At 44.8% G+C, this 57,671-nt stretch carries 63 protein-coding genes (2 of these 63 only partly in view); 10 read left to right on the forward strand and 53 right to left on the reverse strand.

Features of this window, described 5'->3' with window-relative positions; all coding sequences use genetic code 11:
- On the forward strand, positions 1-120 hold the final stretch of the coding sequence (locus M1K46_RS10675; RefSeq protein WP_256225993.1) for an HPr family phosphocarrier protein. 165 nt of this gene lie to the left of the window's left edge; 120 of the gene's 285 nt are visible here — the last part of the coding sequence; its start codon lies beyond the left edge, outside the window; the stop codon is at positions 118-120.
- Between the two features lie 53 nt (positions 121-173).
- Here the strand turns inward: M1K46_RS10675 and M1K46_RS10680 are convergent, their stop codons facing one another.
- Positions 174-824, reverse strand: a complete 651-nt coding sequence (locus M1K46_RS10680) for a TVP38/TMEM64 family protein (protein WP_053357970.1) — start codon at positions 822-824, stop codon at positions 174-176.
- 148 nt (positions 825-972) lie between these two features.
- Between M1K46_RS10680 and M1K46_RS10685 the strand changes: the two genes are divergently transcribed.
- Entirely contained in the window at positions 973-1,218 is a 246-nt protein-coding gene (locus M1K46_RS10685; RefSeq protein WP_053357969.1) for an HPr family phosphocarrier protein, read from the forward strand.
- Between the two features lie 237 nt (positions 1,219-1,455).
- On the opposite strand, the gene M1K46_RS10690 is transcribed toward M1K46_RS10685, so the two are convergent.
- Together M1K46_RS10690 and M1K46_RS10695 are read right to left on the reverse strand one after the other, a co-directional pair.
- On the reverse strand, positions 1,456-1,788 hold the full coding sequence (locus M1K46_RS10690) for a YolD-like family protein (RefSeq protein WP_053357968.1): 333 nt from the start codon (positions 1,786-1,788) through the stop codon (positions 1,456-1,458).
- Positions 1,789-1,809: 21 nt separating this feature from the next.
- A complete protein-coding gene (locus tag M1K46_RS10695) occupies positions 1,810-3,069 on the reverse strand; it encodes a DNA polymerase thumb domain-containing protein (RefSeq protein ID WP_256225994.1) in 1,260 nt (419 codons plus the stop codon).
- A 177-nt stretch (positions 3,070-3,246) separates the two neighbouring features.
- On the opposite strand from M1K46_RS10695, the gene M1K46_RS10700 reads away from it, so the two are divergent.
- On the forward strand, positions 3,247-3,444 hold the full coding sequence (locus M1K46_RS10700) for a YqzH family protein (protein WP_062235177.1): 198 nt from the start codon (positions 3,247-3,249) through the stop codon (positions 3,442-3,444).
- A gap of 42 nt (positions 3,445-3,486) precedes the next feature.
- On the opposite strand, the gene M1K46_RS10705 is transcribed toward M1K46_RS10700, so the two are convergent.
- The 4 genes from M1K46_RS10705 to M1K46_RS10720 form a co-directional block, all read right to left on the reverse strand.
- Entirely contained in the window at positions 3,487-4,233 is a 747-nt protein-coding gene (locus tag M1K46_RS10705; RefSeq protein ID WP_256225995.1) for an HAD-IIB family hydrolase, read from the reverse strand.
- Positions 4,196-5,440, reverse strand: a complete 1,245-nt coding sequence (locus M1K46_RS10710) for a glycosyltransferase (protein ID WP_256225996.1) — start codon at positions 5,438-5,440, stop codon at positions 4,196-4,198. The genes M1K46_RS10705 and M1K46_RS10710 overlap by 38 nt, the downstream gene beginning before the upstream one ends.
- A 194-nt stretch (positions 5,441-5,634) precedes the next feature.
- Complete coding sequence (locus M1K46_RS10715) at positions 5,635-6,423, reverse strand: SDR family NAD(P)-dependent oxidoreductase (protein WP_256225997.1); 789 nt, start codon at positions 6,421-6,423, stop codon at positions 5,635-5,637.
- Positions 6,424-6,426: 3 nt separating this feature from the next.
- Positions 6,427-7,392, reverse strand: a complete 966-nt coding sequence (locus tag M1K46_RS10720; RefSeq protein ID WP_256225998.1) for an MBL fold metallo-hydrolase — start codon at positions 7,390-7,392, stop codon at positions 6,427-6,429.
- Positions 7,393-7,809: 417 nt separating this feature from the next.
- Here M1K46_RS10720 and proC point away from each other — a divergent pair, with 417 nt between their 5' ends.
- The 3 genes from proC to M1K46_RS10735 all read left to right on the forward strand — a co-directional run bounded on the left by proC (position 7,810) and on the right by M1K46_RS10735 (position 9,756).
- Complete coding sequence (gene proC, locus M1K46_RS10725) at positions 7,810-8,658, forward strand: pyrroline-5-carboxylate reductase (RefSeq protein ID WP_256226146.1); 849 nt, start codon at positions 7,810-7,812, stop codon at positions 8,656-8,658.
- Positions 8,659-8,717: 59 nt separating this feature from the next.
- On the forward strand, positions 8,718-8,873 hold the full coding sequence (locus tag M1K46_RS10730; protein WP_248253064.1) for a hypothetical protein: 156 nt from the start codon (positions 8,718-8,720) through the stop codon (positions 8,871-8,873).
- 103 nt (positions 8,874-8,976) lie between these two features.
- Entirely contained in the window at positions 8,977-9,756 is a 780-nt protein-coding gene (locus M1K46_RS10735) for a glycerophosphodiester phosphodiesterase (protein ID WP_248253065.1), read from the forward strand.
- Positions 9,757-9,769: 13 nt separating this feature from the next.
- Here the strand turns inward: M1K46_RS10735 and rnz are convergent, their stop codons facing one another.
- The 8 genes from rnz to M1K46_RS10775 all read right to left on the reverse strand — a co-directional run bounded on the left by rnz (position 9,770) and on the right by M1K46_RS10775 (position 18,764).
- Positions 9,770-10,705 (reverse strand): ribonuclease Z, encoded by a 936-nt coding sequence (gene rnz / locus M1K46_RS10740; protein WP_256225999.1) that lies wholly within the window; start codon positions 10,703-10,705, stop codon positions 9,770-9,772.
- 1 nt (position 10,706) lies between these two features.
- Positions 10,707-11,357 (reverse strand): phosphatase PAP2 family protein, encoded by a 651-nt coding sequence (locus M1K46_RS10745; protein ID WP_256226000.1) that lies wholly within the window; start codon positions 11,355-11,357, stop codon positions 10,707-10,709.
- A 50-nt stretch (positions 11,358-11,407) separates the two neighbouring features.
- Positions 11,408-12,601, reverse strand: a complete 1,194-nt coding sequence (locus tag M1K46_RS10750) for a DNA polymerase IV (protein ID WP_248253068.1) — start codon at positions 12,599-12,601, stop codon at positions 11,408-11,410.
- A 115-nt stretch (positions 12,602-12,716) separates the two neighbouring features.
- Positions 12,717-13,223, reverse strand: a complete 507-nt coding sequence (locus M1K46_RS10755) for a winged helix DNA-binding protein (RefSeq protein WP_256226001.1) — start codon at positions 13,221-13,223, stop codon at positions 12,717-12,719.
- Positions 13,224-13,563: 340 nt separating this feature from the next.
- Entirely contained in the window at positions 13,564-14,685 is a 1,122-nt protein-coding gene (locus M1K46_RS10760; protein ID WP_256226002.1) for a tripeptidase T, read from the reverse strand.
- 14 nt (positions 14,686-14,699) lie between these two features.
- Positions 14,700-16,250, reverse strand: coding sequence for an acyl-CoA carboxylase subunit beta (locus M1K46_RS10765; RefSeq protein ID WP_256226003.1), 1,551 nt, complete (start codon positions 16,248-16,250; stop codon positions 14,700-14,702).
- Positions 16,250-17,098, reverse strand: coding sequence for a methylmalonyl-CoA epimerase (gene mce, locus M1K46_RS10770; RefSeq protein ID WP_256226004.1), 849 nt, complete (start codon positions 17,096-17,098; stop codon positions 16,250-16,252). The genes M1K46_RS10765 and mce overlap by 1 nt, the downstream gene beginning before the upstream one ends.
- A gap of 22 nt (positions 17,099-17,120) precedes the next feature.
- Positions 17,121-18,764: an acyl-CoA mutase large subunit family protein gene (locus M1K46_RS10775; protein WP_256226005.1), complete on the reverse strand. Its 1,644-nt coding sequence runs from the start codon at positions 18,762-18,764 to the stop codon at positions 17,121-17,123.
- Between the two features lie 166 nt (positions 18,765-18,930).
- Between M1K46_RS10775 and prli42 the strand changes: the two genes are divergently transcribed.
- Entirely contained in the window at positions 18,931-19,023 is a 93-nt protein-coding gene (prli42, locus tag M1K46_RS10780) for a stressosome-associated protein Prli42 (protein WP_156316366.1), read from the forward strand.
- Positions 19,024-19,067: 44 nt separating this feature from the next.
- On the opposite strand, the gene M1K46_RS10785 is transcribed toward prli42, so the two are convergent.
- The 12 genes from M1K46_RS10785 to M1K46_RS10845 form a co-directional block, all read right to left on the reverse strand.
- Positions 19,068-20,027: an aromatic acid exporter family protein gene (locus M1K46_RS10785; RefSeq protein ID WP_256226006.1), complete on the reverse strand. Its 960-nt coding sequence runs from the start codon at positions 20,025-20,027 to the stop codon at positions 19,068-19,070.
- Positions 20,028-20,141: 114 nt separating this feature from the next.
- A complete protein-coding gene (locus tag M1K46_RS10790) occupies positions 20,142-20,864 on the reverse strand; it encodes an amino acid ABC transporter ATP-binding protein (protein ID WP_256226007.1) in 723 nt (240 codons plus the stop codon).
- Complete coding sequence (locus M1K46_RS25630; protein WP_305584809.1) at positions 20,857-22,326, reverse strand: ABC transporter substrate-binding protein/permease; 1,470 nt, start codon at positions 22,324-22,326, stop codon at positions 20,857-20,859. Before M1K46_RS25630 ends, M1K46_RS10790 begins: the two co-directional genes overlap by 8 nt.
- 181 nt (positions 22,327-22,507) lie before the next feature.
- Entirely contained in the window at positions 22,508-22,939 is a 432-nt protein-coding gene (locus tag M1K46_RS10805) for a BrxA/BrxB family bacilliredoxin (protein ID WP_053357950.1), read from the reverse strand.
- 153 nt (positions 22,940-23,092) lie between these two features.
- Positions 23,093-24,418, reverse strand: coding sequence for a dihydrolipoamide acetyltransferase family protein (locus M1K46_RS10810; protein WP_062235133.1), 1,326 nt, complete (start codon positions 24,416-24,418; stop codon positions 23,093-23,095).
- Positions 24,419-24,446: 28 nt separating this feature from the next.
- Positions 24,447-25,430, reverse strand: coding sequence for an alpha-ketoacid dehydrogenase subunit beta (locus tag M1K46_RS10815; RefSeq protein WP_062235130.1), 984 nt, complete (start codon positions 25,428-25,430; stop codon positions 24,447-24,449).
- Positions 25,431-25,442: 12 nt separating this feature from the next.
- Positions 25,443-26,435 (reverse strand): thiamine pyrophosphate-dependent dehydrogenase E1 component subunit alpha, encoded by a 993-nt coding sequence (locus M1K46_RS10820; protein ID WP_053357947.1) that lies wholly within the window; start codon positions 26,433-26,435, stop codon positions 25,443-25,445.
- An 18-nt stretch (positions 26,436-26,453) separates the two neighbouring features.
- Positions 26,454-27,875 carry a dihydrolipoyl dehydrogenase gene (gene lpdA, locus M1K46_RS10825; RefSeq protein ID WP_256226008.1) on the reverse strand — a complete coding sequence of 474 codons (1,422 nt, stop codon included), beginning with the start codon at positions 27,873-27,875 and terminating at the stop codon, positions 26,454-26,456.
- Positions 27,876-27,895: 20 nt separating this feature from the next.
- Positions 27,896-29,005: a butyrate kinase gene (gene buk, locus M1K46_RS10830; protein ID WP_256226009.1), complete on the reverse strand. Its 1,110-nt coding sequence runs from the start codon at positions 29,003-29,005 to the stop codon at positions 27,896-27,898.
- Positions 29,006-29,031: 26 nt separating this feature from the next.
- Positions 29,032-30,132, reverse strand: coding sequence for a branched-chain amino acid dehydrogenase (bcd, locus tag M1K46_RS10835; RefSeq protein ID WP_256226010.1), 1,101 nt, complete (start codon positions 30,130-30,132; stop codon positions 29,032-29,034).
- A gap of 1 nt (position 30,133) precedes the next feature.
- A complete protein-coding gene (gene yqiS, locus M1K46_RS10840) occupies positions 30,134-31,054 on the reverse strand; it encodes a phosphate butyryltransferase (RefSeq protein ID WP_256226011.1) in 921 nt (306 codons plus the stop codon).
- Positions 31,055-31,186: 132 nt separating this feature from the next.
- A complete protein-coding gene (locus M1K46_RS10845) occupies positions 31,187-33,247 on the reverse strand; it encodes a sigma-54 interaction domain-containing protein (RefSeq protein ID WP_062235113.1) in 2,061 nt (686 codons plus the stop codon).
- A 136-nt stretch (positions 33,248-33,383) separates the two neighbouring features.
- Here M1K46_RS10845 and M1K46_RS10850 point away from each other — a divergent pair, with 136 nt between their 5' ends.
- Positions 33,384-33,617, forward strand: a complete 234-nt coding sequence (locus M1K46_RS10850) for a DUF2627 domain-containing protein (RefSeq protein WP_256226012.1) — start codon at positions 33,384-33,386, stop codon at positions 33,615-33,617.
- Between the two features lie 149 nt (positions 33,618-33,766).
- On the opposite strand, the gene spo0A is transcribed toward M1K46_RS10850, so the two are convergent.
- The 26 genes from spo0A to M1K46_RS10980 all read right to left on the reverse strand — a co-directional run bounded on the left by spo0A (position 33,767) and on the right by M1K46_RS10980 (position 56,259).
- Positions 33,767-34,570: a sporulation transcription factor Spo0A gene (spo0A, locus tag M1K46_RS10855; RefSeq protein ID WP_256226013.1), complete on the reverse strand. Its 804-nt coding sequence runs from the start codon at positions 34,568-34,570 to the stop codon at positions 33,767-33,769.
- 271 nt (positions 34,571-34,841) lie between these two features.
- On the reverse strand, positions 34,842-36,143 hold the full coding sequence (gene spoIVB / locus M1K46_RS10860) for a SpoIVB peptidase (protein WP_256226014.1): 1,302 nt from the start codon (positions 36,141-36,143) through the stop codon (positions 34,842-34,844).
- Between the two features lie 152 nt (positions 36,144-36,295).
- On the reverse strand, positions 36,296-38,008 hold the full coding sequence (gene recN, locus M1K46_RS10865; protein WP_062235105.1) for a DNA repair protein RecN: 1,713 nt from the start codon (positions 38,006-38,008) through the stop codon (positions 36,296-36,298).
- Between the two features lie 50 nt (positions 38,009-38,058).
- The gene (gene ahrC, locus M1K46_RS10870; protein ID WP_053357937.1) at positions 38,059-38,508 is read right to left on the reverse strand and encodes a transcriptional regulator AhrC/ArgR; all 450 of its coding nucleotides are present in this window, start codon (positions 38,506-38,508) and stop codon (positions 38,059-38,061) included.
- A 166-nt stretch (positions 38,509-38,674) separates the two neighbouring features.
- Positions 38,675-39,502 (reverse strand): TlyA family RNA methyltransferase, encoded by an 828-nt coding sequence (locus M1K46_RS10875; RefSeq protein ID WP_062235102.1) that lies wholly within the window; start codon positions 39,500-39,502, stop codon positions 38,675-38,677.
- Complete coding sequence (gene dxs / locus M1K46_RS10880; protein WP_062235099.1) at positions 39,499-41,400, reverse strand: 1-deoxy-D-xylulose-5-phosphate synthase; 1,902 nt, start codon at positions 41,398-41,400, stop codon at positions 39,499-39,501. The genes M1K46_RS10875 and dxs overlap by 4 nt, the downstream gene beginning before the upstream one ends.
- Positions 41,401-41,421: 21 nt before the next feature.
- A complete protein-coding gene (locus tag M1K46_RS10885; protein WP_256226015.1) occupies positions 41,422-42,021 on the reverse strand; it encodes a hypothetical protein in 600 nt (199 codons plus the stop codon).
- A gap of 725 nt (positions 42,022-42,746) precedes the next feature.
- Positions 42,747-43,625: a polyprenyl synthetase family protein gene (locus M1K46_RS10890; RefSeq protein WP_091004715.1), complete on the reverse strand. Its 879-nt coding sequence runs from the start codon at positions 43,623-43,625 to the stop codon at positions 42,747-42,749.
- Position 43,626: 1 nt separating this feature from the next.
- Positions 43,627-43,863, reverse strand: a complete 237-nt coding sequence (locus M1K46_RS10895) for an exodeoxyribonuclease VII small subunit (RefSeq protein WP_053357932.1) — start codon at positions 43,861-43,863, stop codon at positions 43,627-43,629.
- Positions 43,856-45,205, reverse strand: coding sequence for an exodeoxyribonuclease VII large subunit (xseA, locus tag M1K46_RS10900; RefSeq protein WP_053357931.1), 1,350 nt, complete (start codon positions 45,203-45,205; stop codon positions 43,856-43,858). Before xseA ends, M1K46_RS10895 begins: the two co-directional genes overlap by 8 nt.
- A 48-nt stretch (positions 45,206-45,253) precedes the next feature.
- Positions 45,254-45,649 carry a transcription antitermination factor NusB gene (gene nusB, locus M1K46_RS10905; RefSeq protein WP_062235088.1) on the reverse strand — a complete coding sequence of 132 codons (396 nt, stop codon included), beginning with the start codon at positions 45,647-45,649 and terminating at the stop codon, positions 45,254-45,256.
- 107 nt (positions 45,650-45,756) lie between these two features.
- The gene (locus M1K46_RS10910) at positions 45,757-46,161 is read right to left on the reverse strand and encodes an Asp23/Gls24 family envelope stress response protein (protein ID WP_053358532.1); all 405 of its coding nucleotides are present in this window, start codon (positions 46,159-46,161) and stop codon (positions 45,757-45,759) included.
- A 20-nt stretch (positions 46,162-46,181) separates the two neighbouring features.
- Positions 46,182-47,543 (reverse strand): acetyl-CoA carboxylase biotin carboxylase subunit, encoded by a 1,362-nt coding sequence (gene accC / locus M1K46_RS10915; RefSeq protein WP_256226017.1) that lies wholly within the window; start codon positions 47,541-47,543, stop codon positions 46,182-46,184.
- Positions 47,544-47,557: 14 nt separating this feature from the next.
- Positions 47,558-48,049, reverse strand: coding sequence for an acetyl-CoA carboxylase biotin carboxyl carrier protein (gene accB / locus M1K46_RS10920; RefSeq protein ID WP_256226018.1), 492 nt, complete (start codon positions 48,047-48,049; stop codon positions 47,558-47,560).
- Positions 48,050-48,317: 268 nt separating this feature from the next.
- Positions 48,318-48,866 (reverse strand): SpoIIIAH-like family protein, encoded by a 549-nt coding sequence (locus tag M1K46_RS10925; RefSeq protein ID WP_062235081.1) that lies wholly within the window; start codon positions 48,864-48,866, stop codon positions 48,318-48,320.
- Positions 48,867-48,869: 3 nt separating this feature from the next.
- On the reverse strand, positions 48,870-49,523 hold the full coding sequence (gene spoIIIAG, locus M1K46_RS10930; protein ID WP_256226019.1) for a stage III sporulation protein AG: 654 nt from the start codon (positions 49,521-49,523) through the stop codon (positions 48,870-48,872).
- Positions 49,513-50,151 (reverse strand): stage III sporulation protein AF, encoded by a 639-nt coding sequence (gene spoIIIAF / locus M1K46_RS10935; protein WP_256226020.1) that lies wholly within the window; start codon positions 50,149-50,151, stop codon positions 49,513-49,515. Before spoIIIAF ends, spoIIIAG begins: the two co-directional genes overlap by 11 nt.
- A gap of 12 nt (positions 50,152-50,163) precedes the next feature.
- A complete protein-coding gene (gene spoIIIAE / locus M1K46_RS10940; protein WP_053357924.1) occupies positions 50,164-51,366 on the reverse strand; it encodes a stage III sporulation protein AE in 1,203 nt (400 codons plus the stop codon).
- Between the two features lie 6 nt (positions 51,367-51,372).
- Complete coding sequence (spoIIIAD, locus tag M1K46_RS10945) at positions 51,373-51,762, reverse strand: stage III sporulation protein AD (protein ID WP_082683440.1); 390 nt, start codon at positions 51,760-51,762, stop codon at positions 51,373-51,375.
- An 18-nt stretch (positions 51,763-51,780) separates the two neighbouring features.
- On the reverse strand, positions 51,781-51,984 hold the full coding sequence (spoIIIAC, locus tag M1K46_RS10950; protein ID WP_053357922.1) for a stage III sporulation protein AC: 204 nt from the start codon (positions 51,982-51,984) through the stop codon (positions 51,781-51,783).
- A 17-nt stretch (positions 51,985-52,001) separates the two neighbouring features.
- Positions 52,002-52,514, reverse strand: a complete 513-nt coding sequence (gene spoIIIAB, locus M1K46_RS10955; protein ID WP_053357921.1) for a stage III sporulation protein SpoIIIAB — start codon at positions 52,512-52,514, stop codon at positions 52,002-52,004.
- Positions 52,511-53,455, reverse strand: a complete 945-nt coding sequence (gene spoIIIAA / locus M1K46_RS10960; RefSeq protein ID WP_053357920.1) for a stage III sporulation protein AA — start codon at positions 53,453-53,455, stop codon at positions 52,511-52,513. Before spoIIIAA ends, spoIIIAB begins: the two co-directional genes overlap by 4 nt.
- A gap of 123 nt (positions 53,456-53,578) precedes the next feature.
- A complete protein-coding gene (efp, locus tag M1K46_RS10965; RefSeq protein WP_053357919.1) occupies positions 53,579-54,136 on the reverse strand; it encodes an elongation factor P in 558 nt (185 codons plus the stop codon).
- 20 nt (positions 54,137-54,156) lie between these two features.
- Positions 54,157-55,230 (reverse strand): M24 family metallopeptidase, encoded by a 1,074-nt coding sequence (locus tag M1K46_RS10970; RefSeq protein WP_256226022.1) that lies wholly within the window; start codon positions 55,228-55,230, stop codon positions 54,157-54,159.
- A 26-nt stretch (positions 55,231-55,256) separates the two neighbouring features.
- Positions 55,257-55,691, reverse strand: a complete 435-nt coding sequence (aroQ, locus tag M1K46_RS10975; protein WP_062235061.1) for a type II 3-dehydroquinate dehydratase — start codon at positions 55,689-55,691, stop codon at positions 55,257-55,259.
- A 67-nt stretch (positions 55,692-55,758) separates the two neighbouring features.
- Positions 55,759-56,259, reverse strand: a complete 501-nt coding sequence (locus M1K46_RS10980) for a YqhR family membrane protein (RefSeq protein WP_062235058.1) — start codon at positions 56,257-56,259, stop codon at positions 55,759-55,761.
- A 190-nt stretch (positions 56,260-56,449) separates the two neighbouring features.
- Between M1K46_RS10980 and M1K46_RS10985 the strand changes: the two genes are divergently transcribed.
- Complete coding sequence (locus M1K46_RS10985; RefSeq protein WP_256226023.1) at positions 56,450-57,400, forward strand: DUF1385 domain-containing protein; 951 nt, start codon at positions 56,450-56,452, stop codon at positions 57,398-57,400.
- Between the two features lie 12 nt (positions 57,401-57,412).
- Positions 57,413-57,671, forward strand: the 5' portion of a protein-coding gene (locus M1K46_RS10990) for an SA1362 family protein (RefSeq protein WP_234293245.1). 101 nt of this gene lie beyond the right edge of the window; the window shows 259 of its 360 coding nt (coding positions 1-259); its start codon is at positions 57,413-57,415; its stop codon lies off the right edge, out of view.

The following is a 57,671-nucleotide window of genomic DNA, read 5'->3' on the forward strand; positions in this document are numbered from 1 at the left end:
ACGTTTTTCATGATGCTCCGAAAAGGTGAATCTTTTCTGCTGATCACCGAGGGGGCCGATGCTGATTCGGCCATCCAGCAGCTTCTTCAGCAGCTTCTCCCTTCCAAAGCGACTACATAAGCATAAAAAAGAAGCGCTAATGCCATTCAGCGCTTCTTTTTCCATGAGAGAGGCTAGAGGCCCAGTTTTTTTTGCCATCTCTTCCTTGTTACAACCGGAAGAATAATCAAAGTAATGATGATGATGGATGAAATTAAAATTTCCTTCATTCCTGTATTCGCCACTGAAGCTCCTATGTACGTGTATGCCAATGTGCCCGGTATGATTCCGATGGCCGTGGCTGCCGCGTAATCTTTAAACTTGACGTTTGCCGCGGCCGTCAAGTAGCTCACAAGATCATAATTCAATATCGGCAGGAGGCGGAGGATCAGCACATAAATAAATCCACGCTGCTTGATGCCCTCCTGGATCTTCTGATAATTTCCCTTCCATTCCTTTTTTACGCTTTTTTTGCCGATCCATTTCACTGCTAAAAACGTCATGAGTCCGCCTGACAAGGATCCCAGGTATGTATACAGACACCCCCAATATAACCCGAAGGCCAAGCCGCTTGTCACTGCAAACACGGATGACGGAAACAGCACAAACGGCCGGAAGGCATATAAAGCGATATAAACGATTGGAGCCCAAACTCCCCACGACAGAATCCAGCCTCTAAACCGCTCCGGCGTTAAATTTAAATACCGATGGTTGATATATAAAAGGCAGCCTGCCAAACTTAATATAATTAAATAGTTCATTATTCTTTTTTTATTGCGAATCACTCTTTACTGCTCCTCTCCACACATCTTATTTCTATATTTTCCTTTATTTTCCGATAGAAGTCACTTTAATTTAAAATAAATTTTATGACATTTCTCAATTCACCCTTCATAAGCTGTATAAAAAGGATATGCAGGGAGAGAGATTAACTTGAGAATTATTGCGAAAAAACCCATCTATGCCGGAAACGCAAGCCAATTCGTCCAGTTCACGGGAAGTTATGAAGAAGCCGTGTATGTTAAAAAAGGAGATAAGACAGCCGACGGAAAAAGCCTGCTCGGCCTTATCGCATTATCCATACAGCCAGGGCAAGAAATCGAAATTTCAAGCGAAGCGAATCTTGACTCCCTGCAGAGAAAATTATTGGCCTCTGATCTGTTTGCTGAGGCCGAATAAGGGGCTGTCCAAGAAGTCTGGTAGCTGTTGATCTCCGCTCCAGGCTGCTCGCTTTCCGCGGGGCGTGGGTGAGCCTCTTGGCGCAAGCGCCTGCGGGAGTCTCACCTGTCACGCTAGTCCCGCAGGAGTCTCGCACCTTGCACTCCAATCAACTTTTCATTGAAGATTTTTCACGTCAAAGGAGCTGCCTGAAGGTCAATTTTCGACTTTCAGGACAGCCCCTTTTTTTATTTGTCTTTAAACATCCATCTCTATCCCTATGATGGCATCGAGAGAAACATCCTGTTTCTTTCCTTCATCATTCATTATTCTGAGCAGACGGCGATGAGGGTCATAGTAATGGATGAGGCCCAGTATTGCTTTTTCACCAAGGGGTTTACGGCAAAGGACGGCTACTTTCCTTGCCTCTTCCATCGCAAAAAAGATCTGCTGGTTCATTTCCTCCAACTGCTGTTCATCAAGCTCAGTGTTCTCAAGCCACGCCTCTTCCCGCTCCCAGTCCCTTAACTGCTTTACGTGCTCAGGCAGCATCATTGCCGTCCATTTGATGCTTCCGCGGTCTTTGATCATTAGAGACCCTCCATTCTGGTTTTACGCTTTATGCCCGCCTAAAAGGGTGCTGCGGTGCAGAGCCGTTCCTCCGCTCGTATAGGAAACGGCCCGGAGAAGAGCATTGGAGCCGTATTTCCTGCGGATATCGTCCATCACGTATCCAAGCTTTCGCTTTTTAGGATGCTCAAGTGTAAAGATGCTGAGCTGCGTTTCGTTATCTTCACATACATTGGATAGAGCAATGGTGATTTTACGGACCGTCTTTCCTTCATAAAAGGTATGAAAGAGTTCCAGGCACACCTGGTAGATCTCCATCGTAATGTTAGTCGGTTCAGCTACGGTCTTTGAACGGTAAAAACCCCCGCCCCATTCTTCTTTGCTGTAGCCGATTCCCAGACTGACCGTTCTTCCTGCTTTTTTCGCTGTTCTGGCCCGCCTTGCCACTTCTTCGCACATTTCTAAAATAACATGCTGAACCTCTTTCGGATCGGTATAATCACGAAGGAGGATCTGGCTTTTTCCATAGCTGATCTGGCCTTGCATGATGGGAGCCCCCACCTCCGAGAGATCCACTCCCCACGCATGATAATAAAGCTGATTTCCCATCACGCCGAATTTTTTTTCCAAGAGCTCCAGCGGATAATGGGCAAGATCGCCTACGGTTGTAATGCCCATCAGATTAAGCGTCCGTTCCACACGGGAACCGATGCCCCACATCTTGCTCAAGGGAGAAAGTTTCCATAGCTTCTCCGGAATGTCCTCATACGTCCATTCTTCCACGCCTTTCTTCTTCGCATCCAAATCCAGACAGAGCTTAGACATCAGCATGTTCGGCCCGATTCCGATGGCGCAGGGCAGACCGAACTCTTCTTTTATGGCAATCCGGATGGCCTCGGCCAGCTGCACCGGCCCTCCCCACAGGCGTTCTGTCCCGTCTGCCTGAATAAAACTTTCATCCACACTGTAAGTATGAATGGCCTCTTTTGGAACAAACCGATTGAGCAGGCGCGTGATCTCCATGGAACGCTGTAGAAAAAAAGCCATTTGGGCATCCACGATGTGAATACGGCTGTCTTTTGGAATCTCAAACAGCCGGCTTCCGGTTCTTATTCCAAAATCTCTTTTCAGACAAGGAGAAGCAGCCAGGACCACACTTCCCTGCCTCTCTGTATTCCCTACTACAGCAAGGTAACAGGTCAGCGGGTCCAGCCCTAAGCGCACAGCCGCACAGCTGGCATAAAAACTTTTCATGTCCATGCACAGAATTGAACGATTTTGAATCATAGAATAATCGATCAACTTCCTTCACCCCTCCAAAAGCAAACGTTCGTTCTCATTTATTATGTATACCCATTTTAACCGAATATATGTTCTCTTCTCAATGGAAATTTTTTCAGGGGGCTTTCCGGCTTAAAAAATCCATTGACCGGCAGGCATTCGTAGGCTACATTGTTGGGAGAGGAAAGGAAGTGCAGAATGGAAAATCAGCTGCTGCGCAAATGGCTGGAAAAGGCTTTGCTGGATTATTTTTACGAGAAAGAGGCCATCCCTTATACTGAAAAGGATTATGCTCTCCTGCAGGAACGAATAAAAAAAGAACTGCAAACCGAAGAGGCAGAAGATCCTTATTTGACGGTTCAAGATGTCGTATACAGCTTTATTACAAAAGAATAAGCAAACCCCCGATAAGCGAGGCTTATAAGGGGTTTGCTTGCTTTATATGCTATTCTTAACTGGAGTTTTTTCAAAGAAATGCTCCCACGCTTCATGAATTCCGCCTGCACAATGCTTTTGCGCACGGAAAATCATAGGGTGGTCTGGCAGCTGTTTTAATTCCTTTTGGCAGTTTCCGACAACGACAGCCGGATATCCAAGTGTAATCATATCACGGTCATTGCCGGAATCGCCGGCAACTAATACATTTGCTTTCTCCCAGCCTTTTTCCCGAAGCAGAAAGGATAGCGCCTCTCCCTTCCCTGCATTTGGCGGAAGAATGTCTACATCTCTTCCGGAACTGAAAATCAGCTTGTGCGGCACCGAACTGCCGCTCAGCTTTTGTTTCACTTCCTCAACCGCCTCATCGCTTTCTGCAAAATAGGAAAGCCGATGCACGGATGGAATCGATTGAGGCGTTAAGCCGCTGCAGGATTGAACGATGCGAGAAATTTCAGCGGGATTCCACTTTTCTTCCAATGTTTTTTTCCAGCGCTCATGAAGCTCTGGATCATTCAAGTCATACATTTCCGTACCAACATCCGAAATGAGAATGGAAGGCATCGGAAGCTCTTCCTCTTTGATCAGCTCCATGGTAGAAGCATAGTGTCTTCCTGTAACATAAACGAGCTGCACATTGTAGGGACGTTCTTTATAATAATCAAACAGCAAAGAAGTCAGTTCCTTCTCTCCCACCAAGGTTCCGTCTAGATCAGTAGCTAAAAGATGTGTAACGTTTTCTCGTTTCACCTGACAGAACCTCCTCGTACACCTGCTCTACCCTTGCTGCCACATTCGGCCAGCGGTAATCGCGTTCGGCAAGAGAGGATGCCTGTTTGCCGAGCCTTTGTGCAATGATGTCATTGTTTAAAATAATTTCCAGGGTGAGCGCCAAATCCTGAGCGTCTTTTGGGTTGACGAGCAGCCCTGTTTCTCCTTCAACCACCACATTTTGAAGCCCGCCGACACGGGAGGCAATCACTGGACATCCGCATGCCTGTGCCTCTGCAGCCACCATTCCGAACGATTCATAATAGGAAGGCACGACAGCAACGTTGGCAGCGTTAAAGTATTCCGCCAGCTGCTCCTGGCTTTTCGGCCCTACAAACTGAACATAACACTCAATTCCTTTCACCCATGAACGCTGTTTTTCCGGAATGGGAAGCTGGTCATCACCGATTTCTTCTTTCTGTCCTCCAGCAAGAATCAGTCTAGTGTTTGACGGGACGTCACCCCATTGAATCAAGTATCTGAATGCTTTGAGGAGGGTTTCAACACCCTTGGTTTCTTCCAGCCGGCCGGCATAAAACACGAGAGGGCCGTGAACGTCCAATTTTTGTTTTATCGCGGGTTTTTGGTTTAAAGGATAAAAAGTTGGAGATACACCGATCGGAATGACATCAACAGGTGCAGGCTGTTTAGTAAAGTCATGGATCAGGCTTTTCTCGCTGTTGGTCGTGGCGATCACGCGGTTAGCGGAACGGAGAATGGTTCGTTCATACTGGAACCTGCGCTCATCCCTTTCTCCTGTGGCCCGTTCTTTAGCTGCTCCAAGGGAATGTGAAGTATGGACAAACGGTATATTGTACTTTCTGCGAAGCTGGCGGCCTAATATCCCTGACAGCCAGTAATGAGTATGAATTATATCATATTGATCAACAGGAACAAGTTCCTCGATTTCTTTAAAAAAGCCGGGCAGTATTTGAAACATTTCATTTTTGGATACAAAGCCTTTGATACCGGCTTGGATGCGGATAACTCTAGAGCGTTTTCCAAATGCCTCCGTCTGAGGAGCATCTTTATCACACCAGTGGGTTATGACATCAACATCCCATCCCCTATTTTCCATGGCAAGCGCCAAATGGTACACATAATTATTCTGTCCTCCAGCTTGCTTTCCGCCCAGTTTTGCCAGCGGGTCTCCATGGTCTGATATAAATAAAACTTTTTTATTCATAACTGCTACCCCTCTTTCTATTGTTGCGGTCTATAACGTGTAAGTTACTTATACCCGTTCTCTCCTCAGACAAACCAAAATAGCTTCTTTAGTCCTATTAAATTAAGACTTTATTCCTTTTTGTGAAGGTTTAGGAAAACAAGAAAGATGCGCTAATATACGCATCTTTCTTGTTTACATAATATAATTATTGTCTATTTTTGTTTGAATGCATTTCCGCCAAGCTTTTCTACAAGCCTGGGAAAAAGCTGATAAAGCGTACTGCCTGCATTCATCCAAAGAGGCAGATTGATCTCACGGACAGGACGGCCGATCGCCGAAATGATTTTTTTAGAAACATACTCCGGGGACAGCATCCACTTCTTGATGTTTTTCTCATAGGAACCCGATTTGTCTGCGATGGAAAAAAAGTTCGTTTCAATCGGCCCCGGGTTGATGGCTGTTACCCATATTCCACTGTTTGCGAGCTCCATCCGCAATCCGTTTGAGAAGCCAAGAACAGCGTGTTTAGAAGCGGCATATCCGCTCGACTTCGGTGTGGATATCTTTCCTGCCTGTGACGCAATATTGATTATATGGCCAGAACGCCGTTCCAGCATTTGCGGCAGCACTGCCTGTGTACAAGCCATCAGGCCGACCACGTTGGTCTGAAGCATGCTGGAAAGATCGTTTAGGTCCGCATCAATGAAGTAGTCGAATATTCCAAATCCAGCGTTGTTGATCAGAACATCGACAGAAACCGTACGAGTGATCTCTGCGAAAACCGCTTTCACCTCTTCTGCGTTGCTAACGTCCAGCGAATAGATCAGCGCTTCCACATCAAAATGTTCTTTTAGATCTTTTTTTACGTTCACTAGTTTGTCCAGGCTTCTGGCGATCAGCACCGGCTTAGCACCAAGGCTTGCCGCATCAAACGCGATCCGGGCTCCAAGCCCTCCGGAAGCCCCTGTGATAACCACCGTTTTTCCTTTTAAATTCTTCATATCTTACGCTCCTTCTGCCCGCTTGTAGTAAATAATACCCTGTATGTCCTCCGCTTGAATCCTTCCCTCCTCTTCAAGCAGATCAAGATGCCCCACGGTTTCCGAGAGAGTAAGCCCAGGTTCCTTTTGATAGATCCTCGGGAATAAAAGCTTGCTTAATTCATAAGCCGTCTTATGCCCGGCGAGCATCTCCCATAGGACATCCGCCCGGTTGTTCTGCTGTGCAAGCCTTTCTTCGATCAACTCAGAACTGTTGGAGATCGGAAGGCCATGCCCCGGCAGGATGACGGTTATGGGGAGTTCGGCTGCCGTCTTAAGTGAATCCCGGTATTGCAGCAGCGGTTTAGGCCGGTCTCTTTTCGTGAGAGGGGGAGGCTCGATGAGTGCGTTGGATGAAATACGCTGCAGCAAAAAGTCCCCTCCAATCATAATACCGCTCTCTTGATGAAACAGAGAAAGATGATCTGGAGAATGGCCCGGTGTTTTCATGATTGTCCACCCTGAAAGCCCTGACACTTCTTCTCCTTCATACAACGCCGGGGAAGCATGGACCACAGCAGAAAACTCAAGATACTTCTTTAATTTCCTATGTTCAAACCGGACGGCTTCTTCCGGCATCCCCATTTTTTTGTAAAACCCCTCATAAAATTGATTTCTATGTACAAAAAATTCTTGCTGCTGGCTGAGATAGGGTATTTCTTCTAAACTTGCGAGCACAGCAGGCACCGGGCTCGTAAAGTATGAATAAAGACCGACATGGTCCGGGTGATAATGGGTAAAGATCACCTGTTCAATATCGTTTTCTTCCAGCCCGTTCTCCGCCAGTTTCTCTCGAAAGATGCCCCATGCCTCAGGCGTTTTTGGTCCGCAGTCAACAAGGGTAAGCTTTTCTCCCCGTATGAGATAGACATTGACATCCCCTACCGGAAACGGTGTCGGAAGCGCGATGGTTATTATATACTGGTTCAACATTTTCACCTGACCTCTTCTCATGCATATATATATATATCAATCAGTATAGCAAAAGATCAGCACTATAAAAAAAATAAATATTCAAAATTATCTTTTTTATAAACTTGACATACTGTACTGACTCATTGCATAATGTTTTGTAATAACTGAACGCTGAACACGGCGCTGAAAGGGACCAGTAATTCATTAAACGGCTGAAAGAGAATGGAATCCACCGGCTGAAAGATTCCAGCAGTGCGAAATGAATGAACCTATCCCCCGAGCCATCAGGGATTGAACCTGATCGTATGCCTTCGATACAGGCGATAAGCTGGGCTTTTTACCAAGCCAATTAAGGTGGTACCGCGGACCGCACTCCTCCGTCCTTTTCCAAGGATCGAGGAGTGCGTTTTTACGTTAACCTAAGTTGGAGGGATTGCCGTGTATAAAAAAATCGCGTTTATCGGAGCAGGTGCCATGGCAGAAGCAATGATTTCAGGATTGATCGCCAACAAGCTGGCCTCACCTGAACAGATCATTGCCGCAAACAGAATGAACACAAAAAGACTTCTTGAACTGCAAAGGAAGTATGAGATAAAAATTTCCGCCTCAGCCGCAGATGCAGTGTGTGAGGCAGAAATCCTCATCCTTGCTATGAAGCCGAAAGATGCTGAAGACGCCCTGCACTCGATCAGGGACGCTATCCATAAACAGCACCTTATCATTTCAGTACTTGCCGGGATATCAACAGATCACATCTCCACTCTGCTTCATACGGATGCCCCTGTCATACGGGCGATGCCGAACACATCTGCTGCGATTGGTTATTCTGCAACCGGCCTCGCCGCTGGAAAGTATGCTGAAGAGCAACATGTAAAACAGGCCGAAGAGCTTTTTAATTGCATCGGAACGACCACCTGCTTGAAAGAAGAAAGCCTGCATGCAGTAACCGGGTTGGCTGGAAGCGGCCCCGCTTATGTTTATTATTTAGTAGAAGCGATGCAGCAGGCAGCCTCCTCGCTCAATCTCAGTGAAACTGAGGCAAGGGATTTGATCGCGCAGACCCTGTTGGGTGCTGCCCATATGCTGAAAATGAGCGACGAACATCCCTTGCTGCTTCGGCAAAAGGTAACCAGTCCGGGTGGAACCACCGAAGCCGGAATTCAAATGCTGGACCATTTTAAAGTAAAAGAAGCGATTGAATCATGCGTCAAGCGTGCCGCACAGCGCTCAGAAGAGCTCGGGAGAATGTACACCCCGCCCTCTTCCGAAGGAATAGTTTGACAATTCTGTTATTTTATTTTATAATAAAACGACTATAGAGCAGCAACGGGAGGTATAAGATGCTTGATCAAGAAGAATTCAAGCGGTACAATCTGTTGTTTAAAGAGTTTGAGCAGTTTCTTACACGGCCACTGACAAAAAAGGAAAAAGATTTTATAAAATGGATCGTAAAAAATGATATGAGCATCGAACGCACATCGGCGCGAGCCACCTAAACAAGCCCCTGAAAGGAAATGGGCTTGTTTTTTTCTTGGATTTAGAACGTTTGACCTGCTTATGTTAAGGTAAAATATAAAGAGGAAAGGAGTTTTTCCCGCTATGACAAAAATCTTTGGACACCGGGGCGCAAGCAAGGTATGCCCCGAAAACACAATGGCCTCCTACACTCGGGCTTATGAAATGGGCGCAGACGGACTTGAAATTGATGTCCATTTAACAAGCGATGGTGTTCCTGTCATCATTCACGATGATACGGTCAAACGGACAACCAACGGAAAAGGATATGTAAAAAATTTCACGCTCGCTGAAATTAAACAGCTGGACGCGGGAAGCTGGTTTTCTCCAACCTTTCAAAATGAACGGATCCTCACACTAGAAGAGTTTCTGCAATGGATCTGTACCAAGCCGCTGCTTCTCAATATAGAATTGAAGAATAACAAAGTGATGTATGAAGATTTAGAGAAAAAAGTATACGATCTCGTAAATGCTTATGGAATGAAAGAAAAAACGATCTATTCATCTTTTAACCATTACAGCCTTGTGCAATTAAGGAGCATGGACTCTTACATTGACATTGCTCCCCTCTACTCTTCGGCCATCTACGAGCCATGGAACTATGCAAGAAGCATGGGTTCGCTGAGTGTGCATCCTCAATTTAAGAGCCTTCATCCCGTGATCCTGCAAAGCCTTCATGAGCATGGAATACGGGTCAGGCCTTATACCGTCAATCAAGAAAAATGGATGCATTATTTAATGAATTGGCGGGTGGATGCCATCATCACTGATGTACCCGATGTGGCGTTGGCTGTTAGAAATGGAGAAATTACTGAACAAAAAAGCTTAATCCTTGAAATGTATAATAAGTTAAAAAAAAAATGAGCGGGCTGCCCGCTCATTTTTTGCTGAGTTTTTCAATTGGAAAGACGCTGAAGTCATCGGCAATCTGCGTATTCGGAAAGACTTCCCGTGCTTCTTTTAAAAGAAGAGTCTTCTCCTCTTTATGATATCTGGAACTGATATGGTTCAAGATCAAGGCAGCTGCATTTGCCCGTCTGGCGGTAACAGCAGCCGATCTGGCTGAAGAATGGCCGAATTCCGCTGCCTTTTCAGCCAGTTCGTGAAGAACAGTAGCCTCATGAATAAGTACCTCAGCATCTCTTCCCAGCTCCACCGCATTCTCGCAGTATTTAGTATCGCCAAGGATAGCGACAATCCGGCCAGGAACAGGAGGGGAAACAAATTCACTGCTCTTGAGCACCGTTCCGTCCTCCAGAGTAATATCCCTGCCTTCTTTCAATTGCTGATATAAAGGACCGGGTGGAAGGCCCATCTTTTTTAACAAGCCGGCTTCCAGCTTTCCAGGCTGTGCCTGCTCTTCTACGCGAAAACCGAAACAAGGGATCACATGCTCAAGTTGCTTGGCGTATACCCGGCGGCCTTCCTCTTCACAGATCAGCCCTTCATCTATTTCTATCACTTGAATCGGATAGGTAAGATGCGTCTGGCTTATGTTCAAAGAGGTGTCGATGAAGGCCTTTATTCCCTTTGGTCCGTATATGGATACCGGACTCTCTTCACCATTTTGGAAGGAGCGGCTTCCCAGCAGGCCCGGCAGACCGAATAGATGGTCACCGTGCAGATGAGTAATGAAAATTTTATTGATCTTACGCGGTTTGAGAGAAGTGTGCAGGATTTGATGCTGTGTAGCTTCTCCGCAGTCAAAGAGCCAGATTTCTCCTCCCGTCTGCAGGAATTTAAGGGCAACCGAAGAAACATTCCGTTCCTTTGAAGGCATTCCGGCTCCCGTTCCCAGAAAATGAAGTTCCATATCAGCTATTCCTTTCATGCTTTAAAATAGAAATCATGAGGCGATAAGTGACAACGAAAAAAAGGAGCAAGCTTCCTCCCGCAAGAAATCCTGCCAGCACATCACTCGGATAATGCACACCAAGATAGACTCTGCTTAATCCGACAAGTACGATATAAACACATCCTCCAGCGGTTATAAGATGCCGCACCCAACTATGCTTAGCCTGTCTCACAAGCAGGTAGAATAACAGTCCAAAAAAACCGATGGAGATCATGGCGTGTCCGCTCGGAAAACTATATCCTCCGATATCAACTAGGCGATGGAGGGATGGCCTCTTTCTTTCATAGATTCCTTTAAGAAAAGCGTTACCGTAACGGATGACAAACAAACAAATCCCCAGGATTACCGGTTCAAGCCAGCTCCTCCTCCATAAAATAGAAAAAGCAGAGAACACGGCAAGCACTATAAATTCATTGGTCCTTGCTGCACTGTTTGTGATCACTATAAAAGCTCGGGTCAGCTCGTGGGGCTGATATGCCGTTACTGCATCAATCACCGTCTGATCCAGTCTCTTTACGCCAGCCTCCCGATAGACGGCTGCAAGCAGAAAAAAGAAAATAAAAAGCAACAAAAATCCAAGCACGTATGGCAGATGGATACTTTTCTTCAATTATAATCACCCGGCCTTTGGCTCGATAAAAAGCTGTCTACAACCTATAGCTATGATGGATCATCTGTTAGTTTGCCTCGAATAATGGAATGATCACCAAACTTTTTTTGAATATCGCTGATCAATCGATTTACATCATCCCGTTTTTTTTCCTGTTCAAAAGTAAACAAGTCCATCTGTTTATAGGCTTTTTCTTTAGGGATAACATCCGCGGCCGTAATGCCGAGCAGCCGTACAGGTTCACCGTTCCAGTGTTTTGTAAACAAGGACCAGGCATGTTCCAGGATTTCACTCTTATCATGAAAGGGATTCTCCAGTGTCTTGCTTCTCGTAACCGTCTTCCTGTCTCCATACCGGATCACAATCTGAAGATTTTGACCGACGACTTTCTTCCCTTTCATCCGGCGTTCAACAGAATCAGCCAGAACTGAAAAGACGCGTTTAAGCTCCGTTTCATCACTCACGTCTTCAGCCAGAGTGGTCGAGTTGCCAACGGATTGAAATTCTGAGGCGCGCTCCGGGTCTACTGGGCGGTCATCGATCCCGTTCGCACGCTCCCACATCCTCACTCCGTTTTTTCCGAAGCGGTGTTTTAAACTGTACGCGTCTTCCTTTGCCAGGTCACCGATCGTATGAATATTATATTTTTTTAGTTTTTCTTCTGTGGCCTTTCCGATCCCATGCATTTCACCTACGGTCATCGGCCAGAGGATCTGCCGGATCTCCCGCTTTCGCAAGACGGTAATCCCCATAGGTTTCTTCATATCTGAAGCCATCTTCGCAAGAAATTTATTCGGGGCAATCCCTATGCTGGAAGGAAGACCCAGTTCATGATACAGCCTGTTTTGAATTTCCTCGGCAGCTTCGATGGGGCTCATGGATATCCTCGTAATATCAAGATATCCTTCATCGATTGAAACAGGCTCTACAAGCTCAGTATATTCCCGAAGCAGCTGAAACATCTTCTGAGACATCGTCCTGTATTTTTGAAAATCCGGCCGTAAGACGATAAGAGATGGACAAAGTTTTTTTGCCTGCCACAGAGGCATCGTAGTTTTTACTCCAAACTTACGTGCTTCATAGCTGCAGGTTACGATGATGCCGCGGCGCTCTTCGGGATTGCCGGCGATCGCAAGAGGCTTTCCCTTTAAAGTGGGATCCATCATACTTTCTACAGAAGCATAAAAGCTGTTCATGTCGACATGCAGGATAAATCTTCGTTTTATATTGGCAGACCTATCCATGTTGTTCCATCTCCTTCAATCCTTTTCCTTTCCCATTATATGAAATGGGAGAACATAAGAAAAGCGAAAGCCGTTCATATCACAGGGTTCACACCATAAAAAAGACAAGGTTTATTCACCTTGTCTCCACTTTATCCCGCAGCTGCCTGCCTGTGTTTTCAATCCATTCCACGTATTCTGTTCCGTGAAAATGCTCATTCATATCCCTATGTAAGTTTATAAGCTGCACCAGAAATTCCTGGTTCCCATGATCCTTGCTCCAGGCCTGCAGATAACTGTACACTGAGTATTTGCCTTCAGAAGACATCTGCTGTTTTTTTGCTCCTTCTTCCGTAAGCGTTACGTACGAAATTCGCCGATCATGATCTTTTTTCAATAATTGTATTAAGCCTTTATCTTTCAGGCGTTTTATAACCTGCATGACTGTCGAAACATCCCATAATCCGAGGTGTGCTATGCGGGAAATCGTCGCCTCTCGTTCAAAGGATACAATCCATAGAATGTGCTGTTCAGCTTGGGTCAATCCCAATGACTTCGCTGATTTTTGCCATTCATCTTCAAGAACCTTGTACACTCCCCGCAAATAATTCATCATCATATGCATGTTCGCAAGTTCACTCATCCAATCCCTCCGGCTTCCCATCCTATTTATACATTTTTTTCCATGATTAAACTACAACCAAATATACTAATTTGAGCAATATATGTCAACCTTGACCTGAGGGGGACATAACAAAAGGCTGTTTTCGTAATCTTTGTTGCTCTTAGAAGTGGTTGATTTCCGTTTCAGGCTACTCGCTTTCCGCGGGGCGTGCGTTGAGCCCTGCTGGAGTCTCGCACCTTCCACTCCACTCAACTTGTCATCGAAGATTTTTTTGCATGTAATGTTTCCACAGTCAAATTTTTTTAAAAAAGGAGCTGCCAGAAGGTCAGTTTATGACTTTCTGGACAGCCCCTTAGCTTTACTCTCCTGCTACTTCCTGAATAACTGCAACCACGATCTCGGCTGTTTTCACCAGTTCCGTGATCGGCATTTTTTCATTTTTAGTGTGGATTTCCTCGTAGCCTACAGCAAGGTTAACAGTTGGAATACCATGGCCGGCAATCACATTCGCATCACTTCCGCCGCCGCTTTGCAGCAAGCGGTGAGAACGTCCGATCCTTTCAGCAGCTTTCTTAGCCACTTCAACGACATGGTCTCCATCACTAAACTTAAATCCAGGGTACATGACTTTCACATTCACTTCAGCACGTCCACCGAACTTAGAAGCCGTTGCTTCAAATGCCTCTTTCATCTTAGCAACCTGAGCTTCCATTTTCTCTGTTACGAGAGAACGGGCTTCTGCCAAAATGGCCACATGATCACAAACGATATTGGTCTGTGTGCCTCCTTCAAACCTTCCGATGTTAGCCGTGGTTTCTTCATCAATTCTTCCGAGCGGCATTTTAGAAATGGCTTTTGCAGCGATTGTAATGGCTGATACACCCTTTTCAGGAGCAACACCGGCATGCGCTGTCTTTCCATAGATATCAACCATCAGCTTGGCTTGTGTCGGCGCTGCAACAATAATGTCACCGACTTTGCCGTCACTGTCGAGCGCGAAACCGAATTTTGCGGTTAATCGGGAAGGATCAAGTTCTTTCGCTCCTACAAGCCCTGACTCTTCCCCAACTGTGATGATGAACTGGATGTCTCCGTGTTTAATATTTTGTTCCTTTAAAAGTTTAACGGCTTCGAGCATCGCTGCGAGGCCTGCCTTGTCGTCCGCCCCAAGGATGGTCGTTCCATCGGTTACAACATACCCATCTTTAATCGAAGGTTTTACCCCATTGCCAGGTACGACCGTATCCATATGGGAGGTGAAATAAATCGGATCCACCCCGCCCTTGTTGCCTTTCAGCTTACAAATCAGGTTGCCGGCGCCGTGTTCAGTTTTAGATTCAGCATCATCTTCAAATACTTCGACACCAAGATCAGTGAATTTTTTAGTAAGGACTTTGGAGATTTCCTTTTCAAATTTTGTTTCAGAATCGATCTGTACCAATTCCAAAAACTCTTCTAGCAATCGTTGCTCATTAACCATTGTGTCTTCCTCCATTATAACGGGATATTGCCGTGTTTCTTCCAGGGCCTTTCCTCGTGCTTCGTCCGCAGCATTTCCAGTGCTTGAATACATTTGATTCTCGTATCCCGTGGATCGATGACATCATCGACCATGCCTCGGGAGGCGGCAATGTATGGATTGGCAAATTTCGTACGGTACTCATCAATCTTAGCCTGCCTTGTCGCTTCAGGATCATCGCTTTGTTCGATCTCTCTGGCAAAGATAATGTTCGCTGCTCCCTGCGGTCCCATCACTGCGATTTCCGCGTTCGGCCAGGCAAAAACAAGATCAGCGCCGATCGACTTGCTGTTTAAGGCGACATAGGCACCGCCGTATGCTTTACGGGTGATAATCGTTATTTTCGGGACAGTAGCCTCAGAGTAGGCGTACAGGATTTTAGCTCCGTGTCTTATAATGCCGCCGTGTTCCTGTTTAATTCCTGGAAAAAATCCGGTGACGTCCTCAAAGGTGATAATCGGAATGTTAAAAGCGTCACAAAAACGAATAAAGCGCGATGCCTTATCCGAAGAATCAATATCAAGGCCGCCAGCCATAACTTTTGGCTGATTACATACTAATCCTACCACTTCACCCTTAATCCTGGCAAAACCAATGACTATGTTTCTGGCAAAATACGCTTGAACTTCTAAAAAAGTATCCTGATCGACCACTTGCTCGATGACCTTACGAACGTCATACGGTTTGGTCGCATCCAAAGGTACCACCTCGGCAATATCCGGGCGGTCATCGTTCTCATGCTCCAGTTTCTCCGATCTGGCCGGTTTTTCTTTATTGTTCTGAGGAAGGAACGATACGAGCGCCCGCACTTGCTCCAGAACTTGTGCCTCGGTTTCCCCCATAAAATGGGCGTTACCGCTTTTCGTGCTATGTACCTTTGCCCCGCCAAGATCCTCAGATGAAATTTTTTCGCCCGTTACTGTTTCGATGACCTTCGGGCCAGTGATAAACATTTGGCTTGTCTGCTCCACCATGAATACGAAATCCGTAATAGCCGGTGAATAGACAGCTCCACCTGCACAAGGCCCCAGAATAACTGAAATCTGCGGAATGACACCAGAGTAGATGGAGTTTCTGTAAAAGATCTGCCCGTAGCCGTCCAGAGAAACAACACCTTCCTGAATTCTCGCTCCTCCTGAATCGTTCAGTCCGATAAACGGTGTTCCATTCTTAGCCGCAAGATCCATCACACTGGCGATCTTGTGAGCATGCATCTCTCCTAACGCTCCTCCAAAAACCGTAAAATCCTGAGCAAATAAATAAACCGGCCGGCCGTGAATCTTTCCATAGCCTGTAACGACTCCCTCTCCAGGAGCCTTCATATTCTGCAGACCAAAATCGGTGCAGCGGTGCTCAATAAAAGGATTCAGCTCCACAAACGTTCCCTCATCGAGCAAAAGATCGATTCGCTCCCTTGCGGTCATTTTTCCGCGTTCATGCTGTTTATCAATCTTCTCGTCTCCGCCGCCAAGCTCAATCTCACGTTTCCTGTCATATAATTCGTCCATTTTATCGTACATATCCATCAGGACACTCCTCCTTCCGTTTCAGGTTTTTCGCACAGTTCAAACAGCACCTTATGAGTAGAAGATGGATGGATGAATGCGATGGATGCCCCGCCGGCACCTTTCACCGGCTGTTCCTGGATCATCTTTACGCCAGCTTTTTTCAATTCTTCAATTCTTGATGCAATATTTTCAACACCAAGAGCCAAATGGTGGACACCCTGTCCGCGTTTGATAATAAATTGCCGGATCGGACTCTGTTCATCCATTGGCTCTAGAAGCTCCAGCCTTGTCTGGCCGATCTTCAAAAAAGCTACCTTTACCTTTTGAGATTCCACTTCCTCCACTGCTTCAAGCTTAAGCCCGAGTGTGTTCACATAAAAAGGGAGGACCTCATCAAGGGATTCAACGGCAATGCCGATATGATCGATTTTTTTTGGCGGTTCCATGCCTGCTGGTGCTGGATAACCATCCCGCTCGAGCACTGCTGCTTCAATAAATTTGGCTGTCTCAACTGTCGGTGTGCCGGGTGTGAATATTTTTCTTACTCCGGCTGATTCAAGGAAGGGAATGTCCTCCCAGGGGATAACACCGCCTCCTATCACGATAATATCATCTGCTCCCCGCTGTTTTAAAAGCGACATCACCTCGGGAAACAGTTCATTATGCGCTCCAGACAGACAAGATAAACCGATGGCATCCACATCTTCCTGCACAGCAGCAGCTACAATTTGTTCTGGCGTCTGGCGAAGGCCGGTATAAATGACCTCCATCCCATAATCACGAAGAGCCTGAGAGATCACAAGAGCTCCGCGGTCATGCCCGTCAAGCCCTGGCTTTGCTACCAGCACACGTATTTTTTTATTCATTGTTCTTCCCACTCCTGTCTGTCTATATTCCTGTAAATTCTCCAAACTCTTCCCGAAGGATGCCGCAGATCTCTCCGATCGTGCAATAATCACGCACACAGTTCAAAATGAGCGGCATAAGATTTTCTGCTCCTTGAGCACCTTGGCGCAGCGCATCCAACCGAGCGCTCACTCGGTCGTGGTCCCTCGCAGACTTCAGACGGTTCAGCTTTTCTTTTTGCTTCTCCCCCAGTGTTGGATCGACTCTTAATAGTTCAGGCTGGACTTCATTTTCAACCGTGAATGAATTCATGCCTACGATGACTTCATCCCCTTTTTCGATCGCCTTTTGTATTTCATAAGACGTATGATGAATTTCACGCTGCATGTAGCCTTGTTCAACGGCAGCCACTGCTCCGCCCAGTGATTCTATTTTTTCAAGATAAAGTTTGACTTCTTCCTCCATGACATCCGTCAGGTGCTCCACATAATAAGATCCGGCCAGAGGATCCACCGTATCCGCCACCCCGCTCTCATGGGCGATGATCTGCTGAGTTCTTAACGCGATTCTCGCAGAATCCTCGGTAGGTAGGGCGAGTGCTTCATCCCTCGAATTCGTATGCAGGCTTTGAGTGCCTCCCATTACGGCTGACAGCGCCTGAATGGTTACACGGACAATATTGTTATCTGGCTGCTGGGCCGTCAGCGTAGAACCGCCTGTTTGGGTGTGAAAACGAAGCTGCCAGCTCTTCGGGTTCTTTGCCTGATAATGTTCTTTCATAAGTTTGGCCCAAATTCTTCTGGCTGCCCTGAACTTGGCGACTTCCTCAAAGAACTGATTATGGGCATTAAAGAAAAACGCCAGCCTCGGTGCAAAATCATCGATGTTCAATCCGGCCTCCAACGCTGCATCGACATACGCTTTTCCATTGGCGATCGTAAATGCCAGCTCTTGAACAGCATTCGCCCCGGCTTCGCGGATATGGTAGCCTGATATACTTATGGTGTTCCATTTCGGTACCTGTTCCTTGCAATATGCAAATATATCCGTGATGAGGCGCATAGAGGGCTTAGGAGGGAAAATATACGTTCCCCTCGCAATGTACTCTTTTAAAATATCATTCTGAATCGTACCGGATATTTTTTCCGAAGAAACACCCTGCTTTTCTGCCACAGCAATGTACATTGCCAGCAAGACGGATGCAGGTGCATTGATTGTCATCGAAGTACTGACCTGATCCAGCGGGATATCCCGTAAAAGCGCTTCCATATCTTCCAATGAATCGATGGCAACCCCTACCTTCCCTACTTCTCCCTTGGACATCGCATGATCAGAGTCATAGCCGATCTGGGTAGGAAGATCAAAGGCGACGGAAAGGCCCGTTTGCCCTTGTTTTAACAGGTAGCGGAACCGCTTGTTGGTCTCTTCAGCAGAACCGAAGCCGGCATATTGCCTCATCGTCCAGTAACGGGCCCTGTACATCGTTGGCTGTATACCCCTAGTATAGGGATATTCGCCAGGCAATCCAAGTTTCTCTATATCGTAATCTTCTGTTTCTGCTCCATAAAGCCTGTCGATCTCAAACTTTGAACTCGTTTCAAATGTTTGCTTTCGTTCTGGAAACCGCTGCATGCTTTTCTCTGTTGCCAGCTTCCAATTATTTACTCTCTCCTGATGCTTGCTCATATGGCTGCCTCCTATAACCTATCATTCGACATTTTCTTTCTTACATTACTTTCTTTTTGAAAACGCTTTTTCCTGCCAAAATTGCTAAAATTATAGACAGATGGAAGGAAATCTTGTTACACTGTTCAATTCCTTGTACAATAATAATTGGATAAGGAGGGTAATGATGTCTCGAAAATTAATAAAAACCATAGTCTTTATCATGCTTGGCTCCTTGCTGCTGACAACCCTGCTGACGGGGATAAGTGCATTGTTCTAATAAAAACCAAAAAAAATAAGCCTTTGCGGCTTATTTTTTTTGCACTAAATATCACTTTTCTTAAAGCTTTTCTTAATCTGCAAGTAGCGCTCAATCTCATTTAAAAGATGAAGCAGCTTCGATCTTGTCTCAAATTCTTCCCGGTCTTTCGGCAAATCCATCTCTCGGAACTTGCTTCTCAATTTTTCAATACTATCAAGATAGATGACTGCCGTATTGCCCGGATGTACGGCTTCACTCAATTCATTGAAAAAATTCCCAAGGATGTACCCCTGCATATATCTCTGATCAATAGATGAAAGGATCGGCATCATCCTCTCGATCAGTTCAAGCTGCTTTTCCCTCATCCTGAAATAAAGGTAATATTCATTTTCATAGCGTACCGTATGATTCTCCACATCGCGGAAAGCAAGATCCTTCCCCTCATCGATCAGCTGAGCCGCTTTAGTGATCTCATGCCCGTCCCAGAGATGGTTATGGTCATACAGATAGTCCCGAAACTCAAGAAAGATGGATTTGAATTGTTCCTCGAGGTCCGACTGGATCTTCTTTACGGTATGTTCCATGCTTGGCATATACAAGTTGACAATAAGGGCCATGCCTATTCCGATACAAATCAGGGCAACTTCATTCCCTACCGCTTTCCAGCTGAGGTATTCCAGTGTATACAGATGAAGAATGATAACCGAACTGGTAATGATGCCTTCCTTAAGGTTTAAGGCAACAAGGACAGGGATAAACAGCAGGATCAGCAGCCCGATGCTCCATGGATGATAACCTAGAACATTGAAAAAAACGGCGGCAAACAATATACCGATGATACATGCCGCAAACCGTTCCCAGGAACTGATCAAGGACCGTTTCTGCGTCACTTTAACACAAAGAATTGTTAATATTCCTGCGGAGCTGTAGAATTCCAGACCCAACCACTGAGCGATGCCGATAGCAAGAGCCGTCCCGATTGCTGTCTTTACCGTCCTGTAGCCGATTTTGATTGCTGGCATATTAGCCTTCCTTTCCTGCTGTACTCGCAACGATTATCTCATGTTTAGCATGCGGCAGAAAGAATTTTGACATGCACATAGAAAGAAGCAAAAAAAGAGACCTGAAAAGGCCTCTTATAATACTTTTTCAAGAAAGGATTTCGCTCTTTCTGTTTTTGGCTGTTCAAAAAATTCAGCCGGCTCAGCATCTTCCACAAGCACACCGTCATCCAAAAATATAACACGGTCCGCCACTTCCTTGGCGAAGCCCATCTCATGAGTAACGATGGCCATGGTCATCCCGCTTTGAGCAAGGGATTTCATGACGTCCAGTACTTCCTTTACCATCTCAGGATCAAGAGCAGAAGTAGGTTCATCAAAGAGCATTACTTCCGGATTCATCGCGAGAGCTCTTGCAATCGCTACACGCTGCTTCTGGCCACCGGAAAGCCTGCCTGGATATTCGGCTTCTTTATCAGCAAGACCGACTCTCTTAAGAAGCTCTCGGGCAGCTGCTTCTGCCTCACGTTTAGAAACTTTATTAACGGTAACCGGTGCATACGTTAAGTTGTCCATTACAGTCATATGCGGAAAGAGGTGAAAATGCTGAAACACCATCCCGATCTTCTTTCGGACTTGCTGGATTTTAGATGCTTGGGCAGTTACCTCCTGATCCTTGAATAAGATTTTTCCATCCGTCGGTTCTTCAAGCATGTTTATACATCGGAGGAAGGTCGATTTCCCTGAACCGGAAGGGCCGATGATCGCAACGACCTCGCCTTGTCCGATCTCAGTGGAAATGCCTTTTAATACTTCGTTTTTCCCAAATGTTTTATGAAGATTTTCGATTTTAATCACCGCGGCTCATTCTCCTTTCAAGCATGCGTCCCAGAACAGTTAATGCCATTACCATCAGATAATAGATGATTCCTGCAGTTATCAGAGGCTCAAAATAACGGTACGTATCCGCCCCGACAATCTGTGCGCGCCTCATGATATCTGTCGTACCAATCACCGCAATGATGGCTGATTCCTTCGTTAGTGTAATAAATTCATTCATTAGTGCCGGCAGAATGTTCTTCAAGGCCTGAGGAAGGATGATCTGTCTCATCATTGAACCATAGGAGACCCCAAGCGCCATAGAAGCTTCACGCTGCCCTTTATCAACTCCATTGATTCCGGCCCTGATGATTTCGGAAACGTAAGCCGCTGAGTTCAATCCAAAGGTCAGTACACCTGCAAGAAATGGTTCGATTTTATATCCTGTCAGCTGAGGTGTCGCATTATAGATAATCAGCAGCTGAAGAATAAGCGGTGTTCCACGGAAGATGGATGTATAAGCGTCTGCTCCCCATCGAAGCACTTTCACTTTGCTTATTTTGCACAGAGAAAGGATCGTACCAAGCACAAAGCCTAAAAGAATGGACACAACCACAAATTTCAGGGTCGTTAATATCCCTTTTAAAATATACGGTACAGATGGCATGATGGTTGAAAAGTCAACAATCGATTTCTTCTCTGCTTTTTTCTTAGATTTCGGCTCAAACCATTTCTTGGCGATTTTATCCAGCTCGCCATTCTTTTTCATCAGCGCAATCTGCTGATTAAAATCATCCGTCAGCTTACTTCCTTTTTGAAGCGCAACCGCAGAACCGGCAGATGCGGAATCAGGTATTTCAAAAGCACTTAAATCTGAGTTTTTATTTAGATATTCAATAGCGACTCCGTCTTCAATAACGGCTCCATCAAATCTTTTAGACATAATTTCCTGTACAAGGTCAGGAACTTTATTTCTTTTTTCAATATGAACCTTGTCCACTTTATCAGCAATTTTTTTCGCTTCATTTTCTTGGATGGAACCTAGCTGGACACCAATTGTTTTTCCTTTTAAATCCTGAATCGTTTTAATTTTAGGATTATCTGTAACGACCAGCTGCTTAGCTTGATAGTAGGTGTTTGAGAAATCCACCTTCTTCTTCCGCTCTGCATTCGGCGTCATGCCAGCCATGACGAAATCGACCCGCTTTGAATCAAGTGCAGGAACCAGACCGTTAAAATCCATATCTTTTATGACGAGATTATAGCCAAGCTTGTCCGCGATGTGATTAGCCACATCCACATCAAAACCAATGATTTTGTTGCCTTTGGTCGTATCGATATACTCATAAGGCGCATAATCGGCAGATGTTCCCATCACCAGTGTTTTTTTATGTTTTTCTTTTGCTAAAGCCTGGTGCTCGCCCATTGGCAATACAGCCCCCACTGCACTGAAAATGATCAATAGCGCAAGTGAAAGCAATACATAGGTTCTTTTTAGCATTATATCCCCCAACTTTCTTAAAAAGTGTCTCTATAAAATTTATGCATTCATATTTATTCAATATAATGTATTTTAACACAAAAAGTGAGTGATATTAGTTTTTAGATAATTCCGAATGTATTTCTATTCATGATAGTGCATAATAAAACCCATTCTCTAAAAGAGAATGGGTCTTAAATGTTTATTTGCAATAGGTATTAAACGCACTGATTAATTTATTGACAACTTCCATCGGTTCTTCGCCTTCAATTTCGTGTCTTTGTACCATCGTTTGAATTTCTCCATCTTTTAGAAGCGCAAAGGATGGGGAAGAAGGAGGATAACCGGTAAAATAAGAACGCGCTTTCTCTGTCGCTTCCTTATCCTGTCCGGCAAAAACGGTAACGAGATGATCCGGGCGGATACCCTGCTTAACTGAATAAGAAGCAGCCGGCCTGGCAATACCGCCTGCGCATCCGCATACAGAATTGATCATAACCAACGTTGTTCCATTTTTAGCTAGTGCTTCATCTACCTCTTCAGGCGTTGTTAATTGCGTATATCCAGCCTCTACGATTTCTTTTCGTGCTGATTCAACGGCATCATTCATGAAAAAGTTAAAATTTAAATTCATTGCTGACCTCCCCTTTCTGCCTTTATTTTACCCGTTTTCTCTATGAATACAAAGAAAAGACGCTTACCCAAGCGTCTTTTCTTTAGGGGGTTATGGGGTATGGAGGTGTTGATACTTCTTACTTACCCTTTTCATTCCCACATAAACCTCTTTTTAATAAATAGATGTTGTTTCACTCGAAATATTTTCCAAGCGTTCTTTAACACGGGCAAGGAACCTTCCGCAGACAAGTCCGTCAAGTACGCGGTGATCAAGTGACAAACAAAGATTAACCATATCACGGACTGCGATCATACCGTTATTTATAACAACCGGACGTTTGACAATGGATTCTACCGAAAGAATCGCTGCCTGCGGGTAATTAATAATCGGTGTAGACATGACAGATCCAAAAGAGCCGGTATTATTGACAGTGAACGTGCCGCCTTTCATATCATCAGCGCCCAAACGGTTCGTACGGACTTTATCTGCCAGTTCCTTCACTTCACGCGCTATACCTTTGATGCTCTTCTCATCTGCCTGTTTGATAACAGGAACGTAAAGTGCAGTATCGGTCGCTACAGCGATAGAAATGTTAATGTCTTTCTTCTGTATAATCTTATCGCCCGCCCACATGGAATTCAATTGAGGGAATTCTTTCAGTGATTCGACGACAGCTTTGATAAAGAAAGGCAGGAACGTTAAGTTGTAGCCTTCTTTTGATTTAAAATCGTTTTTCACGCCATTGCGGTAAGACACCAGGTTAGTAACATCTACTTCGACCATCGTCCACGCATGAGGAGCTTCGTGTTTGCTCCTCACCATGTTGGCAGCAATCGCTTTTCTTACACCTGTAACTGGAATCTCAATATCGCCAGGCTGGCTTTCAACCGATGCTGCTGGTTTTGGTGCTTCAGTTTGAGGAGCCGCCTGTGGTTCTGGGGCCTTGACGTTTGCTGCCTCCTGAATCGGAGCTTGAGCCGGTGTTGTTCCTTGTGCCGGAATATTACCGGATTCAATCAATTTCATTAAATCTTTGCGGGTAATCCGGCCATTCATTCCGGTACCTTCCACTTGGTTCAGATCAATGTTATGTTCATCCGCTATTCGAAGGACAGCTGGAGAAAAACGGTTTTTCTCAGATTTGTCCCGCTTAGGAAGCCCAGTTTCTGCAGAAGCAGTCGCCGTTCCTTCTTCTTTTTTATCAGAAGAAGAAGCTGCCGGTGCTGCTTGATCATTACTTTTTTCCGCTGTCCCGCTTTCCGTATCGATATAACAGATCAACTCGCCTACAGCGAGTGTGTCGCCTTCCTGAGCAGACAATTCTTTAATAACTCCAGTAAATGAAGAAGGAATTTCTGCATTTACCTTATCGGTCATTACTTCAGCAAGCGGATCGTATTTCTTTATATGATCACCAGGCTGTACCAGCCATTTGCTGATTGTTCCTTCTGTAACGCTCTCCCCGAGCTGGGGCATTAAGATTTTTTCCGTAGCCATTTATTCACCCTCCTGCTAGAGTGCTGTTTTAGAATTCAGCAAGTTCTCTCATTGCTTTTTCTACCTTATCTGGATTCACCATAAAATACTTCTCCATCGTTGGAGCGTAAGGCATTGCAGGCACATCAGGCCCTGCAAGACGTTTAATCGGTGCGTCCAGTTCAAAGAGGCAATGTTCACCGATAATAGCAGAAACTTCGCTCATAATGCTTCCTTCTTTATTATCTTCAGTCAATAACATTACTTTGCCTGTTTTTGAAGCAGCTTCAATAATCGCTTCTTTATCAAGAGGATATACGGTCCTTAAGTCAAGGACATGAGCGGAAATTCCGTCTTTCTCAAGCTTTTCTGCTGCTTGAAGAGCAAAATGTACACATAAGCCATATGTAATGACCGTAATATCATCACCTTCACGTTTAACATCGGCTTTGCCGATCGGCAGTGTATATTCTTCTTCTGGAACTTCACCTTTAATCAAACGGTAAGCGCGTTTATGTTCAAAGAATAGAACAGGATCTTCATCACGAATCGCAGCTTTCAGAAGGCCTTTTACATCATAAGGAGTCGAAGGCATCACGATCTTAAGTCCAGGAACATTAGCGAACAATGCTTCGACTGACTGAGAATGGTACAGAGCACCATGAACCCCGCCGCCATACGGAGCGCGGATAGTGATCGGACATGTCCAGTCATTGTTCGAACGGTAACGGATCTTCGCAGCCTCGGAAACAATCTGGTTTACAGCAGGCATGATGAAATCAGCAAACTGCATTTCAGCAATAGGCCGCATGCCATACATCGCTGCACCAATTCCTACGCCTGCAATCGCGGACTCCGCCAATGGAGCATCAATTACTCGATCTTCACCAAACTCTTCTATCAATCCAGCAGTGGCACGGAACACTCCTCCGCGGACTCCAACGTCTTCTCCAACCACAAAAACTTTTTTATCCCGTTGCATTTCTTCTCGTATCGCCTGTGTTACTGCATCTATATAGGAAATAATCGGCATGGTTTCTCCCCCTTACTCTGCATAAACAAAGCGCATTGCAGATTCTGGGTCTGCATACGGCGCTGCTTCTGCATAATCAGTTGCTTCATCAATGATCGCTGCAATTTCTTCATGGCATTGCTTCTCAAACTCGTCAGTTAGAACGCCTGCATCTCTTAGATATTGAGCAAACGTAAAGATCGAATCCTTTGCCTTTGCTTCTTCAACTTCTTCCCTTGTACGATAGGCACGGTCATCATCATCACTGGAGTGAGGAGTCAGCCTGTATGACACGGCTTCGATCAATGTTGGACCCTCTCCGCGGCGTCCGCGGTCTGCAGCTTCTTTTACTGCTTCATATACAGCCAACGGATCGTTTCCGTCTACGGTAACACCAGGAATGCCATAGCCTAAAGCACGGTCTGAAACATTTTTGCACGCCAGCTGTTTTTGGATCGGTACAGAAATGGCGTATTTATTATTTTCACACATGAAGATAACAGGAAGTTTGTGAACACTGGCAAAGTTGATGCCTTCATGAAAATCTCCCTGATTGGAAGAACCCTCTCCAAATGTGGTAAATGTAACAAGATCTTTTCCTTCAAGTTTTCCGCCAAGTGCCATACCGACAGCGTGTGGAACTTGAGTCGTAACCGGGGAAGAACCTGTAACGATTCGATATTTTTTTCCTCCAAAGTGACCCGGCATCTGCCTTCCGCCGCTGTTAGGATCTTCTGCTTTTGCAAAACCTGAAAGCATCAAGTCTTTTGCAGTCATCCCAAACCAAAGGACGACTCCCATGTCTCTGTAATACGGCAATGCGAAATCTTTTTCACGGTCCAGCGCCATCGCGGCTCCGACCTGTGCTGCTTCCTGCCCCTGGCAAGAGATAACGAACGGGATTTTACCAGCACGGTTCAACAGCCACATACGCTCATCGATTTTTCTGGCCATCAGCATCGTTCTATACATTTCAAGGACTTTTTCGTCCGTTAAACCAAGTCTTTCATGGCGGTTTTCGCCCATGATAGATCCCTCCTATTTTTAGAAATGAATCGCTTTTCCATCGACGGCAAGCGCTGCTTCGCCGAACACTTCAGAAAGTGTAGGATGAGGATGAACAGTCTGGGCGATCTCCCATGGTGTAGCATCCAAAACTCTCGCCAGACCTGCTTCAGAAATCATATCGGTAACGTGCGGTCCAATCATATGGACTCCCAAAAGATCGTCCGTTGCTTCATCCACTACAAGTTTAACAAATCCGTCTGATTCTCCATAAACAAGAGCCTTACCGATTGCTTTGAACGGAAACTTTCCGACCTTTACAGTATACCCTTTCTCTTTCGCTTCCTTTTCCGTATATCCCACACTCGCCATTTCCGGGCTGGAGTAAATACACTTAGAGATCATGGAATAATCAATAGGGTGCGGGTTCTGGTTGGAAAGATGCTCAACTGCTGCAATGCCTTCATGTGATGCCACATGAGCAAGCTGCAGCCCACCGATAACATCTCCGATGGCATAGATATGGCTTTCTGCCGTTTGGTAATATTCATTTGTTTCGATAAACCCTTTTTCTACTTTGATCGCTGTGTTCTCCAGGCCAATTCCTTCCACATTTGCCTGGCGTCCAACGGAAACAAGAATTTTTTCTGCTGAAAACGATGCCGTTCCGCCTTTATGCTCAGCATCAATCTGAACAGATTCTTCTTTTTTCAGCGTTTCTGAAAGAACTTTCGCACCTGTAACAAGTTTGATTCCTTTTTTCTTCAAGATGCGCGCAGCTTCCTTGGAAATCTCTTCATCTTCTGTCGGAAGGATTCTGGCCGCATATTCTACAACCGTAACTTCGACACCGAAATCATTGAGCATGGAAGCCCATTCGATGCCGATTACTCCGCCTCCGATGATCAGGATGGATGCTGGAAGAGTCTCCATTTTCAGTGCATCATCTGAAGACATGACCAATGTGCCGTCAATCTCTAACCCAGGCAGTGTACGAGGCCTGGATCCAGTCGCTACAATAACATTCTGCGGAATGAGGATTTCATTCTCGTCTCCATTGTTAAATTCAACCGAAATGGTTCCAGGCATCGGAGAAAAAATGGATGGCCCAAGGATACGGCCTGTCCCTTCGAAGACTTGAATGTCTCCTTTTTTCATGAGGTGCTTTACACCGTTATGAAGCTGATCAACAATTTTTTGTTTGCGTTCCTGTACTTTATTAAAATCAAGGGACACACCTTCAATGGAAACACCGTATTCAGCTGCTTTTTTAGAAGTAGAATAAACTTCTGCACTTCGCAGCAAGGCTTTGCTTGGAATACACCCTTTATGAAGGCAAGTTCCGCCAAGCAATCCTTTTTCCACTATCGCTACTTTTTTGCCTATTTGAGCTGCACGGATGGCTGCAACATAGCCGCCTGTACCTCCGCCGAGGATGACTAAATCAAAATCAGTTGCCATACTGTTTCTCCTTTATCACTTTAATTCGTTCGGACAGAAACATCTGATGCAGGATATTCTTTGGCTTCTTCCTCGCCCTTTAATACGCGAAGCCCTCCTTCGGCCAAAGCCTGAAGCTCATTTTCACCGGGCTGAACGATAACATCAGCAATCCATTCTACACGTTCTGTAATCTTTTTCACAAATTCCTTGCCGTAAGCTAGTCCTCCGGTAATGATGATCGCGTCAACTTGCCCTCCTAATACGGTACTGGAAGCGCCTATCTCCTTTGCCACCTGGTAGGCCATCGCATCGTAGATCAGCGCCGCTTCTTCATTTCCATTCGCGATCATCGCTTCGACCCTTACTGCATCATTCGTGCCAAGGTATCCGACAAGGCCGCCTTGTCCGACCAGTTTCTTCATGATCTCATCGGCATAGTATTCGCCTGAAAAGCATAATTCCACTAAATCTCCGACTGGAACGGTTCCGGCTCTTTCAGGAGAGAATGGACCTTCGCCGTGAAGACCGTTGTTTACATCAATAACCTTGCCGTAAAAATGAGCACCAACGGTAATTCCTCCGCCCATGTGCGTAACAATGAGCCTAAGGCTAGAGTATGGCTTACCAAGTAGAGAGGATACCCTTCTTGCAACAGCTTTTTGGTTCAATGCATGAAAAATACTCTTCCGCTTAATCTCTGGGATTCCCGAGACTCTCGCTAGCGGCTGCATCTCATCGACGACAACAGGATCAATAATAAATGATGGAATGTTTAGTCCGGATGCGATTTCGTATGAGATGATCCCGCCGAGATTAGAAGCATGCTCTCCCGCATAGCCCTTTCTAAGATCCGCAAGCATCAGATCATTAACATGATACGTGCCGCCCTCGATGGGACGCAGCAAACCGCCGCGCCCTACTACCGCACTTAATTTAGAAATGTTGATTCCTTCATGATCAAGGGTTTCGAGAATTGTATTTTTTCGAAATTCATATTGATCGATAATATTTTCAAATTTATTGATACTGTCGCTGTCATGCCGTATAGTTTTTTCAAAAACAGCACGTTCATTGTCGAAAATCCCGATTTTGGTAGAGGTTGATCCTGGATTGATGACGAGTAAGCGATATTCTTTTGTAGGCACCATATAAACCTCCAATGTTCAAACCGAGATTAGCGGGTCCTGCTGGACAGGATATGACGTTCGTTCAAAAGGAACTGGCTTCTGGAATTGCGCATTCTTTCAATTCGTTCTTCAGCGAGCCTGTCAGCTGCCAAATAAGTCGGGATACCATCGCGTTTAGAAATCTCGATAACTTTCGCAATGTTGTCATAGATTGTCTCAACTTTTTTCATTGCACGGTCGCGGTTGTAGCCATTCAATTCATCTGCTACATTGATAACACCGCCCGCATTGATTACATAATCAGGAGCATAAATGATTCCCATTTCGTGGATCGCATCACCATGACGTGTTTCACGAAGCTGGTTGTTTGCGGCACCCGCGATGACTTTTGCCTTAATCTGGCCGATCGTTTGGTCGTTGATGATCGCACCTAATGCACATGGTGCAAAGATGTCACATTCAACTCCATAGATTTCGTCAGGGTCGACGGCTTTCGCACCAAATTCTTCAACGACACGGTCAACCGCTTCTTTGTTGATATCTGTAACGATTAGTTGTGCGCCTTCTTCGTTTAAATGGCGGCAAAGATTGTAGGCAACATGTCCCACACCTTGAACTGCAATTACTTTCCCTTCAAGTGAATCCGTGCCAAACGCTTCGTTGGCTGCCGCTTTCATTCCGCGGTAAACACCGTAAGCTGTAACTGGTGATGGATTGCCTGAAGAACCGAAAGCAGGTGAGACACCTGTTACGAATGGTGTTTCTTGGTAGATGATATCCATGTCTTCAACCGTTGTACCTACATCCTCAGCTGTAATGTATCGGCCGTTAAGACCTTGAATAAAACGTCCGAACGCACGGAACATTTCTTCATTCTTGTCTTTTTTCGGATCGCCGATAATAACCGTTTTTCCGCCGCCAAGGTTCAGACCTGCAGCCGCATTTTTGTAAGTCATACCGCGTGCGAGTCTAAGTGCATCTTCAAATGCATCTGCTTCAGTGTTGTACGTCCACATTCTTGTCCCGCCTAATGCTGGCCCAAGTGTTGTATCGTGAATAACAACAATGGCTTTTAATCCTGATTGTTTATCTTGGCAAACCACCATTTGCTCATAATCATAAGTTTCCATGTATTTGAATAGTTCCATTTTATTTTTCCTCCTGGTTGTTGTTATTTTTTTCAAGTGATTTTACAGCAAGAGCAATAGAGTACAGCTTGCTTTCAGCCGTATCCGCTCTGGAAGTCAGAACGATTGGTGCACGGGCACCTGCGATAACTGCTCCCACTTTGGCATTTGCAAAATAGATAAGTGATTTATACAAAGCGTTGCCTGTCTCGATCGCAGGAACAACCAGTACATCGGCATGCCCTGCAACCTCGCTGGATATGCCTTTGTGTTCAGCCGCTTTTACTGAAATGGCATTATCCAATGCAAGGGGACCATCGACGATACACCCGCTGATTTGTCCTCTCTTGTTCATCACCATCAGAGCACTCGCATCCAGCGTTGCCTGCATGGCCGGGTTCACGGATTCAACAGCCGCCAAGACCGCAACCTTAGGCATTTCCACTCCGATACCTCTTGCAACCTGCACGGCGTTCTCGATGATCTGCGCTTTTTGCTGAAGATCTGGAGCAATATTCATTCCTGAATCGGTTACAAACAGCAGCCGATCATAGCCCGGAACTTCAAAGGCAGCGACGTGTGACAGAATCTTACCCGTCCGCAGCCCGTTTTCTTTGTGAAGGACTGCTTTAAGCAGGTCAGCTGTAGGAATCAGTCCTTTCATCACGATGTCAGCTTGACCGCTGCTAACCACTTTCACAGCTTCAAGTGCAGCGTTTTTAGGTTTTGCCTCCATAATCTGAAGCTCTTCATTTTGCTCAAGCTTACTTCGCTGTAGCAAAAATTGGATTTTTTCTTTATTTCCAACAAGGATAAATGATGCAGCCCCTTTTTCATAGGCCTGCTTCACTGACAGAATGACTTCTTCATCTTCAGCAGCGGCAACTGCCACTACTTTTTTTGATTCCGTTGAAATGGAGTTCAGCAGATGTTCTAGTTTCAATGTTCAGCCTCCCTTTGCCACCCTTCTATTACCATGCAAGAACCGTGCCAACTGTTTCCCCCTTTTAAATGGCTAAATTGTTATTTTTCCTATGAATATAATTGCACACCGTGAACAAAATTGCATGCATTTTCATTCATCCTGGCTTATTCCATACTTTTCAAGTTTGTAGTAGAGGCTTCGCAATGAAATGCCGAGTGCTTTTGCGCACTTGGTTTTATTGCCCTGGACACTAGTTAACGTATCCTGCAGGATGTCTCTTTCAACTTTTTCCATCTGCAGCGCTAAGGGTTTAAACTCTCCAGCCAGTATTGGCCGAGACTTTTGATCCTCAGTTTTATCCAGCGATGGCAGATCAATATGGCTGGAGCTGATGGATTGTTTATGATGATCCATATGAATCATCGCTCTTCCGAGAACATTCTCCAACTCCCTGACATTGCCCGGCCATTCATACTGTTTTAGTATTTCTTCAGCTTGATTTGTTATTTCCTCAATATTTTTTCCATAATCCTGATTGAGCTTATGGATAAGGTGGCTTGCCAATAGCCGGATATCCTGTTTTCTGGCACGTAAAGGTGGAATATAAATCGGCATCCGGTTCAGGCGGTAATAGAGATCTTCCCGAAAAGCACCTTCACCAATTTTCCTTTCCAAGTTAATGTTCGTGGCCGCAATGACCCTTACATTTATTGGAACGGACTTTGTTCCACCTACTCTCCTTATTTCCTTTTCCTGAAGCACTCGAAGCAGTTTGGCCTGCATGGCTGGAGCCAGTTCACCGATTTCGTCCAGAAAGATACTTCCTCCGTTGGACTCTTCAAACAGCCCTCTTTTCCCTCCGCGCAATGCGCCAGAAAAAGCTCCTTCTTCATAACCGAACAGCTCACTTTCAAGGAGGGATTCTGATATGGCAGCGCAGTTGACCCTGATAAATTTATTGTACTTTCTGCTGCTCCCATTATGGATGGCGTGGGCGAAAAGTTCCTTCCCTGTTCCAGATTCTCCTCTCAGCAGTACGGTTGCGGGTGTTGAAGCGGCCAGACGGGCCTGCTCGACGGCAAATTTCATTTCCTCAGACTCACCTTTTATATCTTCAAAGGAATATTTAGCTTCAAGTGTACGGATAATTTGTCGGGCACGGCTCAGCTCCTCAGTAAGGGATTTAATTTCCGATACATCATGGATCACGCCGACACTTCCCTTTAGCACACCGTCTACAATAATAGGTGCCACGTTGACGACAACATCGCGCCGCTGCGGCCCAACTTTTAGCCGGGCACCTCTGACAGGCTTTCTCGTTTTAAGGACCTGCATATGTATACTCTCACCTTCAGAGATATCAATCGTAGCAGGCTTTCCGATCACTTTTTCTGATGTTAGTCCGGTAAGCTTCGTATAGGCAGGGTTAATCATCAACCCTTTTCCTTCTTCATCAACAACCGAGATTGCTTCTTCAGAAGACTGAATAATCGCATGAAGCATGGACTGGATGCTTTTCAGATTGGTGACTTCCTCTGCAAGATCAATCATTTCGGTGATATCCTTAAATACTGCAAATGCACCCATCTTGTTGCCAAAATCATCAATAATCGGAATTCGGGTTGTAATAATTTTTGTGCCATTGTCCAGTATTTGTTCCTGGTTGATTTCTTCCTTGCCATCGGACATTACTCTAGGCAGCTGGCTGTTGGGGATCACTTCATGCACAGGATGGCCAAGTACATCTTCTTTCTTGCTCCCCGTCATTTTTTCTGCACTCTTATTAAATAAAGTGACAGATAAATTTTCATTAATAGCAATCATTCCATCATGTGTCGAATCAAGTATAGTATTAATCTTATGGAGTTTGCTTTTATAAGAAGGGATATAATGTTCACTCGCAGACAGCGTCTGGCAGAACTCCCAGGCAATTGAGGATGGGATAATACTGACCCGATCCCCAAAATGAAGCATTGCCATTTGTCTTGGCAGTTGATTGGTAAAATCGATCAAAAAATCAACAGAACGGTCAGCAGCTCCATCCAAGCTGTCTTCGATCGGGATATTAAATTGCTCTGCCAGCCGATTTAATCCTTCAGAAGCAGAAGATCTTAAAATTATGGCACTGATTTGAATCACGCGGGACGAAGCCAAAAGAAGTACCAGAGACTCAAGATGCTCCCCTGTCCCGTAAATAACTGCTTTTTGCATACCCAGCTCCTTAGTTTTGCAATTATTTTCACACCCTAATCATACGTTTTTATGAAAAGGTTTGCAAGATTGGGATTTTCATTCGACACCCAACTACAACTGCAGTAAAATGAAGGAGTAAAAGGAGAGGACAACCATGCAACGTTTAATTGCTCTGCTCATTATGGTGATCCCGGGAATTGCTGGTGTAGTCGGAATAAAATTAATGAGAGATGTTTTGTTTGGCATTCATTACGGATTCGGTGTCCTGTGGCTTCAGTTTGCGGCCGGTTTCATCCTGTTTGTCTGCGGTCTGTCATTTGTAGCCGGCTTTGTATTTTACCGTGACCGAAAAAGAAATAAAGTTCAGACCCGTTTCCAAAAAAAATAGTCCGCAGAAGAACTATTCTTCCGTGGACTATTTTTTATTGCACACAAAAACAGAAGACTCTTGCGGAGTCTTCTGCGGAATAAGGAGGTATACATTCAAAGGCTAGGAAGCAAGTTCGTTCTCCCTATTCCCAAAGCCAGGGCGTTAATTTAAACGGTCATACTGGATTTATGTTCGATTCTCAGCTTGTCTGCGACCATGGCGATAAACTCAGAATTGGTCGGTTTTGCTTTTGACATGGACACCGTATAACCGAACAGGGATGAAATACTGTCGATGTTGCCTCGGCTCCACGCTACTTCAATAGCATGGCGGATCGCACGTTCGACTCGGCTGCTGGTTGTATTGAACTTTTTAGCGATATCAGGATAGAGGACCTTTGTAATGGATCCTAGCAATTCAATATCGTTGTATACCATTGATATGGCTTCACGCAGATACATGTATCCTTTAATATGGGCAGGAACCCCAATCTCGTGGATGATGCTCGTGATGCTCGCGTCAAGATTCCGCGGCTGTTTCATTGTATTTAATGCTGCTGATCGAGCAGTTGATGGACGCTGTACAAAAGACTTTCCCGTTCCGCTGATCTGGCGAATCTGACTAGCGAGATTTTCCATATCAAACGGTTTCAATATGAAGTAAGAAGCACCAAGTTCCACTGCTTTTTTTGTTACGTCCTCTTGGCCAAATGCCGTCAGCATAATGACGTTTGGCTGCGGAAGATGATCGTTTGAACGAATTCTTTCAAGTACTGCAAGCCCGTCAAGATGAGGCATGATAATGTCCAGTACAAGGACATCAGGATTTTTATCTTCAAGGACGTTCAGGCACTCCTGACCATTGAAAGCGACACCAATCACTTCCATATCATCCTGATTTGCCAAATATTCTTTTAACAAACTAATTAATTCACGGTTATCGTCCGCTAAACAAACTTTTATTTTTTGCACGGATATTCCTCCCTATCCAACATTTTCTTCGTTTCTCTTATAAGATTTCCACAAAAAACCTGTTTTCCCTTTATTTTTTCTCAAATTTTTAATTTTGGTTAATATATCACATTTTCTCTTCAATTATCTTAGATTTTCGACACTATATCAGTTTTCTTAACCACGCTTGTCGAATTTTCTTTATCTACTATGTATTGTATAAAATATTCATTCAAATGTCTATGAAAAGGAGAAGGTTTTCCTTTTGATGGAAAAAAAGCAGAGGCTGCTTTTAACTCGCCTTCTGCTTTTGTTTTCCATATATATTTATACCTGCTTCATCCAGCATCCATTCAATATGAACACCATACCCTGAAGTCGGATCATTTACAAACACATGAGTAACCGCACCAATGAGCTTTCCGTTCTGGATGATCGGGCTCCCACTCATCCCCTGAACGATTCCGCCTGTTGTTTTCAAGAGCTTCGGATCGGTAATTTTTATAACCATCCCTTTTGTTGCAGGGAACTTTTGAGGAACTGAACTGACAACTTCCACTTGGAATGCCTGTACTTTCGTTCCGTTAACGACCGTCAGGATCTTGGCGGGTCCTTCTTTTACTTCATCAGAAAAAGCAACCGGCAGGGGTTTATCCCACCGTCCGTTTGATAAACCGTCATTCAGCTTTCCAAATATACCGAATGGACTGTTTCTCGAGATACTTCCAATGCTTTCATTTTCGTCAGAAAAACGCGCTAATTTCTCGCCAGGATGACCATTGCTTCCCTTTTCAATAGAAGTAACGGTTGATTTTAAAATTTCTCCTTTGTTCACGACTATCGGCTGCTTCGTATCCATATCTGAGATCACATGGCCAAGTGCTCCATACTTATGTGACTGAGGATGAAAGAACGTCAGTGTTCCGACTCCTGCAGCAGAATCTCTGATATATAACCCGATACGATAAGATAAGTCGTGTTTATCCTGGAGCGGCTGTAATGTTCGATGGTACGTTTTTTTGTTTCTGATCACTGTTACATCTAGCATGCCGCCTGATTTACCGGCTTTTCTTACAAATGGGGCAACATCTCCCATTTTTGCAATGCTTTCACCGTTGATTTTAGTAATAATATCACCAACTTGTATATCTGCGATTTCACCTGGTGATTTTTGTCCTTTTTTAGTATCTACAAGATGATGGCCTACGACCAAAACACCTAAGGTATTCAGTTTAACCCCAATTGATTGTCCCCCTGGCACCACTTTCAATTCCGGCAATACACTTATCCCCATTTTTTTCACCGGAAAGCCTCCTGCTTCGAGCGTGACCACAGAATCACCATCCTCATGAGCATTGACTGAAAATGAGTGTCCGCCACTCGATTTGCCTATTGAAAAGATTGCATTTGTTCCTTTTGCTGAAGCAACCTCAGTTCCCGCAGGAAGGTTGGAAACGATACGATCCTGACCTTTAAACACCTTTAGGGCTGAAGGCAGGCCTACATAATCCTGGACCGGCTCAAGGAAACCAATTCCCACCAGGCAACCAAGGAGAATCACACCTAAAATCCGCCTTAATTTATCTTTAACCATCTTTCACTCTCCTCGCTCCTTACCCACACCTCCAACATGGCTGTACTACTAATTTTGCCTTAGAACTGTAAGATTATAACCGCTTAAAAAGAAAAAGCTATCCTTAAATGGATAGCTTTACATACGTATAATGCCCAAAATGACTTTAACGCTTATGATGTTTTTTTTATTTCTTCGGCAAGATCAAGCAGTTCCCTTGCATGCTGTTTTGTCAGCTCTGTGATCTCAACTCCGGAGATCATTCTTCCGATCTCATTGACTTTTTGTGTTGTTTCCAGTGAGACGACATGTGTCGTCGTCCTTTTCTTCGACGTTTCTTTGGAGATATGCAAATGAGTATCTGCCATGGCTGCCACCTGCGGAAGATGAGTAATACAAAGCACCTGGGAACCTTCTGAGACCCGGAAGATTTTTTCAGCAATCGCTTGTGCGACACGCCCGCTTACCCCTGTATCCACCTCATCAAATATAATTGCAGTAATTCCCTGATGATGTGAGAAGATGGATTTCAGCGCTAGAATAACACGGGAAAGCTCTCCTCCAGAAGCCACTTTTGCCAGCGGCTTCAATGGTTCTCCAGGGTTAGTGGAGATGAAGAACTCCACTTGATCAGAGCCGTATTTACCGAAATCCTGTTCACGCAATTGCTCGGCTTCATGTTGCAATGAAGTAATCTTAATGTCGAACACAGTCTTCTCCATATACAGTTCTTTTAATTCTTGAAGAATTTCAGAAGTCAGGCGCTCGGCAAGGTTCTTTCTTTTTTTACTAAGCTTTTGAGCATGTTTCTGAAGGAGTTTTTCCTGTTTTTGAAGCTGCTGTCTTATTGCTTCGATATTGCCGTCCTTATTCTGCAGAATATCTAATTCTTTTTCAATCTTAGATGCATATTCCAATATCTCATTTACAGTGTTGCCATATTTTCGTTTCAACTTGCTGATTTCGTTCAATCTCGTCTCTATAAAATCCAGTCTTGCCGAATCAAATTCCATGGTTTCAAAATAGTTACGGATGGAAAAAGCCGCTTCTTCCAGTGCATAAAAATGATTTGCCACATTCTCCTGCAGCTGGTTCAGCTCATCATCGAGATGGGAAATATTCTGAAGATGGCTCAATGCGACAGAAACGTGTTCAATCCCTTTCTGTTCACCATATAGCGACTGATAAGAATCCTGAAGGCTGTTAAAAAGCTTCTCATAGTTCCCGAGCTTCAGTTTCTCCTCCTGCAGTTCTTCATCTTCATTGGGCAATAGTTCGGCGCTGTTGATTTCTTCAAGCTGATACTGGATCAGATCAACCCTTTGGTTCATCTGCTGTTCGTTTTCTGTCAGATTTCTTAACTGCTTCCTCAAATCCTTATATTCATAATAGACGGATTGATATTGGCTGACGAGAAGCTCCATATCATCATCGCCAAAGCTGTCGAGCAACGAAAGATGCATCTCAGGCTGCATTAAGTATTGTGTCTCATGCTGCCCATGGATATCAACCAGAGATTGCCCGCATTCTTTTAAAAGTGACAGCGTCACAAGCTTCCCGTTAATCCTGCATACACTTTTGCCGGACTCCATAATGTCCCTTTTTAAAACGACCATTCCATCCTGTATATCGATCCCCAATTCTTCAGCTTTTGAAAAAACGGGATGAGGAGCATCCACTAAAAATAACCCTTCAATCTCCGCTTTTGGTGTTCCATAGCGTACGAACTCTGAGGAACCTCTCCCTCCGATCAATAGACCGATGGCATCAATAATTATGGATTTACCGGCACCAGTTTCCCCGGTTAGCACGGTGAGCCCTTTATTGAAGGAGATGGTTAATGCATCAATAATCGCAAAATTGCGGATGCTTAATTCTGCCAGCAATTACATCACACCTTACTTTTTAAGCTTTTGAGGTTAGAAACCCATTGATTTTACAGCATGTCAAGAAACCGCTGTGACACGTCGGGAGAAACATCTTTCGAACGGCATATTACCAGAATCGTATCATCACCGCAGATGGTTCCCATAATCTCTTCCCAGTCCAGATTATCGATCAAGGCACCAATCGCGTTGGCATTACCGGGCAGCGTTTTCATAACAATTAAGTGATCAGCCTGGTCGATGCTTACAAAGCTGTCGATCAGTGTCCGCCTTAGCTTTTGCAGCGGGTTGAAACGCTGATCTGCAGGCAGGCTGTATTTGTATCTTCCGTCTGACATCGGCACTTTTACAAGATGCAGTTCTTTAATATCACGGGAAACCGTAGCCTGTGTCACATTAAAATGAGCATTGCGAAGCTGCTCGACCAGGTCATCTTGTGTCTCAATTTCTTTATGTGTAATGATTTCTCTTATTTTAATATGACGTTGGCCTTTGTTCACGTCTTTCACCTCATTTAATATCAATTGGAGCCCAAATTCTTAAGTCATCTGCTCTTATCTTATAATATTGTCCGGTACTTGTACATTTTTTCTCTATTCTTACAATAACCACTATGAGCAAAAAAATAACCCGTATCACTGATTTGTAATACGGGCCATTGTTTATTTATTCTTCTGCATCTGTTTTTTTGAATTGAAGGTGAGCTTCCGAAACGACTTTCGCAATATCTTCCTCTTGAAAGGTATCTGCTGTTTCTTCTTCAGACTTTAAGTGAACAAGAAATTCGATGTTTCCTTCCCCGCCAGTTATAGGAGAAAAAGAAAGATGCTTAACACTGTAGCCTTCGTTGCGGGAAAATCGGATGATTTCTCCGATAACCCGTTCGTGGGTAGCAGGATCTCGTACGATTCCTTTTTTGCCAACATCCGCTCTCCCGGCTTCAAACTGAGGCTTGATCAAAGCCATGACCTCTCCGCCCGGTTTTAAGATGGTCTTAAGAACAGGCAGAATTAGTTTTAACGAAATGAACGAAACATCAATCGTAGCAAATTCCGGCAGACCAAAGGCAAGATCCTCTGGTTTGACGTACCTGAAATTTGTTCTTTCCATTACAGCTACACGTTCATCCTGTCTGATTTTCCAGGCAAGCTGATTGTATCCGACATCAAGGGCATATACAAACTTCGCCCCATTTTGGAGGGCACAATCGGTAAACCCACCGGTGGATGCCCCGATATCCAGAACTATTTTTCCTTCAAGGTTCAAGCTGAATACCTTGATCGCTTTCTCAAGCTTTAAACCACCCCTGCTCACGTATGGCAGTGCATTGCCCTTTACCGCCAGAGGAGCTTCAATATCGATCTTTAAACCCGGTTTGTCTAATCGCTCGCTTCCCGAATAGACAAGCCCGGCCATTATTGAACGTTTTGCTTTTTCCCTCGTCTCACTCAAACCCCGTTCAACAAGCAAAACGTCGATTCGTTCTTTCTTCATGTATATAGACCCTTTTTCTTTTTTTCTAGAACGAGCTTCTTCGTCCGTTCTACAACCGCTTCTGTCGTCATCCCGATCTCTTCAAGCAGCTTTGTTACACTCCCATGCTCAATGAAGCAATCCGGTATCCCCATCCTGTCTACCATAGATGAGTAGAACTGATGCTCGTTGGCATACTCAAGAACTGCACTGCCGAAACCGCCTTGCAGGACTGCTTCCTCGATTGTGAGGATCGGCAACCCTTCACGAAGGATTCCCATCATCATCTCATGGTCAAAGGGCTTGATGAAGCGGGCGTTGATCACCCTTGCGGAAACACCTTGTTTTGCAAGGATTTCCCAAGCTTCCAATGCCATCGGAACCGTTGTTCCAAATGTAAGAATGACGGCTTCGTTTCCTTCTTTCAATACTTCCCAGCTTCCGATTGGAATCTCTTCCAACTCAGGATCTAATTCAACTCCGAGTCCGTTTCCTCGTGGGAACCGAATTGCAATCGGGCCATCATCGTAATTCACCGCGGAATGGACAAGATGCTGAAGTTCATTCTCATCTTTCCCCATAGCGATCACCAGGTTTGGAATATGGCGCATGAACGCTATATCAAAAACGCCTTGGTGGGTTTCACCATCAGCTCCAACAAGTCCTGCACGGTCAATGGTTAAGATCACATTTAAATTTTGTCTCGCCACATCATGTACGAGCTGATCATACGCCCGCTGCAGGAATGTAGAGTAGATGGAAAGCACGGGCTTCATGTTTTGAGTAGCGAGCCCTGCAGCCATCGTCATGGCATGCTGCTCTGCAATCCCAACATCATACAGCCTGTCAGGGAACTTTTGAGCATACCCTTGAAGCTGTGAGCCTAAGATCATGGCAGGTGTGATCACCACAACCCGTTCATCAGTCTCTGACAACGTACTCAGTGTATCACTGACGAGTTTGCTGTAAGAAGGAGCAGCCTGTTTCGCTTTAATCTTCTCTCCGGATTCAATTTTATATGGCCCAACTCCGTGCCAATGATCCGTAAGATCCTGTTCAGCCGGTTTATAGCCTTTGCCTTTTTTCGTCAATACGTGGACAATAACAGGTCCTTCTGTCTTTTTCGCATAACGAAGGTTTTCTTCCAGATCAGAAAGGTCATGTCCGTCCACAGGGCCAAGGTAGGTATATCCCAGTTCTTCGAAGAACATTCCTGACACAAGCATGTATTTCAGGCTGTCTTTCACCCTTTCAGCAGTTGCTGCGAGCTTTCCGCCAAAAGCAGGGATTTTGCGGATCAGAGATTCCAGTTCATCCTTTGCTTTATTGTATTTCTTAGCTGTCCTCATGCGGCCGAGCACACTGTGCAGAGCACCGACATTCGGGGCAATGGACATCTCATTGTCATTTAAAACGACGATCAGATCTTTCTTCTCGTGCCCGATATGGTTCAGTGCCTCAAGAGCCATACCGCCTGTCAAAGCGCCATCTCCAATAACGGCTACTACTTTTTCATCTGTCCCTTTTAGATCACGGGCAATGGCCATCCCCATAGCAGCTGATAAGGAAGTAGAACTGTGTCCTGTTTCCCAGACATCATGTTCGCTTTCAACTCGTTTCGGAAATCCGCATAAACCTTTATATTGGCGCAATGTATCAAATTGCGATGTTCTGCCTGTCAGCATTTTGTGGATATAAGCCTGGTGGCCGACATCCCAGATAAGCTTGTCCTTCGGGCTGTCAAAAACCTTATGAAGGGCAAGTGTCAGTTCTATTACCCCAAGATTGGCACCGAGATGCCCGCCTGTAACAGAGAGCTTGCTGATTAAAAATTGTCGGATCTCCTGCGCAAGCTTCATAAGCTGTTCTTGATCGTAGGACTTCAAGAACTGAGGGTTTTGAATATCTTCCAGTTTCATGGAAAATCCTCACTTTCCAATTTAATTCCTTCTCTTTCCTCTATTAGAAGAAGTATCAAATAGTTTAATCTTTAATTTTTCCTCAAAAAAATATATTAAACGGCCCACTTGAAAAATAATGGCTGTGGCATGATGGATCGCATATGATTTTCCGAACGCTTTTCCTCCAACCGTAATAGCCGCAATAATCCCGGTAAACAAGATGGAAACTGTATGTTCAAACACCGTTCCTTCTCCACGCCCAAGGTTCATTGTCAATTCAACAATTACCGCGGCCGAAGCCGTCCCGCTAATAATGCCTGATATATCTCCAATCACATCATTGCAGAAATTGGCTACCCTGTCAGCATTCCTTGTAATTAGTATGGCATGTCTGGCACCCGGCACTTTTTCAGATGCCATGGCATGAAAGGGAACTTCATTAGCTGCAGTTGATGCTACTCCAATGATATCAAAAAATACCCCAATAAGAACAATAATTAACACAATTACCATACCCATGCCCCATGATACACCACTCAGCAGCAGGGTGGAAGCTACTGAAAAAATTGCCGCTAACACGAGCGTGATAACGGCAATGCCTGTACTCCATTTTAGCGATTTATGAAAAGAATGTTTCATAAAATTCCCCTAAATATAATGAACGCCTTACGCCAAGATCAAACGTAAGGTTCCATTTGAATTATGTAATAGGAGTGGTCATTCAAAAAGTAAACGCTGCGGCTTAGGTCCAGTAGGTTTTCCCAAGAGGAAACGGAAATGTCGCCATCTCCGCGGTTTCCCTTTACTTCCTCCTTAACGATGTCGCCAAACGTTAGACTGGATTGCCACTTAGTCCGCACTATAATCCTTTTTGAATGTCGGTGGGAACAGTCTAGGAGTTTTCCTCAACAGCCCTTCCCCATTTCCCTAGCCTCTTTTGCAGAGATGATTTCATATAGCATGAACAGATTTCAGGCGGCCAACCATCCATCGTCCCTATGACCATAATCCCCTCAAGCTCCACTCAAGGCAGGCTACGCTGCATGTTTCCGCTGTTCGCAGAACATAAACAGGTTCAAACCCCATTTCACAGCAAGGTATTAGAACGCAAGCCGTAAAGATGGGGGTCTCCGCGGAAGCAGGGTCAACGCCCACATGCCATTGTGGATCGCCCTGCGACCTTAACTCCCAGCGTTAACCCAAGGCTGGGCGCCTCAAGCCAACACCAGGAACTTCATCGATGTGCCCTTTGGCGGATTTTTAGGCCCGCCTTCAAGAATGGGAGACTGACTAGAATACTGCACCACTCCAAAGTATTTTCTATCATACCATAAATCTCGAGTACCAACAATATGGCTGAAACACTAGTGGTTTCTACTTACAATATAATCCGTGATCCCTTCAAGTATGACAGGATCCACTTTTGTTTTCCGAAGATTATCTTTAGCCAGCTTGATATGATGAGCTAGCTGTACCTTGGCTCCCTCAAGAGTCAGAAGTTTTGGATAGGTGCTTTTATAGTTATGTTCATCGCTTCCGGCTTGTTTGCCCATGAGCTGGGAATCGCCGGTCACATCAAGAATATCATCCTGTATCTGGAAAGCGATTCCCAGATGCCGGCTAAACACTCCGAGGCGCTCGAATTCTTCAGCATCCGCATCTGCCAGTACAGCGCCAAAAAGAACAGATGCTTCAAGCAATCGCCCAGTTTTCCTTTCATGGATCGATTGCAGTTCCTCAAGCGTCAGTTCCTGATTTTCTGATTCCATATCCACAGCTTGTCCGGCCACCATTCCCTCTGCCCCGGATGCTTCTGACAGAATGGTAAGAAGGGCCACTTTCTGTTCGGGGGTATACGTGCTGCTGCCAGCAATCATCTGAAAACTGAACGTTAACAGTGCATCCCCTGCCAGTATGGCTGTCGCTTCTCCGAAAGTTTTATGGTTAGTCGGCTTGCCTCTCCTGTAATCATCATCATCCATACAAGGAAGATCATCATGGATCAATGAATATGTATGCACCATCTCAAGTGCACAGGCGGCTTCAATACCAGCTTCCGAATTCTTTCCGAACGCATCAAGAACAGCCAATGTCAAGATGGGTCTCAGCCGTTTTCCTCCTGCTTGAAGCGAATAGAGCATGGAATCTTTTAATAGGCTAGGAATGGATTTTTCAGCTAAAAAGGAAGGGAGATGATCATTGATGAGCTGCCTTTTGCCTTGCAGGTAATGTTGGATATCCATATTATTGATCTTCTTCCTGAATGATAAACGGTGCAGCATCTCCATTATCTTTCATGATGGTATCCATTTTCTTTTCAATGTTCTGCAGTTTAGAATGGCATACTTTCGAAAGAGCCATTCCCTGCTGAAACAGATCTATGCTCTCTTCTAGAGGAACATCCCCTTCTTCCAAACGCTCAACGATTTGTTCAAGCTGTTCCATTGCTTCCTCAAAGGTAATATTATTTTTTTCAGCCATTGTTCTTCTCCTCCAATCCCCAAACCTGGCAATCCAGTTTTCCATCCTGCAGGCGAACCTTAATGGTATCTCCAGGCTGCACCTGGCTCACTTTTTTTACGAGCTGCTCGTCTTCCGTATAAACAAGACTGTAGCCCCTTTCCATAACCGCCAGCGGACTCAAGGCATTCAAGCGTGAAAGTTTGCTTTGAAAGCCTGACTGACCGCCCTTTACTTGCTGTTCCATGTATCGAATCAATGATTTCCTAAGCTTCAGCTGCTTCTCTTTCAATTTAAGGATCTGATCCCCAGGTGAGAAATAGGACAGCTGTTTTTGATTCTGGCTGATCCTGTTTTTCTGGCGCTCGATATTCCGCTGCACCTCTCTCGTCATCGCTTCAAGCACCCTGTCGAGCTCAACCTCTTTTTGCTTGATCAGCTGATCAGGATAGCGAAAGGCATATGACTTTTGCAGCCTTGACAGCTGCTGGCGATTTTGTGAGATTTGGTCACCCATCGCACGGGTCAACCTCAATTTGCGCTGAGCGAGCCTGTCTTCGAGCTCAGCGATATGAGGAACAGCCAATTCAGCAGCTGCAGTCGGAGTAGGCGCTCTCAAGTCAGCTACAAAATCGGCGATGGTAAAATCAGTCTCATGTCCGACAGCAGAAATAACGGGTATCGAGGATTGATAGATCGCCCTAGCTACCAGTTCTTCATTAAAAGCCCAAAGTTCTTCAATGGATCCGCCGCCCCGTCCAACAATCAAGACATTGGCAGAGCCCCTGTTGGCCTTTTCAATCGCATTTGCGATAGAAGCAGCCGCTCCGGCCCCCTGAACAAGCACAGGATAAACGGTTACTTTTGAAATGGGAAAGCGGCGTTTAATCGTTGTCAATATATCCCTTACCGCTGCTCCGGTCGGTGAAGTGATGACCCCGATTTCATCCGGAAACGAAGGAATTTTCTTTTTCCGGGAAGATTCGAACAGACCCTCCATTTCGAGCTTTTTTTTCAGCTCTTCATAAGCCAGAAACAAATTTCCTACTCCGTCTTTTTTCATGGTCCGGGCATACAGCTGGTATTGGCCCTGCGGTTCATATACCGAGATTTCGCCCTGAATCAGTACCTTCATCCCATCTTCGGGCTGAAAAGAAAGAAAGCGATTATTGCCGGCAAACATCACGGCATTGACTCTGCTTTGTTCATCTTTTAGTGTGAAATACAAATGACCGCGGCTATGTCGTTTGACATTGGATAGTTCTCCGCGGACCCAGACGTTATTGAGGTTGTCATCTTCTTCGAATACCCGCTTAATGTAACGGGTAACTGAACTTATCGTTACATAACGGTCATTTTGCATGAAACGTCTCCTTTTGATTTTGAGCCTACCGCATCTCCTGCAGGTACCCTATTTTGAAAAATGCTGGACAATCTTTACGAGAACACCGTTGACAAAACGGCCTGACTCTTCTCCTCCGAAGATCTTTGCAAGTTCAATCGCTTCATTCATAGATACATTAACGGGAATATCCCCATGAAACTGCATTTCATAAACTGCAAGGCGCAGTACTGCCTTTTCAACGTTCGCTAAACGGGAGAAGCTCCAGTTTTCCAAATGATTGGCGATGATTTCATCTATCTCCTGTTTGTTTTGAACCGTTCCGAACACGAGGGAATGAAGAAATTCGTCTTCTTTTTCTCCTTCTTCCAAAACATGTGCGATTGCAGCTTCCGGTTCAATATCACTGACCTCGATTTGGAATAAAGACTGAAATGCCTTTTCTCTTGCAAGTCTACGTTTCATTTTTTACTTCCTTTCTCGTTCGTACCTTAATATAAGTGAAATCATATCATATGTCCTTAAGAGTTAACAATCGCAAAAAAATAAAGGGGATATGAGAATCCCCTTTATCAGTATGCTTCAGGCGCTTCCAGCGGCTTTTCTTTTGTCTCAAACTGGACACCGACAACAAAAATGTTAATCTCACTTGCCTCAAGGGCTGTCATATTCTTGAGTCCTTGCCGGATATGGTCCTGGATACTCTGTGCCACTTCAGGTATAGAAACACCATAATTCATGATCACATATACACTGATGGCAATACCTTCTTCTCCCAGCTCAACTTTTACGCCTTTGCTATGAGACTTTTTCCCGAAGCGCTCAGCTACACCTGTCGCAAAGTTGCCTCGCATTGAAGCGACACCTTCAACATCAGATGCAGCGATGCTGGCAATCACTTCAATCACTTCGGGAGATATTTCCACTCTTCCAAGTTCAGATTGATGCTCTTCCATCTCAAATGTAAGCTCACTCATCATTGATTACACCTCCGTGCCTAATTTACAGACTTTGACGTCAAGTCGTGAATTTCTAAAAACTTAGTATTAAAGTCGCCGTTTACAAAAGTGGCATGATTTAAAAGGCGCAGATGGAACGGAATGGTGGTATGCACGCCTTCAATGACAAACTCATTCAATGCCCTTTTCATTCGGTCGATTGCTTCTTGTCTCGTATTGCCATATGTGATCACCTTTGCAATCATGGAATCATAATACGGAGGAATCGTGTAGCCCGGATATGCGGCTGAATCCACTCGGACTCCCAACCCGCCCGGAGGCAGGTACATTTCAATCTTGCCTGCAGACGGCATAAAATTCTTTTCAGGATTCTCTGCGTTAATCCGGCACTCGATGGACCAGCCCTGGAATTCAATGTCTTCCTGCGAAACACTTAAATGTTCACCAGAAGCGACACGAATCTGCTGTTTGATCAAATCAATGCCAGTTACCATCTCTGTTACCGGATGTTCAACCTGGATTCGGGTGTTCATTTCCATGAAGTAAAAATCACCGCTGTTATGATCGAAGATAAACTCAACCGTTCCGGCCCCTGAATAGTTTACCGCTTCTGCGGCCTTCACAGCGGCACTTCCCATCTCCTCACGCTTTTCCGGTGAGATGGCCGGTGATGGTGTTTCTTCTAATAGCTTCTGCAGCCGTCTCTGAATACTGCAGTCTCTTTCGCCAAGGTGGATGACATTTCCGTAATTATCAGCAAGAACCTGAATTTCAACATGACGGAAATCTTCAATGAACTTTTCAATGTAAACTCCCGGGTTTCCAAATGCTGTTGCGGCTTCCTGCTGAGTAATGGAGATGCCTTTAATCAGTTCCGCCTCCGTCTTTGCGATACGGATACCCTTTCCTCCGCCCCCGGCAGTGGCTTTAATAATAACAGGATACCCAATTTCTTCCGCAAGTTCAATTGCTTCTTCTTTACCCGAAATAATTCCGTTTGAACCAGGTACGATCGGCACACCTGCTTCTTTCATCGTTGCACGGGCAACGTCTTTTATGCCCATTTTATTAATGGCTTCAGCGCTCGGCCCGACAAACGTAACATTGCATTCTGCACAAATCTCAGCAAAATCAGCATTCTCCGCTAAAAATCCGTAGCCTGGATGAATGGCATCACTGCCTGTCAGCATCGCCGTACTCATGATGTTGGTGAAGTTTAAATAGCTGTCTTTAGAAGTCTTAGGCCCAATGCAATACGCTTCATCCGCTAAACGCACATGCAGCGCATCCTTGTCCGCTTCTGAGTAGACAGCGACCGTTTCTATGTTTAATTCTTTACATGCTCTGATGATCCGGACCGCAATTTCTCCCCGGTTGGCAACTAACAGCTTTTTAATCATAGTAGAAGACACCTCTATTCCGCTTTAACTAAAAAGAGGGGCTGTCCATACTCAACGAGCTGCCCGTTTTCAACGAGGATTTCTACGATTTCCCCGTTTACTTCTGCTTCAATTTCATTAAACAGCTTCATCGCCTCAATAATACATACGATGGAGTCTTTGCTGACTTTATCTCCTGTTTTTACATAAGCAGGGTTTTCTGGTGATGATGATGCGTAAAACGTACCAACCATTGGAGATTCAATCTTATGTAAGTTGGCATCTTCCTTTTTCTCAGTAACAGGAGCTTGAGGAGCTTCTGCCGGAACTGAAGCTTCAGGAGCAGCCTGAGCAGGCGCCGCCGCCTGAATGGCTGCCGGTGCATCAGCTGGTTCATATCCTTGCTGTACACTCGTTTCATTTTTCTTTAGGACGATTTTTTCACCGTCATTTTCATATTGGAATTCATCAATACTGGATTTGTCAATTAGTTTAATCAATTCTCGGATTTCTTGTATTTTCAACACGCAAATTCCACTCCTTTTTCGATCTATACACGGTGTTGTCTGCCGTAGTTTAGCACCTTCTATTGTTACCTGGTACTAGCAAAGCATATCATAATTTAGGTATAAAGAATAGATTAAATCGCTTTACATGTACATACTACATGAATTCTTTCTGCATTGTAAGCGGTTGCTCTATTTTTTCTTCAGTATCATCTTGACCAACGTTACCAATTGTCATACTACCTGGAATAAATGGAAAAAAATAAAAAACCGGGGCATAATCCCCGGCTTACTTTGCAGGTTTTTGAAACTCAACAGCCACTTGTTTGTTCCCCAGCTGTTCTTCAGCCTTTTTCATAATCTTAACTGCTTCCTTAGAAGAATGTTTTCCTTTTACAATGATTCTGACTTCATCATCCATCGTATTTACGAGAGCATCATCGTAGCCCATTGTTTTAATCAAGGTTTCCAATGTAGATTCTTTCATGGTCAGGGACTGCAGTTCTGAAATTTTAGCAAGCGCTTCCGTTTGAACCTCGGCTGAAGCATTTGGTGAAGCGATAGCCGCTGTATACTTGCTGCTTAGTTCGTCGCGTGATTCGTCTCTCTTCATGCGGAGAGCGGTAAATAGATCATCTCCTGCAGCACTTGTAACGGCTGCTTCAGATCCTTTCTTGTTCTTTGCTGCCTGCTCCTGCTTAGATGACGCTGTATTTTTTCCCTTTTCTAAATAAGCAAGGTCATCTCCCGATCCTGGAGCGGTGATATAGTATACGGACAGGACGATGATCAAGCTAAGCATTGTTAATAGCCAAACAGTTTGTTTCTTTAATAGCATTTCTTATTCCCCCTCAAATTTTTTCGGTATCACTGATACTCTGTCGCTTCCAATATCAAATACTTTTGTAACCGCATCTATGATCATTTCCTTTATGCGCAGGTTTTCCGCACCCTCTGCAGCCACGATTACACCCCGGACTTTAGGCTTCTCCGTCGTTATGATGATGGGCCTTTCTTCATCACCGCTTTTAATCGTCACCACTTCTTCATCGGTTTTGATGTCATTGATCGTTCGCTCTCCGCCGTTCTTATCCGTTTCTTTGGTCGTCTGATTTTGCCTTCTCTCGTTCTTCTCAATCTCCCTGATCTCCGTAGTATCAAGAGTAACCATCACCCTGACCTTCTTAACACCGGAGATCTGCTCTAAAATGTCTTTCAATTGTGTTTCATAGTTATCTTCGTACGCTCTGAACTTCTTTGAAGTAGAGGTCCCGGAGGATTTAAATACGGTTTTTGCTTCTTCCGGCGCCTTTATGGCAGCCGTTGGCAAGCTACCGTTCTCCGAAGATGGCGGGGTGAAAATTTTACTTGCGATCATAATGGCAAAACCAAGCAGCAGAAGAAGCCAGATATAAGGAGGCGGCCCTTTTTTGCCGTTGCCGCCGGGAAGCAGGTCCAATATTTTTTGAAGCGACCCCTTACTCCTACCCGCCATTTTCCTCTCCTCCTTCCGTAGAGATCAGTACGTTCTCTTTTTTCATCTGCCATTTCTTTGCTAGGAACGTTTGAACAGGATTAGCTTTAATTTGCGTTTCTTTTTCTTTCTGGACAGGTTGATCTGCGTTTATTTCCACGTTCTTAACAGCCGGTACCATTATGTCTTTCTTATCTCCGCCCTGCCCGATGATGACATGGACTGAATCTATGTCATTTGCTTTCAGCTTACCTTGAGCAGGTCCATTTTTAGGGATCAATTGCAGACTTAGTATCGTTACACCATAGTTTGCCTTCAACTCCTCTTTTACTAGGTTTTCCATGTGGACACGCGTTTGTTCTAAAATATATGCAGACTGGGAGTCTTGTATTTCTCTTTTATTCTTTTCTATCGAATTTTTTATATCATTCTCATTGAAGTTATGCTCAACACCGATCGCCTCGAATACTTTGTCCACATTGGATCCAGCAATTTTTAGTATCGGGTTGAGGATCGCCAGGATCAGAAGCAGTCCGACCACCATTTTGATATATTTTTGAAAACTGCTATTGGGTATGAGCAAATCTACGATGACAGCAAGGAGAATGATCAGAACGATATTTGAAATCCAGTCTGTCAAAAAATTCATCTTGGCCTCCTGCTAACGGATCATTAATGATAGATTTCCTGCTGCTACAATAACCGTTACCGCAAGAAAGAACATGATGGAGACAGTTGCCAGGGCTGCAAAAATATACAACACGCTTTTTCCGATAATACCCAGGCATTCGATGATCGGTCCGCCTCCCAGCGGCTGAAGGACTGCAGCTGCAAAACTGTAGATAAACCCCAGAGCAAGTACTTTGATGGCTGGAAAAACAGCCAGGAGAAACAAGATGGCAACGCCTGCAATACCAACTGTATTTTTCAATAGTACTGAGGCACTCATGACTGTATCCGTCGCATCCGTGAACATCCGGCCCACGACCGGGATGAAGTTGCCGGTGATAAATTTGGCGGTTTTTACCGTAATTCCGTCAGCTACCGCTGTCGTCGCTCCCTGTACACTGATCACACTTAGAAAAACCGTAAAAAAAACAGCCAGCGCCCCCATTCCAATAGATCTCAGCAGCTTTGCCAGCTGGGTGACCTTATGATGCTCAGACAGTGTGCTCACAATGCTCAGCAACGCCGACAAGAATAATAGGGGGAGAACAAAATTGTTGATTAAAAGACCGCTCGAATTGACCAGAAACACGATGACCGGGTGAAAAAATGCAACCGATGTCACGCTTCCTACTGTGGCCATCAGAGCGAGCAGGAGAGGAACGAGAGCCATCATAAAGTTCATCATCGTGCTGATCGATTCCTGGGCATATTGCATGGCGATGTGAAAGCTGTTTAAGGCAAGGATGATCAATACCATATAGATGATAGAGTATGCGACCTTGCTGATAGTATGGTGCTCAAAAGCATTTTGGATCGTCTGCAGCAGCATACTGAAAACAGTCAGTAAAATGAGCGTGCCAAGCAGCTTCCCTTGAATAAGAACTTCATAGAATAAATATTTTAAGATGCCTAATGCCCATGCTTTTATACTAAAATCTTTTTCTCCTTTTATGAATTCCATCAGAGACCCTTTTTGCGTTTCCGGCAAAAAGCCTTCGTAGTCTGTCATAATGGTTGTCCAATATTCTTTAATATCCTCTACCCCAAGCTTGGACAGCTGATCATCCATGATGTTTTGGGTGATGGAAGAGGCTCTGGCCGGCTGCACTCCATTGTTCCATGTATAGAGTCCATATAACAAAAGAAATAAAAAGATTAATTTCTTGGATAATAATTCCTGCTGTGCCGTCTTCATCACCTCCTACTTCGGAATCAAGTTAATGACTGTCTCAATAATGATAGACAAGATCGGGATCGCCATGACAAGAATGAGAATTTTGCCCGCAAGTTCGATCTTGGCAGCGATTGCACCCTGCCCGGCGTCCCTCGTAATCTGTGAACCGAACTCGGCAATATATGCAATACCGATGATCTTCATGATCGTTTCAACGTACATAAGATTGATATGTGCTTCTTCAGCCAGGTGCTCCAGCATCCTTAACACTAGAGCAATCTGATCGATCAAGAATAGAAAGATCGTAATTCCTACAACGAGGGTAAGCAAAAAGGCAAAGGACGTTTTTTGTTCTTTCAGAATGAGAGCAAGAAACGTACCTATTAAACCTAATCCTACAATTTGAAGAATCTCAATGTTGGAAACCCCCTTCAGTTACTGAAAAAGAAAGACGCCTTTCACTTTTTGAAACAGGTCGCTTAAAAGTGAAATAACGATAAATAACGCTACTATGAACCCAAGCAGTGTCACCCAATTTGCATAATCTTCTTTTCCAACCATCTTCAGAACACTGTGCAGCATCGCCACAATGATTCCAAGACCAGCAATTTGAAAGACAACGTTCACTTCAAAACCCATCTGATTTCCTCCCATGACTAGAACAATAAGATGATGAGAAGCAGCCCCGCAAGAATACCGAGACTCTTGTACATTCTTTCATATTTCAACTGTGCTTCGTTCGCTTCAGAAAGTTCTCTCTCCAGATGTGCGAGTGTTAACTTGATTTGTCTTTGCTGGTTTTCCCGGTCGTGTCTCCCAAGGGTTGCGCCGAACTGCCTGAGGATCTCGATCTCCTCTTTTTTAAAGGCAGAGGCGTCGGACAGACCGGCTAAACCACTCTCCCAAGCATCCAGTACAGAAGAAGCCGATTCCTCCAGCCGATTCGATACATCGAGAAAAAATTCGGCAACCGGCCCTTTCAGCTGGGTACTGAGATGGAGGAAGGCTTCATCAAGCGGAATGAGGCCGTACATGATTTCTGCCTCCAGCGATTGGAGGCCTACTTTCAGCTGTCTAAGCTGTTTCGGCCTTTCTCTTACTTTTTTAGCCAGCTCAAAGCCGATCCACGTAGTCGACAGTAGAATAAGTACCGCTCCAAACCAGTTCATGGCCTGCTCTTCATTTCTGCAGAGATACGCTTCCTGTTCTCATCATAGATCCCTCGGACGGTGCCAGGTTTGCCTGCCCTTGTCAGTTCAATGTACCTGTCAAAAAGCTTCATATCAGCAAGAGGGGAAATGGCAGGACGCCGGAGCGCTTCTTCAAGGGAGTGTCCGTGAACGGTCATCATCATTCCTACCCCTGCGTTCATCGCTTCCAGAATGGCATCCACATCTTCTTTTCTTCCGATCTCATCAACAATCAGCACTTCCGGGCTCATCGACCGGATCATCATCATCATGCCTTCCGCTTTGGGACAGGCATCGAGCACGTCCACTCTTTGTCCCAATACAAACTGCGGCACCCCCTTCACACTCCCTGCAATCTCTGAGCGTTCATCAACAATGCCTACTTTGCTGGATGGTATATTGTTTTCCGGCCATCCTGCACTGACCGCTCTTGCAAGATCCCGTAGCAGCGTTGTTTTTCCTGTCTGAGGCGCTCCCACGATCAAAGTGTTAAGCCACCGGCGGTTATGGTAGAGAACCGAAAGGAAAGGATCAGCGCTTCCGATTTTTTGTCTGGCGATGCGGATGTTATAAGAACCGATATCTCTAATCGCTTTTACTTCACCTTTTTCCGTGATCACTTTACCCGCGAGACCCACCCGGTGTCCGCCTTTGATGGTGATATAGCCTCTCTTCAGTTCTTCTTCCAGAGCGTAAAGGGAATACCGGCTTAGCTTATTGATCAGCTGAACGCCATCTTCCGGACGAACGATATAATATCCGCTTCCGGTGGAAGGGTATTCAGGTTTGCCATTAATGATCAGCTCAAGCGGTTTTTGCAATCGAAAACGGATTTCCTCAAGTTGATCTAACCGCTCCTTCGGGTACTTTATAATCAATTTACAGACAGCTTCCGGCAACACGGCCATTACATTTTCCAAGCGCACCACCCCAAAAAGAAATAGGTATTATACCTTATGCTTGTCAGCACGCTTTATGACCTGAGGAAATACAAAAAAGCTCCATCCCTCCGATGAGGAATGAAGCTTTTTGCATGTGTAAATTTACGCTCTGGAAACGTAGTCACCTGAACGTGTATCAATGATTAATTTGTCGCCTTGGTTAATAAAGAAAGGAACTTGTACAATCAAACCAGTCTCAAGGGTAGCTGGTTTTGATCCGCCTGAAGCTGTATCGCCTTTAATTCCAGGTTCTGTTTCTGTAACTTCCAATTCTACCGTGTTCGGCAGCTCAACCCCGATGGTTTCGCCTTGATAGGTCATGATCTGAACGACCATGTTCTCAAGCAGGAATTTTAATTCATGCTCAAGCTGAGCGGATGTGAGTTCGGTTTGCTCATACGATTCATTATCCATGAACGTATGTGTATCACCTGAAGCATATAAATATTGCATTTTTCTATTCTCGATGTGAGCTTTAGCTACTTTTTCACCGCCGCGGAACGTTTTTTCCTGAATGCCCCCTGTACGGAGATTGCGGAGCTTAGAACGAACGAAGGCAGCTCCTTTTCCTGGTTTTACGTGCTGGAACTCCATTACCTGCCAAATCCCGCCGTCTACCTCAATGGTCAATCCTGTTCTAAAATCATTAACTGAAATCATCGCTTTTCCTCCTGATCATACTAACCTAAAATAAGCAGTTCTTTTGAAGAATGAGTAAGAGATTCATTCCCCTGTTCCGTAATAAGGGCATCATCTTCAATCCTTACTCCGCCTAAACCGGAAACATAGATTCCCGGTTCTACCGTGACGATCATACCCGCCTCAAGAACGATGTCTGAATGGACAGCAAGACTAGGTCCTTCATGAACCTCGAGGCCAATGCCATGACCCGTCGAATGCCCGAAATTTTCACCGTATCCCTGTTCGGTAATATAGTCCCTCGTCAAGGCATCTGCCTGCCTTCCAGTCATTCCGGGTTTTATTCCCTGCATTCCCCTTGCCTGTGCTTCATAAACCGTTTCATAAATCTTCCGAAGCTCCGAAGAAATTTCGCCAACAGCAACCGTCCGTGTAATATCCGAGCAATAGCCTTTATAGTATGCTCCAAAATCAAGGGTGACGAGTTCCCCCTCGCTTATTTTCTTCTGAGAAGCTACTCCATGCGGAAGTGCGGAGCGATAGCCTGATGCCACAATAATATCGAAAGAAGAAGACGATGCCCCATTCTTCCTCATGAAAAATTCAAGCTCATTCGAGACCTCAAGCTCAGTTAGGCCAGGTCTTATGTAAGAAGTGATATGAGAGAATGCTGCATCCGCAATTTGTGCGGCTTCCTTTAATATCTTAATCTCTGAATTATCCTTAATCAAGCGTAATTTTTCAATCAGACCGGAAATCGGCACAAGCTCCGTGTCCTGGCTGCAGATGTACTTCTCATACGTGCGGTATTGCGCAAAGGTGAGATGATCCTGCTCGAACCCGGCTTTCTTTATTCCCATTTCGGCCGCGGCTTGAACAGCTTTTTCCTGAATAGCAGCAGTGTGCTTAATAACCTCAAAGTCTCTTGCTTGTTCTGCTGCCTGATCCATATACCTGAAATCGGTAATGAGTTTCGCTTCTTTTTCAGAGATGACAAGCACACCAGAACTTCCTGTAAATCCGCTGAGGTATCTTCGATTTTTCCCGGATGTTACGATGAGCCCGTCAATATCATGGTTTTGAAATTCCGCTCTCAATTTCTCTAATCTTGACATGCCTTTTCCTCCCCTAATGCCCTATTTTAGCTGAACGAATCAAGCAGTGCTAAAACCGCAAGCTCATAGCCCTTGAACCCGAGACCTGCGATCTGTCCGGCCACAACAGGTGCGATGACCGAATGGTGGCGAAATTCCTCTCTTGCATGAATGTTTGAAATATGTACTTCAACAACCGGGATGTTCACACTAGCAATGGCATCCCGAATTGCATAACTATAATGTGTAAAGGCCCCTGCATTTAAGACGATCCCGCCAAATTTACTCTCTGCTTCTTGAATCCAGTCCAGTAAGATCCCTTCATGATTGGATTGCCTGCACTCTACCTTCACGTTTTTTATCTCTCCGAAATGAATGAGCCGCTGTTCAAGAGAAGCCAGTGTGTCATCACCGTATATGGAGGGCTCCCTTGTACCGAGCCGGTTCAGATTCGGGCCGTTAATGACCAGTATTCGTTCCATGATTGGCCCCCTTAAAAAAATAGAATGTTCCATGAACATTCTATCATACAGGTATTTTTTTGAATAGTTAGGTACTTTCCCCGCTTTTTGAAGGTTGCCGTTCCTGATATTCGAAAGATATGGAGTACCCTACGAAAATGCCATACAGAATATACAGGCACAGTGTAGTGGCAATCGTATTTCTTCCTATTTTACCCATCGGTTCCAAGCCTGGAAATATGGGGTGCAGCAAGTAAAAAACGATGACCCAGAGGACAATACCGAAAAAGAGGCCGCCAGCCATACTTTTTACTTTTGCTAGAAGATATCGGTAACAAATAGCAACGAGAATGGAAAGAAGAGAAATGGCAATGACACCGATGAGCTGGCCAAGCCATAGCGACTTCCATTTTCCAAGCGCCCATGGTGCAAGGATGAGCCCTGGTCCAATCTTGGACAAATTAAGGTAGTATGCAAAATAACCGACAAGCCCCCAGAAAAGCCCCCCAAAGAATCCAACACTGACCACCCTGGCCATAAAGGACATCGGTTCTTCTCGCTTATTCTTGTCCTGTTTAAAATCATCCATTGGAAAAAACACCTCCATCTTACAGTATGTCCCGTTTTCTTTCTTTGCTTTCAATAAGTTGAGTTCTATTAATATTCCGTGTTAAAAATGTATAAAATGGGAAAAATAAAGATAACGCACGATAGCCTAGAGGTTTATAGCTTTTTCCTGTAGAATTAAGCTAATAAACATAAAGGGTAGAGGTGTAGAAATGACAGAAAACAAAAAACCGGCATACGGCGGCCAGGCAGTCGTCGAAGGGGTGATGTTTGCCGGCAAGCACACATATGTTACCGCCATCCGCAGGAATGATGACAGTATTGAGTATTTCGAAGTGATTAAGCGCTACAGCCCATGGCTGAACAAGATTAAAAAGGTTCCTTTTCTTCGGGGGATCGCGGCTATTCTGGAGGCCAGTTCAAACGGAACCAAACATTTGAACTACTCTACTGAAAGATATAACGTCCTGCCAGGTGAGGAATTAAAAAAGGAAGAGTCCTCCCCATCCAAAGCGATGTTCGTTTTCAGTCTGGCCATTATTGGCATCGTCTCTTTTCTGTTTGCAAAATTTGTTTTTACCCTAGTTCCTGTTTTTCTCGCAGAAGCATTCAGGCCTTGGGTGCAAAGCCATATCGGCCAAAACCTGCTGGAGGGATTCTTTAAATTTCTTTTTCTCCTATCGTACATTTACTTTGTGTCTTTAACGCCAACAATAAAAAGAGTCTTTCAATACCACGGAGCGGAACACAAAGTAATTAATGCCTATGAGAACGGTTTTGAACTTACCGTTGATAATGTAAAGAAGCAAACCAGGCTTCATTACCGCTGCGGAAGCAGTTTCATACTGTTTACGGTAGTGGTCGGAGTCTTTATCTATCTGTTCGTTCCGTCTGATCCTTTATGGCAGCGGGTCGTTTACAGACTAGTGCTGATTCCGGTAGTCCTCGGTGTTTCTTTTGAAGTTTTGCAGATTACGAACAAACTAAGGAATGTCCCTGTTCTCAAATATCTCGGATTTCCTGGCTTATGGCTACAGCTTCTCACCACGAAAGAACCTGACCGTGAACAGACCGAAGTGGCCATCCTGTCATTTACCGAAATGCTCCGCCGGGATGCCGAACATGAAAAAAGAAAACTCGAAAACAGTACAAAAATCGTTTAATTCTTCAAGGAGGTGAACCTGTTGCATCGAAAATCATTTCATCCAGTCATTTGGGTTATTATCGTGTTGGCAGTAATTGGACTTGGGTCACAATTATTCTTTTCACCTCAAAAGTTAATCACGAATTTGCTCATGATCGGCTTGGTTGTTGCTCTTGTTTATTTTATCTTTCAGCGGTTTCGTCCCGGTGAAAACGGAAAATACAAAAAAGCGGTAAAGCAGTCCAAACGAAAATATAATCAATCTGCCCCACCGATTAAGAAGAGTTCAG

The organism is Fictibacillus sp. WQ 8-8 (assembly GCF_024494405.1).
In the GTDB taxonomy this organism is placed as follows: domain Bacteria; phylum Bacillota; class Bacilli; order Bacillales; family Fictibacillaceae; genus Fictibacillus_C; species Fictibacillus_C marinisediminis.

Coding starts and splice junctions, on each gene's coding strand:
- lpdA (WP_256226008.1), bottom strand. CDS start 27,875: ATGGCAACTGATTTTGATTTAGTCATCCTCGGCGGAGGTACAGGCGGC.
- M1K46_RS10760 (WP_256226002.1), bottom strand. CDS start 14,685: ATGGTTAATGAGCAACGATTGCTAGAAGAGTTTTTGGAATTGGTACAG.
- M1K46_RS10775 (WP_256226005.1), bottom strand. CDS start 18,764: ATGAGCAAGCATCAGGAGAGAGTAAATAATTGGAAGCTGGCAACAGAG.
- nusB (WP_062235088.1), bottom strand. CDS start 45,649: ATGAAACGTAGACTTGCAAGAGAAAAGGCATTTCAGTCTTTATTCCAA.
- dxs (WP_062235099.1), bottom strand. CDS start 41,400: ATGAAACTGGAAGATATTCAAAACCCTCAGTTCTTGAAGTCCTACGAT.
- M1K46_RS10845 (WP_062235113.1), bottom strand. CDS start 33,247: ATGCAAAAAGCAGTTATTTACGGGACAGGGGAGCATCTTGAGTCTCTG.
- M1K46_RS10875 (WP_062235102.1), bottom strand. CDS start 39,502: ATGAAGAAAGAACGAATCGACGTTTTGCTTGTTGAACGGGGTTTGAGT.
- M1K46_RS10730 (WP_248253064.1), top strand. CDS start 8,718: ATGCTTGATCAAGAAGAATTCAAGCGGTACAATCTGTTGTTTAAAGAG.
- M1K46_RS10715 (WP_256225997.1), bottom strand. CDS start 6,423: ATGAAGAATTTAAAAGGAAAAACGGTGGTTATCACAGGGGCTTCCGGA.
- spoIIIAC (WP_053357922.1), bottom strand. CDS start 51,984: ATGGGTTTTGAAGTGAACGTTGTCTTTCAAATTGCTGGTCTTGGAATC.
- spoIIIAE (WP_053357924.1), bottom strand. CDS start 51,366: ATGAAGACGGCACAGCAGGAATTATTATCCAAGAAATTAATCTTTTTA.
- M1K46_RS10765 (WP_256226003.1), bottom strand. CDS start 16,250: ATGGATATGTACGATAAAATGGACGAATTATATGACAGGAAACGTGAG.
- M1K46_RS10820 (WP_053357947.1), bottom strand. CDS start 26,435: ATGGGCGAAAACCGCCATGAAAGACTTGGTTTAACGGACGAAAAAGTC.
- M1K46_RS10735 (WP_248253065.1), top strand. CDS start 8,977: ATGACAAAAATCTTTGGACACCGGGGCGCAAGCAAGGTATGCCCCGAA.
- prli42 (WP_156316366.1), top strand. CDS start 18,931: ATGTCTCGAAAATTAATAAAAACCATAGTCTTTATCATGCTTGGCTCC.
- spoIVB (WP_256226014.1), bottom strand. CDS start 36,143: ATGGTTAAAGATAAATTAAGGCGGATTTTAGGTGTGATTCTCCTTGGT.
- efp (WP_053357919.1), bottom strand. CDS start 54,136: ATGATTTCAGTTAATGATTTTAGAACAGGATTGACCATTGAGGTAGAC.
- M1K46_RS10810 (WP_062235133.1), bottom strand. CDS start 24,418: ATGGCTACGGAAAAAATCTTAATGCCCCAGCTCGGGGAGAGCGTTACA.
- M1K46_RS10895 (WP_053357932.1), bottom strand. CDS start 43,863: ATGGCTGAAAAAAATAATATTACCTTTGAGGAAGCAATGGAACAGCTT.
- rnz (WP_256225999.1), bottom strand. CDS start 10,705: ATGGAACTTCATTTTCTGGGAACGGGAGCCGGAATGCCTTCAAAGGAA.
- M1K46_RS10700 (WP_062235177.1), top strand. CDS start 3,247: ATGGAAAATCAGCTGCTGCGCAAATGGCTGGAAAAGGCTTTGCTGGAT.
- M1K46_RS10985 (WP_256226023.1), top strand. CDS start 56,450: ATGACAGAAAACAAAAAACCGGCATACGGCGGCCAGGCAGTCGTCGAA.
- M1K46_RS10750 (WP_248253068.1), bottom strand. CDS start 12,601: ATGGATAGGTCTGCCAATATAAAACGAAGATTTATCCTGCATGTCGAC.
- spoIIIAG (WP_256226019.1), bottom strand. CDS start 49,523: ATGGCGGGTAGGAGTAAGGGGTCGCTTCAAAAAATATTGGACCTGCTT.
- M1K46_RS10755 (WP_256226001.1), bottom strand. CDS start 13,223: ATGAGTGAACTTGCGAACATGCATATGATGATGAATTATTTGCGGGGA.
- spoIIIAB (WP_053357921.1), bottom strand. CDS start 52,514: ATGAACTGGTTTGGAGCGGTACTTATTCTACTGTCGACTACGTGGATC.
- M1K46_RS10690 (WP_053357968.1), bottom strand. CDS start 1,788: ATGATCAAAGACCGCGGAAGCATCAAATGGACGGCAATGATGCTGCCT.
- M1K46_RS10710 (WP_256225996.1), bottom strand. CDS start 5,440: ATGAATAAAAAAGTTTTATTTATATCAGACCATGGAGACCCGCTGGCA.
- M1K46_RS10910 (WP_053358532.1), bottom strand. CDS start 46,161: ATGAGTGAGCTTACATTTGAGATGGAAGAGCATCAATCTGAACTTGGA.
- M1K46_RS10805 (WP_053357950.1), bottom strand. CDS start 22,939: ATGAATTTAAATTTTAACTTTTTCATGAATGATGCCGTTGAATCAGCA.
- M1K46_RS10885 (WP_256226015.1), bottom strand. CDS start 42,021: ATGAAACATTCTTTTCATAAATCGCTAAAATGGAGTACAGGCATTGCC.
- spoIIIAF (WP_256226020.1), bottom strand. CDS start 50,151: ATGAATTTTTTGACAGACTGGATTTCAAATATCGTTCTGATCATTCTC.
- M1K46_RS10815 (WP_062235130.1), bottom strand. CDS start 25,430: ATGCCGATTATTTCCTATATAGATGCAGTAACACAGGCGATACGAGAA.
- M1K46_RS25630 (WP_305584809.1), bottom strand. CDS start 22,326: ATGCTAAAAAGAACCTATGTATTGCTTTCACTTGCGCTATTGATCATT.
- accC (WP_256226017.1), bottom strand. CDS start 47,543: ATGATTAAAAAGCTGTTAGTTGCCAACCGGGGAGAAATTGCGGTCCGG.
- M1K46_RS10890 (WP_091004715.1), bottom strand. CDS start 43,625: ATGGATATCCAACATTACCTGCAAGGCAAAAGGCAGCTCATCAATGAT.
- bcd (WP_256226010.1), bottom strand. CDS start 30,132: ATGGAACTATTCAAATACATGGAAACTTATGATTATGAGCAAATGGTG.
- aroQ (WP_062235061.1), bottom strand. CDS start 55,691: ATGGAACGAATACTGGTCATTAACGGCCCGAATCTGAACCGGCTCGGT.
- M1K46_RS10980 (WP_062235058.1), bottom strand. CDS start 56,259: ATGGATGATTTTAAACAGGACAAGAATAAGCGAGAAGAACCGATGTCC.
- M1K46_RS10785 (WP_256226006.1), bottom strand. CDS start 20,027: ATGCCAGCAATCAAAATCGGCTACAGGACGGTAAAGACAGCAATCGGG.
- mce (WP_256226004.1), bottom strand. CDS start 17,098: ATGAATAAAAAAATACGTGTGCTGGTAGCAAAGCCAGGGCTTGACGGG.
- xseA (WP_053357931.1), bottom strand. CDS start 45,205: ATGCAAAATGACCGTTATGTAACGATAAGTTCAGTTACCCGTTACATT.
- M1K46_RS10850 (WP_256226012.1), top strand. CDS start 33,384: ATGCAACGTTTAATTGCTCTGCTCATTATGGTGATCCCGGGAATTGCT.
- buk (WP_256226009.1), bottom strand. CDS start 29,005: ATGGTGCCTACAAAAGAATATCGCTTACTCGTCATCAATCCAGGATCA.
- M1K46_RS10970 (WP_256226022.1), bottom strand. CDS start 55,230: ATGTCAAGATTAGAGAAATTGAGAGCGGAATTTCAAAACCATGATATT.
- M1K46_RS10925 (WP_062235081.1), bottom strand. CDS start 48,866: ATGCTATTAAAGAAACAAACTGTTTGGCTATTAACAATGCTTAGCTTG.